48 protein-coding genes are annotated in these 50,431 nt (G+C 72.2%); 30 read left to right on the plus strand and 18 right to left on the minus strand.

Annotated elements, in window-relative coordinates; translation table 11 throughout:
- The first annotated feature begins 360 nt into the window (after nt 1-360).
- The 5 genes from AB0A97_RS39775 (at nt 361) to AB0A97_RS39795 (ending at nt 6,541) form a co-directional block, all read left to right on the plus strand.
- A complete protein-coding gene (locus tag AB0A97_RS39775; protein WP_361160409.1) occupies nt 361-1,002 on the plus strand; it encodes a hypothetical protein in 642 nt (213 codons plus the stop codon).
- Nucleotides 1,003-2,185: 1,183 nt separating this feature from the next.
- Nucleotides 2,186-3,406, plus strand: coding sequence for a tyrosine-type recombinase/integrase (locus AB0A97_RS39780; RefSeq protein ID WP_361160411.1), 1,221 nt, complete (start codon nt 2,186-2,188; stop codon nt 3,404-3,406).
- Between the two features lie 304 nt (nt 3,407-3,710).
- Nucleotides 3,711-5,006, plus strand: coding sequence for a 4-carboxymuconolactone decarboxylase (pcaC, locus tag AB0A97_RS39785; protein ID WP_361160414.1), 1,296 nt, complete (start codon nt 3,711-3,713; stop codon nt 5,004-5,006).
- Nucleotides 5,007-5,077: 71 nt separating this feature from the next.
- Nucleotides 5,078-5,731, plus strand: coding sequence for an MBL fold metallo-hydrolase (locus tag AB0A97_RS39790; RefSeq protein ID WP_361160416.1), 654 nt, complete (start codon nt 5,078-5,080; stop codon nt 5,729-5,731).
- A gap of 30 nt (nt 5,732-5,761) precedes the next feature.
- Nucleotides 5,762-6,541, plus strand: a complete 780-nt coding sequence (locus AB0A97_RS39795; protein ID WP_361160418.1) for an exodeoxyribonuclease III — start codon at nt 5,762-5,764, stop codon at nt 6,539-6,541.
- Between the two features lie 31 nt (nt 6,542-6,572).
- Here the strand turns inward: AB0A97_RS39795 and AB0A97_RS39800 are convergent, their stop codons facing one another.
- Nucleotides 6,573-8,369, minus strand: a complete 1,797-nt coding sequence (locus AB0A97_RS39800; protein WP_361160420.1) for an SGNH/GDSL hydrolase family protein — start codon at nt 8,367-8,369, stop codon at nt 6,573-6,575.
- 131 nt (nt 8,370-8,500) lie between these two features.
- Here AB0A97_RS39800 and AB0A97_RS39805 point away from each other — a divergent pair, with 131 nt between their 5' ends.
- Nucleotides 8,501-8,923 (plus strand): DUF6278 family protein, encoded by a 423-nt coding sequence (locus AB0A97_RS39805; RefSeq protein WP_361160422.1) that lies wholly within the window; start codon nt 8,501-8,503, stop codon nt 8,921-8,923.
- A 55-nt stretch (nt 8,924-8,978) separates the two neighbouring features.
- Here AB0A97_RS39805 and AB0A97_RS39810 read toward each other — a convergent pair whose 3' ends face one another.
- The gene (locus tag AB0A97_RS39810) at nt 8,979-9,734 is read right to left on the minus strand and encodes a GntR family transcriptional regulator (protein ID WP_361160424.1); all 756 of its coding nucleotides are present in this window, start codon (nt 9,732-9,734) and stop codon (nt 8,979-8,981) included.
- A 333-nt stretch (nt 9,735-10,067) separates the two neighbouring features.
- On the opposite strand from AB0A97_RS39810, the gene AB0A97_RS39815 reads away from it, so the two are divergent.
- The 4 genes from AB0A97_RS39815 to AB0A97_RS39830 are packed head-to-tail and all read left to right on the plus strand — an operon-like array spanning nt 10,068 to nt 13,263.
- Nucleotides 10,068-10,811, plus strand: a complete 744-nt coding sequence (locus tag AB0A97_RS39815) for an amino acid ABC transporter ATP-binding protein (protein WP_361160533.1) — start codon at nt 10,068-10,070, stop codon at nt 10,809-10,811.
- 14 nt (nt 10,812-10,825) lie between these two features.
- Nucleotides 10,826-11,740, plus strand: coding sequence for a glutamate ABC transporter substrate-binding protein (locus AB0A97_RS39820; protein WP_361160427.1), 915 nt, complete (start codon nt 10,826-10,828; stop codon nt 11,738-11,740).
- A 15-nt stretch (nt 11,741-11,755) separates the two neighbouring features.
- Nucleotides 11,756-12,400: an amino acid ABC transporter permease gene (locus tag AB0A97_RS39825; RefSeq protein ID WP_361160430.1), complete on the plus strand. Its 645-nt coding sequence runs from the start codon at nt 11,756-11,758 to the stop codon at nt 12,398-12,400.
- Nucleotides 12,397-13,263, plus strand: a complete 867-nt coding sequence (locus AB0A97_RS39830; RefSeq protein ID WP_361160432.1) for an amino acid ABC transporter permease — start codon at nt 12,397-12,399, stop codon at nt 13,261-13,263. Before AB0A97_RS39825 ends, AB0A97_RS39830 begins: the two co-directional genes overlap by 4 nt.
- A gap of 54 nt (nt 13,264-13,317) precedes the next feature.
- On the opposite strand, the gene AB0A97_RS39835 is transcribed toward AB0A97_RS39830, so the two are convergent.
- The 3 genes from AB0A97_RS39835 to AB0A97_RS39845 all read right to left on the minus strand — a co-directional run bounded on the left by AB0A97_RS39835 (nt 13,318) and on the right by AB0A97_RS39845 (nt 16,919).
- The gene (locus AB0A97_RS39835) at nt 13,318-14,970 is read right to left on the minus strand and encodes an alpha/beta fold hydrolase (protein ID WP_361160435.1); all 1,653 of its coding nucleotides are present in this window, start codon (nt 14,968-14,970) and stop codon (nt 13,318-13,320) included.
- Nucleotides 14,971-15,121: 151 nt separating this feature from the next.
- Nucleotides 15,122-16,336 (minus strand): globin domain-containing protein, encoded by a 1,215-nt coding sequence (locus tag AB0A97_RS39840; RefSeq protein ID WP_361160437.1) that lies wholly within the window; start codon nt 16,334-16,336, stop codon nt 15,122-15,124.
- A gap of 136 nt (nt 16,337-16,472) precedes the next feature.
- On the minus strand, nt 16,473-16,919 hold the full coding sequence (locus tag AB0A97_RS39845) for an Rrf2 family transcriptional regulator (protein WP_361160439.1): 447 nt from the start codon (nt 16,917-16,919) through the stop codon (nt 16,473-16,475).
- Nucleotides 16,920-17,193: 274 nt separating this feature from the next.
- Here AB0A97_RS39845 and AB0A97_RS39850 point away from each other — a divergent pair, with 274 nt between their 5' ends.
- On the plus strand, nt 17,194-17,601 hold the full coding sequence (locus tag AB0A97_RS39850) for a hypothetical protein (RefSeq protein ID WP_361160442.1): 408 nt from the start codon (nt 17,194-17,196) through the stop codon (nt 17,599-17,601).
- 63 nt (nt 17,602-17,664) lie between these two features.
- On the opposite strand, the gene AB0A97_RS39855 is transcribed toward AB0A97_RS39850, so the two are convergent.
- On the minus strand, nt 17,665-18,066 hold the full coding sequence (locus tag AB0A97_RS39855) for a DUF1992 domain-containing protein (protein WP_361160445.1): 402 nt from the start codon (nt 18,064-18,066) through the stop codon (nt 17,665-17,667).
- A gap of 233 nt (nt 18,067-18,299) precedes the next feature.
- Here AB0A97_RS39855 and AB0A97_RS39860 point away from each other — a divergent pair, with 233 nt between their 5' ends.
- Complete coding sequence (locus tag AB0A97_RS39860) at nt 18,300-19,868, plus strand: carboxylesterase family protein (RefSeq protein ID WP_361160447.1); 1,569 nt, start codon at nt 18,300-18,302, stop codon at nt 19,866-19,868.
- A gap of 32 nt (nt 19,869-19,900) precedes the next feature.
- Here AB0A97_RS39860 and AB0A97_RS39865 read toward each other — a convergent pair whose 3' ends face one another.
- A complete protein-coding gene (locus tag AB0A97_RS39865; RefSeq protein ID WP_361160449.1) occupies nt 19,901-20,644 on the minus strand; it encodes a hypothetical protein in 744 nt (247 codons plus the stop codon).
- A 250-nt stretch (nt 20,645-20,894) separates the two neighbouring features.
- Here AB0A97_RS39865 and ggt point away from each other — a divergent pair, with 250 nt between their 5' ends.
- The 5 genes from ggt (at nt 20,895) to AB0A97_RS39890 (ending at nt 26,416) form a co-directional block, all read left to right on the plus strand.
- On the plus strand, nt 20,895-22,739 hold the full coding sequence (ggt, locus tag AB0A97_RS39870) for a gamma-glutamyltransferase (RefSeq protein WP_361160452.1): 1,845 nt from the start codon (nt 20,895-20,897) through the stop codon (nt 22,737-22,739).
- Nucleotides 22,740-22,879: 140 nt separating this feature from the next.
- The gene (locus AB0A97_RS39875; RefSeq protein ID WP_361160454.1) at nt 22,880-23,353 is read left to right on the plus strand and encodes a MarR family transcriptional regulator; all 474 of its coding nucleotides are present in this window, start codon (nt 22,880-22,882) and stop codon (nt 23,351-23,353) included.
- Nucleotides 23,354-23,458: 105 nt separating this feature from the next.
- On the plus strand, nt 23,459-25,054 hold the full coding sequence (locus AB0A97_RS39880) for an amidase (RefSeq protein ID WP_361160456.1): 1,596 nt from the start codon (nt 23,459-23,461) through the stop codon (nt 25,052-25,054).
- Nucleotides 25,055-25,116: 62 nt separating this feature from the next.
- Complete coding sequence (locus tag AB0A97_RS39885; RefSeq protein WP_361160459.1) at nt 25,117-25,749, plus strand: TetR family transcriptional regulator; 633 nt, start codon at nt 25,117-25,119, stop codon at nt 25,747-25,749.
- Between the two features lie 82 nt (nt 25,750-25,831).
- Nucleotides 25,832-26,416, plus strand: coding sequence for a hypothetical protein (locus AB0A97_RS39890; RefSeq protein ID WP_361160461.1), 585 nt, complete (start codon nt 25,832-25,834; stop codon nt 26,414-26,416).
- A gap of 239 nt (nt 26,417-26,655) precedes the next feature.
- Here the strand turns inward: AB0A97_RS39890 and AB0A97_RS39895 are convergent, their stop codons facing one another.
- Nucleotides 26,656-27,360 carry a beta-ketoacyl-ACP reductase gene (locus AB0A97_RS39895; RefSeq protein ID WP_361160463.1) on the minus strand — a complete coding sequence of 235 codons (705 nt, stop codon included), beginning with the start codon at nt 27,358-27,360 and terminating at the stop codon, nt 26,656-26,658.
- Between the two features lie 346 nt (nt 27,361-27,706).
- Between AB0A97_RS39895 and AB0A97_RS39900 the strand changes: the two genes are divergently transcribed.
- Nucleotides 27,707-28,507, plus strand: coding sequence for a helix-turn-helix domain-containing protein (locus AB0A97_RS39900; protein WP_361160466.1), 801 nt, complete (start codon nt 27,707-27,709; stop codon nt 28,505-28,507).
- Here AB0A97_RS39900 and AB0A97_RS39905 read toward each other — a convergent pair.
- The 4 genes from AB0A97_RS39905 to AB0A97_RS39920 form a co-directional block, all read right to left on the minus strand.
- Entirely contained in the window at nt 28,489-29,421 is a 933-nt protein-coding gene (locus AB0A97_RS39905; RefSeq protein ID WP_361160468.1) for an MBL fold metallo-hydrolase, read from the minus strand. The genes AB0A97_RS39900 and AB0A97_RS39905 overlap by 19 nt on opposite strands.
- Before the next feature lie 247 nt (nt 29,422-29,668).
- Nucleotides 29,669-31,288, minus strand: a complete 1,620-nt coding sequence (locus AB0A97_RS39910; RefSeq protein ID WP_361160471.1) for a VWA domain-containing protein — start codon at nt 31,286-31,288, stop codon at nt 29,669-29,671.
- A gap of 13 nt (nt 31,289-31,301) precedes the next feature.
- Entirely contained in the window at nt 31,302-32,501 is a 1,200-nt protein-coding gene (locus AB0A97_RS39915; RefSeq protein WP_361160474.1) for an AAA family ATPase, read from the minus strand.
- A gap of 208 nt (nt 32,502-32,709) precedes the next feature.
- Nucleotides 32,710-34,266 (minus strand): FAD-dependent oxidoreductase, encoded by a 1,557-nt coding sequence (locus AB0A97_RS39920; RefSeq protein WP_361160478.1) that lies wholly within the window; start codon nt 34,264-34,266, stop codon nt 32,710-32,712.
- Between the two features lie 289 nt (nt 34,267-34,555).
- Here AB0A97_RS39920 and AB0A97_RS39925 point away from each other — a divergent pair, with 289 nt between their 5' ends.
- The 3 genes from AB0A97_RS39925 to AB0A97_RS39935 all read left to right on the plus strand — a co-directional run bounded on the left by AB0A97_RS39925 (nt 34,556) and on the right by AB0A97_RS39935 (nt 37,975).
- Nucleotides 34,556-35,635, plus strand: a complete 1,080-nt coding sequence (locus tag AB0A97_RS39925) for a hypothetical protein (protein ID WP_361160481.1) — start codon at nt 34,556-34,558, stop codon at nt 35,633-35,635.
- Between the two features lie 142 nt (nt 35,636-35,777).
- Nucleotides 35,778-36,632 carry a nitrilase-related carbon-nitrogen hydrolase gene (locus AB0A97_RS39930; protein ID WP_361160484.1) on the plus strand — a complete coding sequence of 285 codons (855 nt, stop codon included), beginning with the start codon at nt 35,778-35,780 and terminating at the stop codon, nt 36,630-36,632.
- On the plus strand, nt 36,629-37,975 hold the full coding sequence (locus tag AB0A97_RS39935; protein ID WP_361160487.1) for an aspartate aminotransferase family protein: 1,347 nt from the start codon (nt 36,629-36,631) through the stop codon (nt 37,973-37,975). The genes AB0A97_RS39930 and AB0A97_RS39935 overlap by 4 nt, the downstream gene beginning before the upstream one ends.
- 160 nt (nt 37,976-38,135) lie before the next feature.
- On the opposite strand, the gene AB0A97_RS39940 is transcribed toward AB0A97_RS39935, so the two are convergent.
- Together AB0A97_RS39940 and AB0A97_RS39945 are read right to left on the minus strand one after the other, a co-directional pair.
- Nucleotides 38,136-38,339, minus strand: a complete 204-nt coding sequence (locus AB0A97_RS39940; RefSeq protein WP_030020385.1) for a cold-shock protein — start codon at nt 38,337-38,339, stop codon at nt 38,136-38,138.
- 297 nt (nt 38,340-38,636) lie between these two features.
- Nucleotides 38,637-39,692, minus strand: coding sequence for an NAD(P)-dependent alcohol dehydrogenase (locus AB0A97_RS39945; protein ID WP_361160490.1), 1,056 nt, complete (start codon nt 39,690-39,692; stop codon nt 38,637-38,639).
- A gap of 204 nt (nt 39,693-39,896) precedes the next feature.
- On the opposite strand from AB0A97_RS39945, the gene AB0A97_RS39950 reads away from it, so the two are divergent.
- Nucleotides 39,897-40,808, plus strand: a complete 912-nt coding sequence (locus AB0A97_RS39950) for a helix-turn-helix transcriptional regulator (protein WP_361160493.1) — start codon at nt 39,897-39,899, stop codon at nt 40,806-40,808.
- Between the two features lie 267 nt (nt 40,809-41,075).
- Nucleotides 41,076-41,657, plus strand: a complete 582-nt coding sequence (locus AB0A97_RS39955) for a TerD family protein (RefSeq protein WP_361160496.1) — start codon at nt 41,076-41,078, stop codon at nt 41,655-41,657.
- Nucleotides 41,658-41,745: 88 nt separating this feature from the next.
- Here AB0A97_RS39955 and AB0A97_RS39960 read toward each other — a convergent pair whose 3' ends face one another.
- Nucleotides 41,746-42,324 carry a TerD family protein gene (locus AB0A97_RS39960; protein ID WP_361160499.1) on the minus strand — a complete coding sequence of 193 codons (579 nt, stop codon included), beginning with the start codon at nt 42,322-42,324 and terminating at the stop codon, nt 41,746-41,748.
- 334 nt (nt 42,325-42,658) lie between these two features.
- Here AB0A97_RS39960 and hydA point away from each other — a divergent pair, with 334 nt between their 5' ends.
- Complete coding sequence (hydA, locus tag AB0A97_RS39965) at nt 42,659-44,050, plus strand: dihydropyrimidinase (RefSeq protein WP_361160503.1); 1,392 nt, start codon at nt 42,659-42,661, stop codon at nt 44,048-44,050.
- A 21-nt stretch (nt 44,051-44,071) separates the two neighbouring features.
- Nucleotides 44,072-45,094, plus strand: coding sequence for a TIGR03842 family LLM class F420-dependent oxidoreductase (locus tag AB0A97_RS39970; RefSeq protein WP_361160506.1), 1,023 nt, complete (start codon nt 44,072-44,074; stop codon nt 45,092-45,094).
- Between the two features lie 90 nt (nt 45,095-45,184).
- Here the strand turns inward: AB0A97_RS39970 and AB0A97_RS39975 are convergent, their stop codons facing one another.
- Both AB0A97_RS39975 and AB0A97_RS39980 read right to left on the minus strand, forming a co-directional pair.
- A complete protein-coding gene (locus AB0A97_RS39975) occupies nt 45,185-45,475 on the minus strand; it encodes a barstar family protein (RefSeq protein WP_361160509.1) in 291 nt (96 codons plus the stop codon).
- Nucleotides 45,476-45,480: 5 nt separating this feature from the next.
- Nucleotides 45,481-45,894 carry a ribonuclease domain-containing protein gene (locus AB0A97_RS39980; RefSeq protein ID WP_361160512.1) on the minus strand — a complete coding sequence of 138 codons (414 nt, stop codon included), beginning with the start codon at nt 45,892-45,894 and terminating at the stop codon, nt 45,481-45,483.
- Between the two features lie 63 nt (nt 45,895-45,957).
- On the opposite strand from AB0A97_RS39980, the gene AB0A97_RS39985 reads away from it, so the two are divergent.
- The 4 genes from AB0A97_RS39985 to AB0A97_RS40000 all read left to right on the plus strand — a co-directional run bounded on the left by AB0A97_RS39985 (nt 45,958) and on the right by AB0A97_RS40000 (nt 49,025).
- Nucleotides 45,958-46,371: a hypothetical protein gene (locus AB0A97_RS39985; protein ID WP_361160515.1), complete on the plus strand. Its 414-nt coding sequence runs from the start codon at nt 45,958-45,960 to the stop codon at nt 46,369-46,371.
- A 512-nt stretch (nt 46,372-46,883) separates the two neighbouring features.
- Nucleotides 46,884-47,690 (plus strand): hypothetical protein, encoded by an 807-nt coding sequence (locus AB0A97_RS39990; protein WP_361160518.1) that lies wholly within the window; start codon nt 46,884-46,886, stop codon nt 47,688-47,690.
- 229 nt (nt 47,691-47,919) lie between these two features.
- Nucleotides 47,920-48,240 carry a DciA family protein gene (locus AB0A97_RS39995; protein ID WP_361160521.1) on the plus strand — a complete coding sequence of 107 codons (321 nt, stop codon included), beginning with the start codon at nt 47,920-47,922 and terminating at the stop codon, nt 48,238-48,240.
- Between the two features lie 29 nt (nt 48,241-48,269).
- The gene (locus tag AB0A97_RS40000) at nt 48,270-49,025 is read left to right on the plus strand and encodes a glycosyltransferase (protein ID WP_361160524.1); all 756 of its coding nucleotides are present in this window, start codon (nt 48,270-48,272) and stop codon (nt 49,023-49,025) included.
- On the opposite strand, the gene AB0A97_RS40005 is transcribed toward AB0A97_RS40000, so the two are convergent.
- Nucleotides 48,998-49,933 (minus strand): helix-turn-helix domain-containing protein, encoded by a 936-nt coding sequence (locus tag AB0A97_RS40005; RefSeq protein WP_361160527.1) that lies wholly within the window; start codon nt 49,931-49,933, stop codon nt 48,998-49,000. The two genes, AB0A97_RS40000 and AB0A97_RS40005, sit on opposite strands and share 28 nt — an antisense overlap.
- 71 nt (nt 49,934-50,004) lie before the next feature.
- Here AB0A97_RS40005 and AB0A97_RS40010 point away from each other — a divergent pair, with 71 nt between their 5' ends.
- A complete protein-coding gene (locus tag AB0A97_RS40010; RefSeq protein ID WP_361160530.1) occupies nt 50,005-50,340 on the plus strand; it encodes a cupin domain-containing protein in 336 nt (111 codons plus the stop codon).
- The last annotated feature ends 91 nt before the right edge of the window (nt 50,341-50,431 follow it).

A 50,431-nucleotide genomic window follows, 5' to 3' on the forward strand; every position in this document is an offset into this window, starting at 1 on the left:
GTCGGATACGCCCGCCGACCGGTCATCCCCGCCTCCCCGAAGTGCAGGAACTACCAAGTCACCTGCCCTGAACGGGGCTTCTCAGACACCCTCTAACGGCATACCTGGACCAACGACCAACCGATCCAAACGAAACTGCCTAACCCCCGCCGTACAGCGCCCGGTGCCCGGCGTCAGCGTCTGCTGCTGCCGGGAGCCAGCAGGACACCGTCACTTCGCCAGCCGCCCACCAGCAGACTCCAGACATCGGCCAACCGAAGGCTACAGGTGGTAGCGCGGCCGACATACTGGGTAAGGGGTCATGCCTCGTCAACTCCTCGTTCACCGATCCCGGCCATGCCCGGCCATCCATGCTCATCGATGCCGTTGAACCAGGCGGTGTTGCGGGCCCACCCGCGGATCGGGTGCGCGCTCGCACTCAGCGGTGTCGGAGAGTTCTTCTCCACCGCGTGGACCATCGGCGTTCCGGTCTGGCTGACCAGCCAGTTGCACGCCGGGGCCGGGGCCGGGGCCGGGGCGTACGCGGTGGTGCTGTCCGCGATGGGGATCGGTGTGGTGGTCGGGAACTTGCTGACCGGGAACGTGACTTTCGTGGCTCTGCCGGGCCGGTTTCCGGCGGCGTACTGCCTGGTGTGGGTGGGTCGGGGGCTGCTGCTGGCTGCGTTCGCGCTGAGCAACAGTCTGCTGGAGGTGGCGGCCCTCGCCGCAGCGGCGAGCGCTCTGGTGCCGCTGGCCTCGATCAGCCTGAGTGCGGAGATCGGCTCGCTGCCGGGGCCGCAGCGGCTGCGGGTGTTCACCGCCGATTCCGTCAAGCTGCACGTGGCGAGCATGAGCAGCATGCTGGTGCTGCCCGCGCTGCTGGAGCGCGCGCCGAAGGCGTCCTTCGCGGCGGCGGGAGCGGCGACCGCCTGTGCCGGTGCGGTGGCCTGGCTGGCGGCCCGGGCCGTGGCCCGGCGGCCGGTCCGCATGGAAGAGGCCGACCCGGAACGCGCCCGGAGGTGAACGGCTCAGCCGTTGCGGTGGGCCCAGCCGGGTGCTGAGGGCGTCGCCCGGCAGCACCGTGCGTGCCGAAGTCCGCTGCAACACGGTGCCGGTGGCGTTGACCACGGCCGTCAACAGAGCGACCAGTGCGGAAGAGCGCAGCTGACACAGAACGCCCCTGCGGTCCGGCGCCGCGGACGCCGACCGCTACCCCTCCCACCGTGTCAGAGCCGGTCCAGCCGCTCGTACAGCGCCCGCGGCCTACGGGCCTGCTCCTTGACTCGGGCCGGGGCCCGGGGCGGCGCGTGAAATCCGCACCTGAACACTATTCCCGCGCTGACCGGGAACTCCGGTGCGTGCCTACCACCAGTCCATTCGGTTTTGCCATCGCGCCCCATCAGGCCGCTGCTGGCTCCGACTCCGGGCTGGTGGGGGAGGAGAGCTGAAGGCGGCTGGAACCGTAGCCTGGTGCTGGCCGAGGGAAAAGGTGTGCGGCAGGACCTGCACGGTGCGGGAGACGTTCTCGTTACGGCGTCGCTGCGGGGTGAACGACAACGCACTTGTCGACCCGGCGGCTCGACGAAATACGCGTCCTAATCGATCACCCGGAGCGCCTTGGCGAACAGTCGCTGATTCGCCCACGGCAGACGAGAAGCAGCCGCAAAGGACTGGAACTTTTCCCGGTGCTAAGTGAACGTATAACACCCCCGGAAAAACAGGGCTCGCCAGCAGCTCGCCGGGCGACATGAGGAGTCTGTTCTGTCGACTTGCGCTCTCCGAGCCGTTCAGGTGATTGCCGTCGTCCGATTCGGATACCTGACCGCGTACCGGCTGACGGAGAGAGGGGAACGTGTCCCGGGGGCGGGGAACGTAACATAACCGGTGATCACCGGTTAGTCAAACCGGTGATCGTGCGGAGTATTGATGCTGTCCGTGCTGGCACCTGGTGGCGCCTTCGGCGCGGGTAGGTCAGTGCGAGGTGTTGTCTAACTGGTCCCGGCGGGTGCGAGAGCATCGGCAAAGGTTAGGAGCGCGTTCTGCTGGGCGATGCACAACGGGTGCCCCTCAGTTAGCGAAACCGGGGGTCGTCCGGATCGCTGGTGTTGTTCGTCTTCGGCTGTGCTTGGCGGTGGAGCCGTAGCGGAGGAAGTAGCCCATTCACCTTTCCCCTCATTGGCAGAGGTGGTGAAGTGCAGTTGTTTTCATGTATTCGAGGAGAGTGAGCCCTCTGTCCGATCCCATCAAGAAACTTCCGCCGGACTCCAAAGGGAAGGTCAGGTATCGGTTTGTTATCGACGTAGGAGTTGACCCTGAAACCGGGAAGCGTAAGCAGTTGAGGCGCACCTTCGATTCATTGAAGGAGGCGAGGGCCGAGTACGCAAACATATCTAACCGACGGAACGAGGGATCGCTCGTGCCGCCAAACAAGATCACCGTGAACGAATGGCTCGATCGGTGGCTGGCTATGAAAGCCGATGACCTCGAAGAGACCACCATCTACAACTACACGATTACCGTGGATCGAGTACGGGGGAGACTTGGTAAGATCCGCCTCCAGGATCTCACTGAAGAGCACGTGGAGGAGTGGAGGGACTGGGCTCTGGCGCATGGTCGCGTGCGCGGCAAGAGGGCGGGCACGCCACTCGGTGTCACGAGTGTGGACATGAGCCTCGCTCGGCTGAAGGAAGCCCTGGGGAGAGCTGTTACCCGACGGCTGGTGTACGTGAATGTCGCTGCGCATGTCACCATTCCCCGCAGGGCGCGCAAAGAGGAGCGGAAGAACCAGGAGGAGGTACAGCCTTGGAATGTCCAGGAGGTGCAGAAGTTCATCCACGGCATTATGGGAGAGCGTCTCTACGCTGCGCTTCTCCTTTCGCTGATGGGCCTTCGTCCAGCTGAAGTCTGCGGACTTCGGTGGGAAGACGTTGACCTGGAGAACGCCACGATCATCATCGCCAACACGCGCACGATGATGGGCAACCGCTACGTGGTGGAGAAGGACACCAAGTCTCTTGCGGGTGAGCGGGCTCTGCCGCTGCCGGCTCCGGTGCTAGCTACCCTCAAGGCGTTCCGGGCTCTCCAGGCCGAGGAGAGGCTCGCCCTGGGGGAGGCGTACACGGCATCCGGCTACGTGCTGGTGCACGAGACGGGAGTTGCCTTCACGATCAAGCAGTTCCGTCGGCGCGCGTACCGGCTCATGCAGCTCCTCGGGCTCCGTCGCGTCAGGCTCTACCTGGCACGTGCGGCATGCTTCACCTACCTGGCCAACTGCGGTGTACCGGACCACATCCTCGCGCGATGGGCCGGGCACAAGAACATCAAGACGACCAAGCGGTGGTACGTCAAGCCGGACGTAGAGGATCTTCGCGGAGCCGCTACCACCTGGGAGGGTCTGCACGGGGGTGCGGCGGAGGGGCAAGCGTGAGCCACGCGGTTTTCCAGCTGGGCGACCTGCCGAGCCGTATGGCCGGCAGGGTTGAGGCGGACTCGGAGCCCGGCCACCGGTTGTGGTCCGGTAGCCATGATCAGGAGGACCAGTCCGGCTGCGGCCAAGTCTCCTACCAGGCGCGCGTTCCCGCTGCCGACGCGGTCACGAGTACGCCAGTGAACAGATACCTGGAGGTTACGGGATCCCGGCAGTGCCCCGACCCGCCGGTGCAAGGTAGCCAAGAGCCGCTAAATTCACCCTGGCGATATGACATCCCGCGACAGATGAGAGGGTCAGGCGGGTGAGTGAGACGACGGTGAAGACCCTGCAATACCGCTCTGACGGCCCGGAAGACGCGCCTTGTCTGGTTTTGGGGGCGGCGCTCGGGACGACCTGGCACATGTGGGACCGGCAGATACCCGAGCTGACCCGTCACTGGCGGGTCGTCCGGTTCGATCTGCCGGGGCACGGTGGGTCGCCCGCGTATCCGGCGGCCTCCGTCGCCGAGCTGGCCGACCGGCTGGTGGCGACGCTCGATGTGCTGGGTGTGGAGCGGTTCGGATATGCGGGGTGTTCCATCGGTGGGGCGATCGGTGCGCAGTTGGCGCTCACCCGGCCGCAGCGGGTCACCTCGCTCGCTCTGATCTCCTCGTCGCCCCGCTACGGCACCGCCGACTCCTGGCGGCAGCGCGGTGTGGTGATCCGTACGAACGGGCTGGACCCGATCGCCCGTACCTCGCCCGAGCGCTGGTTCACGCCCGGCTTCGCGGGGGCCCAGCCGGCGATCGTCGAGTGGGCCGTCCAGATGGTGCGCACCACCGACCCCGGCTGTTACATCGCCGCCTGTGAGGCGATGGCCTCCTTCGACGTCCGTTCCTCGCTCCAGCGGATCGGGGTGCCCACCCTCGTCGTCGCCGGTTCCGAGGACCAGGTCACCCCGACCACCGACGCCCGCACCCTGGTGGCGGGCATACCGGACGCGAGTCTCGCGCTGGTTCCCGGTACGTCCCACCTGGCGCCCGTCGAGCAGCCCGCCGCCGTCACCGAACTGCTCATCCGGCACTTCACGGCGGCCTGGCACGACAAGTCGGGCGGCACGACTCAGACGGCGATCGGCGCCGCCGCGCCCAAGCCGGTGCTCGGGCCCGCCACGCCGCCCCCGCCCGTGGTGCCCGCGGCCATCGAGTCCGGTCTCGCCCAGCCGGAAGCGGTCCGGGGCGGCGCGTACGAGCAGGGCGTCAAGGTCCGCCGTGAGGTGCTCGGTGATGCGCATGTGGACCGGGTGGAGGCCGACACGGACGACTTCACGGGGGACTTCCAGGAGTTCATCACCCGGTACGCCTGGGGCGAGATGTGGACCCGCGGCGGACTGGACCGGCGGACCCGCAGCATCATCACGATCACCGCGCTGGTCGCCCGCGGCCACCAGGACGAACTGGCGCTGCACACCCGCGCCGCGCTGCGCAACGGGCTCACCCCCACGGAGATCAAGGAAGTCCTGCTGCACACCGCGGTGTACTGCGGCGTGCCGGCGGCCAATGCCGCTTTCGCCGTGGCGCAGCGCGTCATACGGGAGGAGACGACGCCGGAGGGGTGAGGAGGGCGGGGCGAGGGCGATGGGGGCCTCCCCTGAGGGCCCGCCGGGCACCCGCGCGGCAAGATGGGGGTATGGAACTCACGAAGAAGACGCACGCCTGTGTCCGGCTGGAGAAGGACGGGCAGGTGCTCGTCATCGATCCCGGTGTCTTCAGCGAGCGGGACGCGGCGGTCGGCGCCGACGCCATCCTGATCACCCACGAGCACATGGACCACTTCGACGAGGAGCGGCTGCGCGCGGGCATGGAGGCCAACCGGGGCGCCGAGATCTGGACCCTGGCCAGTGTGGCCGAGCAGATTTCCGCGGCGTTCCCGGGGCGGGTGCACACGGTCGGTGAGGGGGACGCGTTCACCGCCGCCGGGTTCGACATCGAGGTGCACGGACAGCTGCACGCCGTCATCCACCCGGACATCCCGCGGGTCACCAACGTCGGCTATCTGATCACCACCGAGGACGACGGCGCGACCGTCTTCCACCCGGGTGACGCGCTCACCGTCCCCCAGGGCCGTACGGTGGACACCCTGCTGCTGCCCGTGCACGCGCCGTGGAACAAGGTCTCCGAGGTGATCGACTACGTCCGCGAGGTCCGGCCGCGCCGCGCCATCGACGTGCACGACAGCTTGCTCCAGGACCACGCCCGTCCCGTGTACGACGGCCTGATCGACAAGCTCGGCGGCACCGATCACGCCCGCCTCACCCCCGGTGACCACACCGGTTTGAACTGACTGTCGGACCCCCGCTGTAGGTTTACGGACATGCGCATCGCGACCTGGAACGTCAATTCGATCACCGCCCGCCTCCCGAGGCTGCTGGCCTGGCTGGAGAACACCGGCACGGACGTGCTGTGCGTCCAGGAGACCAAGTGCTCGGCCGAGCAGTTCCCGTACGACCAACTGCGCGAGCTGGGCTACGAGGCCGCCGTCAACGCCACCGGCCGGTGGAACGGCGTCGCCCTGCTGTCGAAGGTGGGCCTGGAGGACGTCACCAGCGGGCTGACCGGCGGTCCGGAGTACGAGGGGGTCCAGGAGCCCCGCGCCGTCTCCGCGACCTGCGGCCCGGCCCGTGTCTGGTCGGTGTACGTGCCCAACGGCCGCGAGATCGACCATGCGCACTTCGCGTACAAGCTCCAGTGGTTCGAAGCCCTGAAGGCGGCTGTCGCCGAGGACGCGGCGGGCCCCCGGCCCTTCGCGATCCTCGGCGACTTCAACGTCGCGCCGACCGACGACGACGTCTGGGACACCACCGTCTTCGAGGGCATGACGCATGTGACGCCCGCGGAGCGCGCCGCCCTGGCCGCTCTGCGGGAGGCCGGCCTGTCGGACGTCGTGCCGCGCCCCCTGAAGTACGACAAGCCGTTCACCTACTGGGACTACCGCCAGCTCTGCTTCCCGAAGAACAAGGGCATGCGCATCGACCTGGTGTACGGCAACGAACCGTTCGCCAAGGCCGTCTCGGACGCCTACGTCGACCGCGAGGAGCGCAAGGGCAAGGGCGCGTCGGACCACGCTCCGGTGGTGGTGGATCTGGACGTATGAGTCCGGCCTGACGCCCTTCCGGCGGTCCGGCTCAGGGCCTGGGCAGCAGCGCCCGCAGGTCCACCGACTCCCCGAGCGCCCGCAGTCCCGCGTCGCCGGGGTGCAGGTGGTCGCCGCTGTCGTACGCGGGCAGCAGCCGCTGCGGGCGCCGCGGGTCGCGGAGCACCGCGTCGAAGTCCAGTACGGCGTCGAAGTCCGCGCCGCGTGCCCGGAGGGCCGTGTTCACGGCGGTGCGTCGCGTCTCGACCGCCGCCGTGCAGCCCGGGAAGCCCTCGCACGGCGCGACGGTCGCGGCCACCACGCGCAGCCCGCGCTCGTGTGCGCGCCGGGCGAGGGCCCGCAGCCCCGCCACGACCTCGTGTGCCGGAGTGCCGGTGCGCAGGTCGTTGACGCCCTCGAAGATCACGACCGTACGGACCGAGGGCCGCGCCAGCACGTCCCGCTCCAGCCGGTGCTGTGCGCTGACCCCGCTGACGTCGGTGCTCACGCCGTCACCCGGATAGCGGTCGGTGACGACCCGGTTCCCCGCGATGCCGCTGTTGACCACGCCGTAGCGCGGGAGTGCGTGCTGGGTCCGGAAGCGGCGGGCCAGCACGTCCGGCCAGCGCCGGTTGGCGCCCGCCGTCGAACCCTGGCCGTCGGTGACGGAGTCCCCGAGCGTCACGACCGTGCCCGGACCGCCCGCCACTTCCACCCCGGTCAGGAACGGCCAGCCGGTCAGCGTGCCGGGGTACGCCGCGGCGCCGCTGTCGCCCGTTCGGTCGCCGGAGCCCGGTGCGCTCACGTACGAGACCTGCTCGGACCGCCCGTGCACCGGCGCGGCCGTCACCGTGCCCGGCAGATACAGACTGACCAGCAGGTTGCGGCCCGCGGGCACGGTGTACCGGAGGGGATCGCTGTACGCCTCGGCGCCGGCCGGGACCCGTACGCCGCGCTGCCCGCCGAACGTCAGCGGTACGGGTGCGCGGGCGGCTCCCGCGCCGCCGCCCGCGCCCTGTACGGCCACGCTCGCCGCCGCGAAGCCCACCGGCGCCGCCGCGAAGGTGTTCGCCAGCCGGACCCGTACCCGCGGCCCGCCCGTGCCGCTGTGCACGACCAGGCGCAGCGTCCGGCCGCCCCACGGACCGGCCTTCGCGTACCCGCCCGTGCTCGTTCCCCAACTGCCCGTCCACCCGGCACCGTTGTCGCGCACCGCCACCGCGAACACGTGCAGATCCGCGCCCGGCCCCGGGTCCCGGGGCAGTACGACGGCGGCCACCTCGCGCCCGCGCACCACCGGCACGCTCACCGCGTACAGCCGCGCCGGCTCCGCCCGTTGGCCGCCCGGCGTGTTGATGTGCGGCAGCGTCACCGCCTTGGTGGCCGGCGGGCCCGTACGCCAGTCCGGCGCGCTCAGCCGGTACGCGCTGCGCGACCCGTCCCGGTAGCGGACCGTGCCGGTGCCGGTCACCGCGCCGCCCGTCGCGGCCACCAGCAGCGACACCGCGTCGCCGCGCCCGTGCAGCCGTACGGTCTGGCCGTCGGCCCGTACGTTGTCGGGCCGGCCCGGCGCGGTGCGCGGCCACCGCAGCCGGGCCGCGTCGAGAGTCAGCACCCGGCCCGGCGTCCAGCCCGCCGCGGCCAGGTCCCGCGCGGACAGGGAATTGCCCGCGCCGTCGAAGTCCGCCGAGGTCGACGCGGACGGCTCGCTGATGGCCCTGTTGTCGAAGAGGCGCTCCAACGGCGCCGGACCGGCTGGCCGTTGGAGCGGCGCCGCCGGGGCGGCCGTGGCGCCCAGGGTGAGGGAGAGGGCCGGGGCGAGTGCCCCGCTCCACAGTCGTACGCGCATATGGGCGTCCTTCCGCGGGTACCGGTGACGAGTACGGGTCCGGCCGGAACCGGTCGCCGGGTCGTTGATCCGGTCACCGGCCTGCCGCGCGCCTGTGGCCACCGTCCCGGCCCGGGTGGGACGCTACGCCCATGAACATGTCTTTCCTGGACAAGTGGCGCAAGCGGCCGGAAGCGGTCCCTGCTGTCGTGGACGACCCCGAAGGCGCGGCGATGCTCCTGGCGGAGTGCGAGCTGCTGCGTGCCCAGGCCCAGACCGAGGGCGTGGAACTGGACGACTCGGTGCATTCGTTGGAGGCGCTGGACCAGTTGCGGCCCGCGTGGCGTGACGACCCCGAGGTGGTGACCTGGCTCGGCAACGACGCGGGCTGCTACCTGGGTACGGTGCTGGTACGGACGGTGCCGGGCGCGGCCTGGAAGGTGTGGCCCGGCGGTGAGCCGGTGGTACGGCTGGCCTCCGGCCGGGAGGTGGACGTGGTGACGGCGGGCCGGGACTGGGCGGCCACCGGCGCGCCCGAACTGTGCCAGCTCTACGCGGAGGCCGCCGAGAGCTGACCGCCGCGCGGCAGGCGGGAGTGCGACGACAGGCCCTGGACGGCCGGCGGCCCGGTCACACGAACCCGATGTCGTACGCGAGGCGCCACCGGTCGGCCCGTACGACGATGTCCGAGGTCTCGACGGCCCGCCCGTCCGCGTCGTAGTGGGTGCGTTCCACGGAGGTCACGCACTGCCCGGGGGAACAGCCCAGCGCCTCCGCCTCGGCGCTGGAAGCGGGCCGCGAACCCACGCGTTCCTCGGCGCGCACCACCCGGATCCCGATGGCGGCCATCCGCCCCCGCACCCCGCGCCGGGCGTAGGGTCCGCATTCCGGGAAGACGACGTCCGTGCCCTCGGTGATGGCGAGCGGCTCCCAGCTCGTGGCGAGTTGCACGGGCTGCCGGTTGGCCAGGTATTCGTACACCGACCGGACGACGCCGGTGCCCGGCACGATGCACAGCCGCCGCGCGACCCGGTCGGACGCCGCGTCCGTCGTCGAGGACACCTCCCAGGTCAGCGGCGTGCCCTCGGGTGACCCTTCCAGGGCGATCCGGGCGGCGAACGGGGAGTCCACGGCGCCCGTGGAGCGCAGCAGCGTCCCGATCGGCGCCCGGTCGGCGACGAACACCCCGCGCCCGAACTGGCCTTCCGCGTAGCCGGCGGCCTTCAGGACGCGGACCGCGCGGTCCACGGTCTGGTCGCTGGCCTCGTACGCCCGCTTGAGCTCGGACCGGGACGGAATCCGCGCGCCGACGGGCAGGGCTCCGTCGTCGATCTGGCGGCGGAGGTCGTCGGCGATGCGCTGGAAGACGGGTCGGTTGTCACCCATGCCCCACAGGCTAGGTACGCAGGCGGGCACTGTGTACCTAGGGGGAAGGCGCCGGGGCAGCCGCCCGCCGAGGGGGACGGGCCGGTGGTGCGGTGCGGCCCGGGCCGGTGGTGCGGTGCGGCCCGGGCCGGTGGTGCGGTGCGGCCCGGGCCGGTGGTGCGGTGCCGTCCGGCTGGCGGCGCGGGCCGGGGGCGCGGCGCCGGACGCGCGTGGGCACTTTCCCGAGTAATCAGGGGTTATCGTGGCATTCGTGCGTGTCAGGGGAAAAGTACTGCTTTCGGGCAGGTAGTTTGCGGTGTCCTGGCGGTACGGATGAGAGTGAGCAGGCTGCACATGGCCGGTGATGCGCTGATCGAGCTGCGCGGGGTCAACAAGCACTACGGAAAGCTGCACGTCCTCCAGGACATCGACCTCACCGTCGACCGCGGCGAGGTGGTGGTCGTCATCGGGCCCTCCGGGTCCGGCAAGTCCACCCTGTGCCGCACCATCAACCGCCTCGAACCGATCGAGTCCGGCACCATCACCCTGGACGGCCGCCCGCTCCCGGAGGAGGGCCGCGAACTGGCCGGACTGCGCGCCGAGGTCGGCATGGTCTTCCAGTCCTTCAACCTCTTCGCGCACAAGAGTGTGCTGGCCAACGTGATGCTCGCGCCGGTCAAGGTCCGCAAGCGCAAGAAGGAGGAGGCCGAGCGGCGGGCCCGCCAACTCCTGGACCGGGTGGGCCTGGCCACGCACGCCGACAAGTACCCGGCGCAGCTCTCCGGCGGCCAGCAGCAGCGCGTGGCCATCGCCCGCGCGCTGGCCATGGAGCCGAAGGCGCTGCTCTTCGACGAGCCGACCTCCGCCCTCGACCCGGAGATGATCAATGAGGTCTTGGAGGTCATGCAGCAGCTCGCGCAGGAGGGCATGACGATGGTCGTCGTCACCCATGAGATGGGTTTCGCGCGCTCCGCCGCCAATCGGGTGGTCTTCATGGCCGACGGCCGGATCGTCGAGGACCGCACGCCGGAGGAGTTCTTCACCGCGCCGGAGAGCGACCGCGCCAAGGACTTCCTGTCCAAGATCCTCAAGCACTGACCGGGGGCGCCGCCATGCACCAGACCCGAACCGCCCTCGTGGCGCTCGCGCTGACCGCGGCCGCCCTGCTGGCCGCCGGCTGCGGCAGGTCCGGCAGCCCGCCGGTCAAGGGCCCCAAGGGCAGCGAACTGCCCCGCTACGCGACCGCGGAGGGCTTCCGGCTGCCCGCCTCCGCGACCTGGCGCAAGGCCGAGAGCCGCGGCCGGCTGGTCGTCGGCGCCAAGGAGGACCAGCCGTACATGGGTGAGCGGGACCCGGCCTCCGGGACGTACACCGGCTTCGACGTCGAGATCGCGAAGATGATGTCCGCCTCCCTCGGGTTCGACCCGAAGACGATCCAGTTCAAGACCATCGCCTCCGCCAACCGCGAGACGGCCCTGCAGAACGGCCAGATCGACTTCTACGTCGGCACCTACACCATCAACGCCAAGCGCAAGCAGCAGGTGGGCTTCGCCGGGCCGTACTACATGGCGGGCCAGGGCCTGCTGGTGCGCAAGGACCAGAAGGGCATCGACGGGCCGCGGGACCTGGCGGGCCGGAAGGTCTGCTCGGCGGCCGGTTCCACGCCGTACCAGCGCATCCAGGCGGACTATCCCAAGGCCGACCTGGTCGCCTACGACACGTACTCGGTGTGTGTGGACAACCTGCTCACCTATCAGGTCGACGCCGTCACGACCGATGACGCGATCCTCATGGGCTACGCCGCCAAGGTGCCCGACGAGCTGAAGCTGGCCGGCAAGCCGTTCTCCGAGGAGCCGTACGGCATCGGCGTGCCGCGCGGGGACACCGCGCTGCGCCTCGCGCTGGACGACGCGCTCGCCGCCCACGAGAAGAACGGCGACTGGAAGAAGGCGTACGACGCGACGCTGGGCCTGTCCGGCGTCCCCGCCCCGCGGCCGCCCGCCATCGACCGCTACCCGGCGAGCTGAGGACGAGGACCGCCCATGAACGTGCTCACGGACAACTTCTCCCTCTACGGGGAAGGGCTGCTCGGCACCGTCGAACTGACCGTCTTCGCCTCGCTGCTCGCACTGGTCGTCGGGGTGCTGATGGCGGCCTTCCGGGTGGCACCGGTCGGTTCGCTGCGGGTGTTCGGCACCGTGTGGGTGGCGGTGCTGCGCAACACACCGCTGACGCTGCTGTTCTTCGCGGTGCTGCTCGGTCTGCCGCGCTTCGGCGTCGTCCTGCCCTTCAAGATTTTCGCCATCCTCGCGCTGGGCTGCTACACCTCCGCCTTCATCTGCGAGGCGGTGCGCTCCGGCATCAACACCGTGCCGGTCGGGCAGGGGGAGGCCGCCCGCAGCCTCGGTATGACCTTCTCGCAGGTCCTGGGCGACGTGGTGCTGCCGCAGGCGTTCCGTACCGTCATCCCGCCCGTCGGCTCCACGCTCATCGCCCTCGCGAAGAACTCGGCGATCGCCGGTTCGTTCAGCGTCGTCGAACTCCTCGGCACCTACAAGACGCTCAACGAGCTGGGCTACAGCATCATCTGGACCTTCGTCTGGATCGCCGTCGGCTATCTGATCGTGACCCTGACCATCAGCGCGCTGTTCAACGTGCTGGAAAAGCGCTGGGGGGTTCCCCGATGACCGCCACCACCGCCCTTTACGACGTCCCCGGACCGCACACCAGGCGCCGGCACCGGCTCTACGGGGCGGCGGCGACGGTGGTGATCCTCGCCGTCCTCGCCTGGGCCGGGTACCTGCTGATCGACACCGGCCAGTTCAGCGCCCGCAAGTGGACCCCGTTCGCGTACGTGGGCATTCAGAAGCTGCTGCTCGAAGGGCTGGGCAACACGCTCAAGGCGTTCGCGTGCGCGGCCGTGCTGTCGCTGGTGCTGGGCGCGGTGCTCGCCGCGGGCCGGCTCTCCGACCACGCACCGGTCCGGTGGGTGAGCACGCTGCTGGTCGAGTTCTTCCGGGCGATGCCCGTCCTGGTCATGATCTTCTTCGTGTACGTGGCGCTGAAGGCGGAGCCGCTGTACGCGCTGATCGCGGGACTGACGCTGTACAACGGCTCGGTGCTGGCCGAGGTGTTCCGGGCCGGTGTGCACTCCGTCGACCGGGGGCAGCGGGAGGCCGCGTACGCGCTGGGCATGCGCAAGACGCAGGTCATGACGTACGTCCTGGTGCCGCAGGCGGTCCGGGCCATGCTGCCCACGATCATCAGCCAGCTCGTCGTCGCCCTGAAGGACACCTCGCTCGGCTTCCTGATCACCTACGAGGAGTTCCTGCACGCCGGCAAGCTGATCGCCTCCAACCTCGACTACGACCTGCCCTTCATCCCGGTCGTCATGATCGTCTCGCCGATCTACATCGGCCTGTGCATGCTGCTGTCGTGGTGCGCGTACCGGGTCGCGAAGCGGCAGCGCAAGAGCCCGAAGACGGACGCGGTGGACGTCAACGCGCCGGAACCGGGGACGCTGCTGCCGGGGGCACAGCAGCAGCGATGACGCCCGGGCCCGGTCCTCGGTCAGGCAGCAGCAGCGTGGCCCCCGGCCCGGACCTCAGTCGCGTACCGGCACCGACACCCACGACGGATCGTTCGCGGGGGAGGAGAAGGTGAGCTCGGCACCGGACGGGTTGTGCTCGATGTAGAGCGGGTCGACGGAGTCCACGACCACGGCCAGCCGGTGGCCCGCCGGGACGTCGTACGCCGTCGAGAACAGCTCCAGGTCGACGCCGAACGGCTTGCCCGGAGCCTTGTCGTGGAAGGTGAACGGCGCGTGCGAGACCAGCTTGCCGACGCCGAGCGGCCCCACGTCGTACAGGTAGGCGATGCCGGTGCCGCTCTCGGCGGTGCCGGTGACGGTGGTGTGCAGCTTCGCCGTGCCGCGTACGTGCTGCGCGGAGGTGTACCGCTCGGACTGCCACACGGCGGCGGCCGAGCGCGGCAGCAGCGGGATCGAGGCCATCGGCGGCAGCCGGAGGAACTGGTCCAGCAGGCTGGAGAGGAAGATCGTGCCGCCGTTGGCGCCGGAGTCGCGGTGGGTGCCGATCCGCTGCGTGCCGTTCAGCGCGATCCTCCGGTTCCCGGAGGGCACGTCCTGCCAGCTCTTGTACCCCTCGTAGGCGCCGGTGGAACGGGACTTCAGTTGTACGGGCGCCTCGCGGTCGACTCCGTTGTCGGCGCCCTTGAGGTAGCGGTCGAACCAGCGCTTGGTGTGGTCCCAGGTGTCGTTCGGCAGTCCGAGCAGGCCCAGGCCCTCGGCGGTGGCGTGGTCGCCGGGCCGGAACTCCAGCCGCTTGGGTCCCTTGAGCTTCTCGTAGAAGTCGGCGTACTGGTTGGGCGGGAAGAGCGAGTCGCCCCAGGCGTTGCCCAGCATGATCGCCGCGCCATTGGCGTTGATCTTGTCGAGGTAGGTGACCGGGGACCGCTTCGCGCCCCACTTGATCATGTCGCCTTCCTTGGCCAGGTCGGAGGCGAGGAAGTCCTTGAGGATGATCTTCAGCTCCGGGCTGGGACGCCCGGTGACCGCCCCGAGGCCGCCCAGCAAGGCGGCCGCCTGCTGATGCTGGGTGCGGCCGCTGTAGATCGAGTCGATCAGGTCGGCCCAGCCGCTGAGCGCCGCGACCACCTTGACGCGCTTGTCGAACGCGGAGGTCAGCAGGCTGATCCCGGCGCCGTACGACACCCCGCCCATGCCCACCTTCGCCGGGTCGGCCGCGGTGTGGGCCAGCGCCCAGTCGATGACCTTGGAGGCGTCGGCGATGTCCGGGGGGCCGGCCGTCTCGATCTGCCCGCCGGACTGCCAGAAGCCGCGCGAGTTGTAGCCCACCACCACGTACCCGGCGTCGGCGAGCTTCTTGGCCTGCACGACGTACTCGATCTGCGGCATGCCCCAACTGGTGGGCAGCACGATCAGCGGGTAGCGGCGGCCGGGCACGGCGTCGCCCGGGGTGAAGACGTTGGCCTTCAGAGTGATGCCGCCGTCGCCCACGATGTCGACGAACTTCACGTCGGGGAACTTCGCCGCGAGGTGCTGCTGCGTGGCGGCGCCGGTCGCCTGGGCGCCCGTGGCAGGGGCGCTCGCGGCGGGGGCGGGCGGTGCGGTGGTGGCGGAGTGCGCCAGGGGGGCGCCCGCGAGGGTGGTGGTGGCGAGCACGGCGGCCGAGACGGTGCCGACGGTGGTGCGCAGCGTGGTGCGGGAGGGCGACATCTACTGCTCCTAGTGCTTCAAGACTGAAGTGACTGGAGAGTAAGGTGCGCTTCTTACCGCTGGTAACCCGTCGGTAGGTTACGGATGGGTAACGTCCGGCTGTGCCGGGCCGGACGGTGCGCCCGGCCGACAGGCCGGGCGCACTTCCTGGTCAGAGGCCCAGGTCCGGACCGAACACCTCGTAGTGGATGTCCGCCGCGGCCACCCCCGCGGCGAGCAACTGGCCGCGGGCCTCCTTCATGAAGGGCACCGGGCCGCAGAGGTAGGCGACGGCGCCTTCCGGGACGTCGATCCGGCTCAGGTCGATCCGCCCCTCGTGCCGGGTGACGACGCCCTCGCCGTCGCCCGCCCCGGCAGCGGCCTCCGGCTGCTCGTACCAGACCTCGGCCGTGGCGTGCGGCAGCTTCCCGGTGAGCTGCCGCAGTTCGGCGCGGAAGGCGTGGGTGGCCGGGGTGCGGTCGGCGTGGACGGAGACGACGCGGCGGTCGCAGCCGTCGGCGGCGAGCCGGGACAGGATGCCGATCATGGGGGTGCAGCCGATGCCGGCCGAGACGAGCAGCATCGGGCGGTCGCTCTCCTCCGGCACCACGTCGCCGAACGGGGCGCTGACGCGCAGGACGTCGCCGCTGTGCAGCGCCGTGTGCAGATGGTTGGAGACCTCGCCCGCCGGGGAGCCGGAGGCGTCACCGGTCACCCGCTTCACCGAAAACTGAAGGCCGCCGTCCGGCTGTCCGGACAGGCTGTACTGCCGTATCTGCCGGGCCCCGTCGGCGAGCCGCACCTGTACGGAGACGTACTGGCCGGGCCGGGAGGCCGGGACCGGGGCGCCGTCCACCGGCTGGACGACGAAGGTCACCACGTCCTCGGTCTCCTGGAGGCGGCCGACGACACGGTACTCCCGCCAGACGTCACCGTCCGGCGTGCCCGCCGCTTCGTACAGGCGCTTCTCGGCGGCGATGAGGGCGTTCGCCATCAGCCAGTACACCTCGTCCCAGGCCGCCGCGACCTCCTCGGTGACGGCCTCGCCCAGGACCTCCACGATGGCCGCGAACAGGTGCTCGTGCACGATCGGGTACTGGTCGGCGCGGACGCCGAGCGAGGCGTGCTTGTGCGCGATGCGCTCCAGCATCGCGTCGGGGCGCTCGTCCGGGTGCTCCACCAGGTACGTGGCGAAGGTGGCGATGGAGCCGGCGAGCGCCTGACGCTGGCTGCCGTTGGCCTGGTTGCCGCGGTTGAACAGGTCGCGCAGCAGCTCGGGGTGGGCGGCGAACATCTTGTCGTAGAAGAGCGGGGTGATCTCACCGATGGCCGCTCCGACCGCGGGAAGGGTGGCGCGGACGGTTTCGGCGGACGTGGACGACAGCATCGGGTGCTCCGGTTCTCGGGAAGTGCTGAGGGGTCGGTGGTGGTCGGTGGGCACGCGGTGGCGCAAATAACTTGCATCTGAGATTCGTATTTCGCCGCCAGCGTACGAGCCGGGGTGGCGGTGTGCGTAGGGCCGTTCAGCCCTCCGGCCGGGGAGTCAGGCCGAGCAGCACAGGGCCGGTCGGGGAACCCACCAGGTCCTCGATGGACAGCGGATCGAGCGCGGCGAAGAACGCCTCCTGCGCGGCACGCAGGGCGCCGCGCAGGCGGCAGGCCGCGCGCAGCGGGCACGGCGGATCGTCCTCGCACCCCACCACGTCGCCGACGCCCTCCAGTTCGCGCACCAGGCGGCCCAGGGAGCCGGTACGGCCCTTCCGGGTCAGGGACAGGCCCCCGTTGCGTCCGCGCCGGGCCTCCACGACGCCGAGGTGCTGGAGTCTGCTCACCACCTTGGCGGCGTGCGTGTACGGGACCTGGACGGCGCCCGCCACCTCGCGGGTGGTCGGCGCGTCACCCCGGTCGTCGAGGACCGCCAGCCGCATGGCGATGCGGAGCGCGATGTCGGTGCTCTTCGTCAGTCGCACGAGCACACCGTACTGAATTGGATTTTTGGATGCCAATTTGGGGTGCGGCGGACGGGGCGGGCGGGACCGGGCATGTCGCGCGGGACCGGACGAGCCGGTCGGACCGGACCGGCCGCGCGCGCCGGGGGAGCGGCCGCCAAGACGGGCGGCCGCGTGCCTGTCCCCCCGCGCCGGGCAGCAGTACGGTCGGCCCGAAGGGCATCCACGGGCCACCCTCCGGCCACCGGGATGCGGTGCCGGAACCGGCCCCGAACCACCGCGCCTGGAGGCCGCCATGCTCCCGACCCGCACCCTCCTCGACAGCATCACCACGAAGGCCCGGCTCGGCACCGACGTGCTGGCCCCGGCCACCGACGCCCTCGCCGAGTGCGAGAAGGCCGTCCTCGTCTGCGCGACGGGCATGCTCGCCTCCGACGAGCCCGACCGGATGCGGGAAGCGGCCCGCGCCGACCTGGACTGCCACGACGTCGTCGGAGCCACCCTGCGACTGCTGCTCAGGGAAGGCGGCGGCGAGACCCGGCTGCTGGCCGCGCAGCTCGACGCGTGCGCGATCGCCTGCGAACGCAGCAACGAACTGTGCCGGGCACACGCCGGCCGTCACGAGCACTGCCGCCTGTGCACCCAGGCCACGACCCGCGCGATAGACGCCTGCCACGGTGTACGGGAGGCACTGCGGCCGTAACTCAGCCGACCGGGCCGGGGGCGGGGAAGGACGCTGCGCCCCCGGCGCGGGCTGCCCGGCCCGCTACGTCCCGCGCCGTTCGCGCCACTCCCGTACGACGCTCTCCACGTCGTACGGCTCCAGGTTGAGCGGCGGGCCGGGCGGCGGCTGCCGGACCGCCTCCTGGATCTTGGCGTTGATCTCGCCGATGATGCGCCGCACCGCCCGCTCGGAGGGGGCCCGCGCCGCGGCCTCCCGGGCGTCCTCGGCCTCCTTGCGCAGCGCGAGGGTGGGCGGCAGGAAGGAGAGGTTCTCCCGGCTCATCTTCTCCTTGACCCACCACATGGCGTCGTACGGTTCGTCGAGGCCGGTCAGCGGCTTGCCGAAGCCGGGCAGGCCGGTGAACTCACCGCGCTCGGCGGCCTCGCGGATCTGCCGGTCGGCCCAGGTCTCGAAGCTGACGCCGGGGGGCTTGCGCTCGGTCATCACGGGGCTCCCTGGGGTGGGAATGCGGCCGGTCACCCTCGGCCCCGGGGTGCGGGGGCCGTCCGTACACAAGTACCACAGGGGGATGTCGCGGGCGTGGCCGACTGCGGGTGTCCGGGGCGGGCGGTGGCGCCGTGTACGCGGGTGGCCGTCGGCGGCGCCGTGTACTCGGGCGGACGTCGGTGGCGTAGAACGGTCTGTGCGGGGGCGATCCGGAGGAAAGGGCGTGACCGATGGCCGCAGTCGGCGAGTGGTGGCGGGCCGTGGAGACGGAGCGGGGGCGCGTGCGCGGCGTGCCGGCGCCGGTGGCGGAGGGCGGAGCGGCCCCGGGGCGGCGGACCGGGGGCGCCGCGGCCGGGAGTGCGGCGGACCTGCCGTCGGTGGCCGCCTTCCGCGGCGTTCCGTACGCGGCGTCGCCGGTCGGCGGACTGCGCTTCGCGCCGCCGCGCCCGCACGAGGGCTGGACCGGCGTGCGGGACGCGGTACGCCCCGGGCCCGCCGTGCCGCAGGGCCCGTCCCGGCTGGAGCGGGTCATGGGGCCCCGTACACCCGACTGGAGCGAGGACGGCTGCCTGACCCTCAACGTCTGGAGCCCCGCCGAGCCGTCGGGCGCGGGACGGCCCGTACTGGTGTGGTTCCACGGCGGCGGGTTCACCAGCGGGTCCGGTGGCTGGGACTGGTACGACGGTGCCCGGCTCGCGGCGCTCGGCGACCTCGTGGTGGTCACGGCCAACTACCGTCTCGGGCCGCTCGGCTGGCTCTTCCTGCCCGAGGCGGGCGTGGCCGGCCTCGGGCTCCAGGACCAGGCGGCGGCACTGCGCTGGGTGCACGAGAACATCGCGGCCTTCGGCGGCGATCCCGGCCGTGTCACCGTCGGCGGCCAGTCGGCGGGCGCGTACACGGCCCTGTCCCTCGCGGTCGCCCCGGAGACCCGCGGGCTGATGCGCCGGGTCGTCGCGCAGAGCGGCCCGTGGGGCCTGGAGCCTCAGGACCCGGCCGAGGCGGCCGGGATCACGGCCGACTACCTCCGTCTGCTGGGGCTGCCGGACAAGGCCGCCGTACCCGGCAACGAGGCCGCGGCCCTGCGGGAGTTGCGCGCCCTGCCGGTGGAGCGGCTGCTCGCCGCGTACGCCCGGCTGGCAGCGGACCGCGCCCGCCCGGGCCGCCTCACACCGCTCATGTACCCGGTGCTCGGCGGCACCGGCCTGCCGGTACCGCCCGTGCAGGCCGTGGCCGAAGGTGGCCTGGGCAGCACCGGGTTGCTGATCGGTACGGTACGGGACGAGATGACCGCGTTCCTGGCCTTCGACGCCGAGGCCCGGGCGTTCACCCGGGCCGACGTCCTGCGGATCATGCGCGAGGACGCCTGCGGCGACTCCGACGCGGCGGCCGTCGCGTACGACGACCTGGCGCGGCTGCGGCCGGACGCGTCCCCCGTGGACCTCCTGGCCGAGGCGGCCACCGGCTGGATGTTCCGGGACGGCGCGACCGCCATCGCGGAGCAGCGCGCCGCGCAGGGGACGCCCGCGTACGTCTACCGCTTCGACCGGGCCCCGGACGGTGACGACGGCACGCTCGGCGCCACCCACTGCGCGGAACTGCCGTTCCTCTTCGGGACGTTCGACGCCTACCCCGAAAGCCCGATGCTGGGGCACACCGGCGCGGAGGACCGCCGTCTGGCGCACGCGTTCGGCGGCGCGCTGGCCGCCTTCGCGGCCACCGGCACGCCCGACGGGCCGGGGCTCGCGGACTGGCAGCCCTACCTCGGCGGGCCGGCGCCCGAGGTGATGTACTTCGGCTGACCCCGAGGGCCCGTGCGGCACAGCGGCGGTCGTCACACCCCCGCCCGGTGCCCCTTCGGCTCGGCCGGCGCCAGCGCGGCCTTCGTCACGTCCGCGACCAGCTCCACCACGTCGGGGCCGTACGCCTGCGAGTTGACGACCTTGAGCAGCAGGCAGAACTGCCCTTCGGCGCCGTACTTGCGGGCCAGCCGCGCCCGGTTACGCACCAGGTGCCGTACGGCGGCCCGGTGGGTCACCGGGCGCTGCCCGGCCGCGAGGAAGACCGGGCGGCCGCTCTCGACGGCGGTGAGCCGGGCCAGCAGCACGTACTCCACCGCGCCCGGCTCCATCCGGTACGTCGAGCCGCCGACGGCGAAGGTGCCGCGCCCGATGCCGTGTTCGTCGCCGGGGTGGACGGCGACGCCCGGCAGCAGGCTCGCCAGGTGCGCCGCGAGCCGCCGGTGCGCGGTCGGGTCGCCCACGCAGAACTCGGTGCGCGCGCCGAAGCCCTGGAGCCCGGTGTCGTGCGGCGCGACCTCCGCGTGCGCGCCGCAGGTCTCCACCACCGAGGCCAGGCCGAGCAGCGCGAGTGCGTCGTGCCGCGGGATGCTCCAGTGGGCCGAGGTGCTGTCCCGGTGGGTGACCAGCACGCATTCCGATCCGTCGGGCAGCCCGAAGAAGCTCTGCTCGCGGTCCAGCTTGCGGCGCGCCACGGCGGCGTGCGCGGCCCAGCCGGCCGCGGCACCCACGACGAGCGCGGCCGCCGCCACGGTCACGAGGAGCAGGGAGTCGTCCATGGCGGGGGAGCGTAGCGGCTGACCGGGAGTGTGTTCGAACGCGGGGCGGGCGGCTGGGCGGCCTTGCCCGGGTCCGTACGGGCATGCGGGACAGCGTCCGCTATACGGCGCCCCGTACCGTTGCGCCCCGGCGAGCCGATCGGCCGTTCGCGCCCCTTTCGCGCCCCGCGCTCGCGCCCTCTGTCGCCCCCGTGATCACGCGGGTAGGCTCCGGCCCCTGCCGCCCGAACAGGCCAGGAGGGAACGCCGCATGACACCTGCCCGACGTCTTTCCGCGCTGGGAGTGGTCGTCGCGCTCGCCGGCTCGCTGACCGCCGTCCCGGCCTCGGCCGCGTCACCGGCCGCCACCGCGCGGCCGCCTGCCGCCGACCCGTCGACGGCCGCCCCGGCCAAGACCCCGCCGAAGGTCCCCGTGGCGGCCGGCTACGGCGGCGCGGTCTCCAGCGTGGACGCCGACGCCTCCGCCGCCGGTATCGAGGTGCTGCGCAAGGGCGGCAACGCCGTGGACGCCGCGGTCGCCACCGCGGCGGCTCTCGGCGTCACCGAGCCCTACTCCGCCGGGGTCGGCGGTGGCGGCTACTTCGTCTCGTACGACGCCAAGTCCCGCACCATACGGACCCTCGACGGCCGGGAGACCGCGCCGCGCAGCGCGGACAGCGGCCTCTTCCTGGAGAACGGCAAGCCGATCCCGTTCGATCAGGCGGTCACCAGCGGCCTGTCCGTCGGCACCCCCGGCACGCCCGCGACCTGGGACACCGCGCTGGAACGCTGGGGCACCCGCCCGCTGCGCGAACTCCTGAAGCCCGCCGAGAAGCTCGCCCGCGACGGCTTCACGGTCGACGAGACGTTCCGCTCGCAGACCGCCGCCAACGAGGCGCGCTTCCGCGACTTCCCCGCCACCGCCCGCCTCTTCCTGCCCGGCGGCAAGCTGCCGGTCGTCGGCTCCACCCTCAAGAACCCCGATCTGGCCCGTACGTACAAGGAACTGGGCGACAAGGGCGTCGACGCGCTGTACGACGGGCGGCTCGGCAAGGACGTCGTACGGACCGTCCGGAAGCCGCCGGTGCGTCCCGGCGCCGAGCGCAAGGTGCGGCCCGGGGACCTGACGGCGAAGGACCTGCGGGAGTACGAGGTGCGCCGCCAGGCGCCGACCAAGGCCCGCTACCGGGGCCTGGACGTGTACGGCATGGCGCCCGGCTCCTCCGGCGGCACCACCATCGCCGAGGCGCTCAACATCCTGGAGCACAGCGACCTGTCGAAGCTGAGCCAGAAGGAATACCTGCACCGCTACATCGAGGCCAGCCGCATCGCCTTCGCCGACCGCGGGCGCTGGGTCGGCGACCCGGAGTTCGAGGACGTGCCGACGCGCGGCCTGACCTCGCAGCGCTTCGCCGACTCCCGGGCCTGCCTGATCAAGGACGACGCGGTGCTCACCAGCCCGCTGGCGCCCGGCGACCCGCGCGACCCGCGGCCCTGCGAGGCCGGCGGACGGGCCGCTCCGACGACGTACGAGGGGGAGAACACCACCCACCTGACCGTCGCCGACAAGTGGGGCAACGTCGTCGCCTACACCCTGACCATCGAGCAGACCGGCGGCAGCGGCATCGTCGTACCGGGCCGCGGCTTCCTGCTCAACAACGAGCTGACGGACTTCTCCTTCGCCCCGGCGAACCCGGCCGTGCACGACCCGAACCTGCCGGGCCCCGGCAAGCGCCCGCGGTCCTCGATGTCCCCGACGATCGTGCTGCGGGACGGCCGTCCGGTGGTGGCCCTGGGCTCGCCCGGTGGCGCGACGATCATCACGACCGTCCTGCAGAGCCTGCTGAACCACCTGGAGCGCGGCATGCCGCTGGTCGACGCCATCGCCGCGCCCCGCGCCAGCCAGCGCAACGCGGCAGCGACCGAGCTGGAACCCGGCCTGTGGGACAGCCCGGTCCGCGCGCAACTGGAGGCCATCGGCCACCGGTTCACCCGCAACCCGGAGATCGGCGCCGCGACCGGCGTGCAACGCCTGCCGGACGGCCGCTGGCTGGCGGCGGCGGAGAAGCAGCGGCGCGGTGGCGGGGCGGCGATGGTGGTACGCCCCAAGGGGTGAGGCCGCTGCCGTGAGCGGAGGTGCCGGGTCCGGTGGGTGACGCGTGGTCGCGTGTCGCTCACCGGACGCGTCGCGTCCGCCCGAATCCGGGCACAGCGGGAGCATAAGCGCGTTAAATAACCGTACGATATGTTTTGCGGGTGAACGACGACCTGAACGACCACCCGCCTCCCTCCCCGGACGGCGACCTGGACGTGGACGCCTTCGCCACCGCGGTCGAGTACTTCAACCGCTTCTACGTACGGCTGCCCACGCCGGAGAAACTGTCCCTCACGACCCTGTCGGTGCTGGACACCCTCGCGTACGCCGAAGGGCCCATGCGGCTCACCGAACTGACCAGGACCGAGCAGGTCAGCCAGCCCGGCATCACCCAACTGGTCACCCGGCTGGAGCGCGACGGACTCGTCGAACGCCGCCCCGACCCCAGCGACGGGCGCGCCGTCCTGGTCCGCATCACCGAGGCGGGACGGCGGATCGGCCGCTCCCGGCACACGCACCGGACGCGCCACCTGGAACCGCTGGTGGCGCAGTTGACCTCCGGGCAGCGGCAGGCGCTCGCCGAAGCGCTGCCCGCCCTGACCCGCCTCGCGGAACTCGGCCGGCACCGGCCGTGACGCCGCGGGTGCGCCCTTGAAGCGGGCGTGCCGTTGAAGCGGGCGCGGCCCCCGGTTACCGTCGAAGCTGTTCGTTCGAACGAACAGTGCCGCCGAGGGGGAGCCATGGGCATACGGGACACCGGCACCAGGGAGTACGAAGGACTGGCCGAGCAGGCCGCGGCGCTGGCGGCGGGACAGGTGTCCTCGGCCGAGCTGGTACGCCGGTCGCTGGCCCGCATCGACGCCACCCAGGACACGGTCAACGCCTTCCGCCGGGTGCGCGCCGAGGCAGCCCTCGCCGAGGCCGCCGCGGCCGACCGGCGGCTGGCCGCGGGCGAGCGGCTGCCGCTGCTCGGCGTGCCGGTCGCGGTCAAGGACGACACCGATGTGGCGGGCGAGCCCACCGCGTTCGGGTGCGCCGGGGAGTTCCCGCCCAAGCGGGCGGACGCCGAAGTCGTACGGCGGCTCCGCGCGGCCGGCGCGGTCGTCGTCGGCAAGACCAACGCGTGCGAGCTGGGGCAGTGGCCGTTCACCGAAGGACCCGCCTTCGGCGACACCCGCAACCCCTGGAACCCGGGCCACACGCCCGGCGGTTCGTCGGGCGGCTCGGCGGCCGCCGTCGCCGCGGGCCTGGTCCCGGCCGCCCTCGGCACGGACGGCGCGGGCTCGGTCCGTATCCCCGCCGCCTGGACCCACCTCGTCGGCATCAAGCCCCAGCGCGGCCGCATCTCCACCTGGCCCGACCCGGAATCCTTCCAGGGCATCACGGTGCTGGGCCCGCTGGCCCGTACGGTCCGGGACGCGGCCCTCCTGCTCGACGCCGCCGCCGGCCACCACGACGGCGACCTGCACCGGCCCCGCCCGGTCGCGGCCCGCGCGGCGGCCGACCGCGACCCGGGACGGCTGCGGATCGCGCTCTCCTGGAAACCGGCCTTCACCGGTACGCCCAAACCGCTCCATCCGGAGGTGCGGTCCGCCGTCACCGCCCTCGCCCGCACCCTCGCGGGCCTAGGCCACCACGTCGAGGAGGCCGAACCGGACTACGGGCTGATCGGCCTCGCCTTCGTGCCGCGGGCGACGGCGGGCGTACGGGAATGGGTGGCGCGGGCGCCCGACCGCGCGCTGCTGGACCGCCGGACGCGTGAGGCGGCCCGGCTGGGGCGGTTGCTCGGCGGGCCCGTGCTGCGCCGGGCCCGGGTGGCGGAACGGAGGCAACACGGGCGCGTGGGAGCCCTGTTCGGCCCGTACGACCTCGTCCTGACACCGACCACGGCCGCGCCGCCGCCGCGCATCGGCACGCTCGCGCGGATGAACGGCTGGCAGACCGACCGGGCCATGATCGCCGCGTGCCCGTACGCCTGGCCGTGGAACGTCCTCGGCTGGCCGGGCGTCAGCGTCCCCGCCGGATTCACCGTCGGCGGGCTCCCGCTGGGCGCCCAACTCCTCGGCCCCGCCCACTCGGAGCCCCTGCTGATCTCGGTGGCGGCCCAACTGGAGGCGGAGTTGCGCTGGTACGAACGGTGGCCCGAAGCGGCGGCGGTGGAGGGCGCGGCGGAGGGCGCGGTGCCGGTGCCCGCGACGGACGGCGGCTCGGGGGTGCGGGGGCGGGCGCGGCCGCGCGGTCCGAAGGTGGTGGTGGACCGGTTCCGGACGGTGGGCGGGCCCGGGCCGGCGGACACGGTGGGCGGATCCGGTCCTGCGGACGCGGTGGGCCGGTGACGGCGCGCGAGGCCGGGCCGAGACGTACGGAAGCCGAACCGAGACGTACGGAAGCCGGGCCGGTGCGGGAGCCGGGCCCCTCCGGCGCGCCGAAGCGGGCGGGAGACACCCGGCATCGCATCATCGGCGCCGTCCTGCGCATCATCGGCCGCGACGGTGTCGCTGCCGTCACCAACCGGCGCATCGCCAGGGAGGCCGGTGTCTCGCCGGGGTCGGTGACGTACCACTTCGCGACCCAGCACGACCTGCTGCGGGAGAGCCTGCTGCGGTTCGTCGCCGAGGAGACCCGGCGGTTCACCGAACTGGCGGCGGACAGCCGCCTCGACCGGATCGGGCTGCCCGAGGCCGCCGCGCTGGTCGGGCAGGTCGCGGGCGGCACGGAGTTCGACAGCGAGCACATCGCGCCGTTCGAACTGTACGTCCAGGCGGGCCGCGACGAGCGGCTGCGGGCCGCGGCCGCCGAGTGCTTCGCCGCGTACGACCGGCTCGCCGCCCGCATCCTGACGGCGCTGGGCGTCGCCGGCGCCGAGCGCCTGGCGGGCACCGTGGTCGCCCTGGTCACGGGGCAGCAACTGCGGCATCTGGCCACCGGCTCGACCGCCGAGGACCTGGTCGACGCGTTGCTGCTGCTGGCCAGGGGCGCGGCACCGGCGGCCCCCGCCTCCGTCCCCGCGTCGCGGGACCGCGGCGTCTGAGTACGCGTACTCATGACCGTTACGGCGCGTACGGGCACAATCTGCCCTTGTCCGCAGTGCCCCAGCCCTATCGGAGTGATCTGTGAAACGCCTGGCCGCAGCGGGAGCGGCCGCAGCCGCTGCCGCGCTGCTGACGCTGACCGGTTGCGGCACCGAGCGCGCCACCGGGGCTGAGGGCACGACCGGTTCGAAGCCTGCCACCGGCCCGGAGCACGCCACCGGCTCCCGTCTCTTCCAGGACATCGCCGCCCGCTGTGCGGGCGCTTCCACGCGTCTCCCGAGCCCTCCGGCGAGTGATCCGCCGGGCGGCGTCGCCCAGGACCCCGAGAACTCGCGCTACGCGGAGAACCACGGCTACAAGCAGGCGGTGCAGCTCACGCCGAACGCCCGCTGCCGGGGCGCCGCGCACGCCGAACGCATCACCGCCGAGCTGCGGAAGGCCGGTCCGGGCGGAGTACGCGACGAGGGGGACCTCGCGGCGCTGCTCGAACGGCTCGCCTACCCGGAGGACGGCACCGGCGTCCACCGCTCGGGCGGCTCCCTCGGCTTCACGCTGTCCCTCCCGGACGGCCCGTGCCTCACCGGCCGTCTGGGCCCGCCGCTCGACATCGAGCCGCACGGCGCCTACATGGAGGGCGGCTGCGAGGAGCCCCGGGGCGGCCACTGAGCCCGCCCGTCGGACGAGTCGGCGTACCGCGCCGGGGCGGCGGCCGGTCGCGGCCGTCCGTGCTGTGCCTGTGAGACGCCGGCGACCGGCGTCTCACAGGCTCCCCGCCGTCCCCCGGTGCGTGAGCGCCTGACCCCCGTCCAAGCACTCACGGCACCGCCCCTCGTGGGGACAGGTCTGTCCGCCCGCGCCGGAGAGGGCGCGGGGATGTGGTGAAAGTGTGCGGCTGCGCGCGGGGCTCAGTGGCCCATGCCGGCGCCGCCGTCCACCGGGACGACGGCCCCGGTGATGTACGACGCCTCGTCGCCGGCCAGCCAGCGCACCGCCGCGGCGATGTCCTCGGGGCGGGCCATTCTGCCCAGGGGGATCTGTTCGACCATGGCGTCCAGGCGTTCCTGGGGGAGCGCCGCGGCCATGTCGGTCCGGGTGAGGCCGGGGGCGACCACGTTGGCGGTGATGTTGCGCGAGCCCAGTTCGCGGGCGAGGGAGCGGGCCAGGCCGACGAGTCCGGCCTTGGCCGCCGCGTAGTTCGCCTGGCCGGCCTCGCCGCGCAGGCCGACGGTCGAGCCGACGAAGACCATCCGGCCCTTGCGGGCCCGCAGCATGCCGCGGGTGGCGCGCTTGGCCAGCCGGTACGCGGCCGTGAGGTTGGTCGCCACGACGGCCTCGAAGTCGTCCTCCGACATCCGCATCAGCAGGGCGTCGCGGGTGATGCCGGCGTTGGCCACCAGGACCTCGACCGGGCCGTGCGCCTCCTCGATCTGGCGGAAGGCCGCCTCGACCTGCTCCGGGTCGGTGATGTCGCAGGGGACGCCCAGGACACCGGCCGGCGGCTCGCCCGAGCGGTACGTGACGGCGACCTTGTCCCCGTCGGCGGCCATGGCTTCCGCGATCGCCAGCCCGATACCCCGGTTGCCACCGGTGATGAAGACGCTGCGGCTCATGGATGCCTCTCGGTTGCTGCTGGGACGCCCGGCTCCCGCCGGCGGCGCGGTGGCGGTGCGGCCGCGGGGATGCCGCGGCGCGGGTGCCCTCGCGCGGTCAGTCACTCTGGCACAAACCGATTGATCGTTCTCGTCCGGCGCCGGTCACCTGCGGTGACCGGCACCAGGAGTTCCGGTAGGCACGGTGCCGGTCCGGAGAGTGGGATGGGGTGATTTGCTGGATTTACTGCACATTGCGGGGCGGGCGGGCCGGGGAGGGACGGGTCCGGCGCGTAGCGACGCCGGGTTAAAGTCGGCCGTAACTTTTCGATCCCTTTACCGAATCCCGCGGGGAGTTTGGCAATATATGTCCAGTAAGCACCTGCTCGGTGACTTCCTGCGCAACTGGCGCAGCCGCCGGGACCCCACCCAGGTGCCCGGTTTCACCGCCACATTCGGCCACCGGGACCGGCGCGGCGTCACCCAGGCCGAGACGGCGGCGCTCACCGGGGTCACCGAGGGCTGGTACCGCAGGCTGGAGTCGGGAAGGATCGAGCGGCCGAAGGCCGAATGGCTGGAGCGCATCGTGCGCATCCTCGACCTCGACGAGGCCCAGCGGCACACCCTCTTCGTCTACGCGCGGGGCCAGGTACCGCCGCCCCTGTACCGCCCCGACGGCTTCGTCGACCCGTCCACGTCCGCGCTCATCCAGGTGCAGCCCTGGCCGGCGTACCTGTCCGACGCGGCGTGGGACGTGCTCCTGTACAACACGGCGTGCGAGCAGGACTGGCCGTGGATGAAGCACGGCGTCAACGTCATGATCTGGGCGCTGACCTACCCCGAGGCCCGCCTCCAACTGATCGACTGGGAGGAGTCCTGGGCCAAGCCGATGGCGTCGCAGCTCCGGCTGGCCGCCGCGGAACAGCCGGACAACCGGAGGCTGGCGGAGGTCGTCGCCGAGATCAAGGAACGCGACAAGGTCGCGGCCCGGCTGCTCACCGACGACCTCACGACCGTCACCCACCCCGACGGTGACCGGCGCTGGCTGTACCTGCCCGGCCACGGGGACGAGGAGTTCGAGGTCACCTTCCGCTGCTTCGCGCCGCTCAGCGACCGTACGCAGCGGTTCATGCTGGTGGTGCCGTGCGACTATCCGGCGGCGAGCTGAGCCATCCCCTCGACCAGCTCGAACGTGGTGGACGGGACGTTCTCCGCGCCCGCCTCCCGGTAGGCCGCGGCGACCGCGGTGAACAGCCGCTCGGGGTGCGCCAGGCCGCCGGCGTACTCCTGCTGGACCAGCCGGGCCGCCTCGGCCAGCTCCGTACCCCTGCGGGCGTGGGCGGTGGCCGTGTCCATGATCCGGGACAGCCGGTCGCGGAAGGCCGTGACGCCCGCCCGGTCGGTGATCCGGCCGTGGCCGGGCACGAAGGTCGTGGCGCCGGTGGCCAGCAGGGTGTCGCAGGCGGTGACGCAGGACGTGAGCGAGCCCGACCAGACGATCATGTGGCCGCCGTCGAACAGCGCGTCACCGGTGAACACCACCCCGTCCTCGGGGACGTGCAGCGCGACGTCGCCCGCGCTGTGCCCGGGGCCGAGGTCGAGCAGCCGTACCGCGGTGCGGCCGACGGTGAGGTCCAGGCTGCCGGTGAAGGTACGGGTCGGCGGGGTGACGGTGATGCCGCCGAAGTCGAACACGCCGAAGTGCTCGACGGCGTAGGCGGTGACCGCGGTGGTCGGCTCGCTGCGGCTGAGGGCCGCCAGCATGTCCGGGGTCATCTCCTGGCACAGGTGCGCCGCGGACGCCTCGGACGTGATGATCTCCGCGTCCGCGACCAGCTCGTTGCCCCAGGTGTGGTCGCCGTTCTGATGGCTGTTGACCACGGTGGTCACCGTCGCGTCCGGTACGGCGCCGGCGATCGCGTCCAGCAGCTCCCGGGTGGCCCGCAGCGTGAACTGCGTGTCCATCAGGAGCGCTTCGCCGTCGGACGCCACGAGCCCGCAGTTGCTGAATCCCCAGGCGGTGCTGTCGTGCGTCCACGCCCAGGTGGTCGGGGACAGCGGGACGAGGCGGGGCGTGCTCAAGGAAGGTCCATTCTCTCGTGGGCGGGCCGGCCGCTGCCGCCGTCGGCGCGGCGTACGGGCCCGGCGGTGCACCCCGACGGACGAGGACACCCCGGCCGGCAAGGGGCCAATGTACTCACCACCTGGGGGAAACACCCACTCAAGATGGCTGATTCCTCGCGTTGCGGCTGATAGTGCGGCCTGTGCCGGGGGCGGCGCGGGCGGCACGGTGATCAGTCTCACCCGCGGCGCCGTCCGGGAGGCGGCGTCAGATCACCCGGAAAAGATCGGCGGCGGTGTGCACATCGGTGAAATCCTCGACGGAGCGGAGGTTGTCGCACAGGGCCTCCAGAACCGAACCGGTCTCGGCGGCGCCCGGCGCGCCGATGGCCACCCCGAAGACCCGGAAGCCCAGCCGGCGCTTGGCGTCGTTCCAGTCGCGCGTCCATTCCTCGGTGACGTCGCACTCGTCGTCGGTGAGCAGCACGATGTCGCCGCGCTTGCGGGCGGCGTCGCCGAACTCCTCCTCCAGCAGCTCCCGGGCGGCCGACAGGGGCGTCTGGTAACTGGTGCCGCCGCCCAGGAAGGATTCCGCGAACGCGAGCATCCGGTCGATGCCGGGCGGTTCGCCGGCCGGGAAGCGGAAGACCCGGAGCCTGTCGGCGGCGGAGAACAGGATGCCGACGAAGTCACGCCCGGCGTGCCGGGCCTGGTCCAGCAGCGCCAGGGCACATGCCTTGGCCCACGCCTCCCGGGTGCCGCCGCCGGGCCCTTCCGTGTACATGGAGTGCGACGTGTCGACGCACGCGATGATCGCGCCCTGTCCGGCGGTCTGCTCTCCCTGACTGTCGTAGAGCATCAGCTCCCCGGCGGCGTAGCGTGCGGCGAACACCGCGCGCAGCGCGGGCAGGCCGAGGCTGGCCAGCTCGGAGGGGACGATGCGGGACAGATCGTCGCCGAGTGTGATGCCGACCAGCTCCCCGGCGGTGTTCTCGACCTTGCGGGCGCGCTCACCGCTCGCCATCTGCCGGAAGCGGCCGATCAGGTCGGCCCACCGGGCGAGGCGGCTGGTGCGCAGCCGCTCGGCGAGCCGGGCGCGCTCGTCGAACGGCAGCCGTTCCAGTTCGCCGGCCCCGACTCCCCAGGCCCGCATCAGCGCGGCTTCCTCCTGCACGGTCTCGGCCGCCTCCGCCACCGCGTTCCCGGCGGCGGCACGGATGCCGGGGGCCGCCGCCGTGCGGGCCTGCGCGGCGCCCTGGGCGGCCCGCCGCCCGGCGGCCTCGGCGGCTTCCGCGGCCTCGACCGCCTGTAGTACGGCGTCGGCGGCCGGGCCCGGTACGGTGCCGTCCTCGGCGGCCCCTTCGGCGGCCTGCCGAAGTGCCTCGCCCACGGCGGCCACCGCGCCGTCGGCGGCCTGCCGGGCCCGCTGCGCCCGCTCGGCCCGTGTCTGGGCGCCCCGGGCGTGCTCCAGCATCCGGCGGAGCGCGGTTGCCTGGGCGAGTACGGCCATGGCGGCGGCGTAGGGGTCGCCGGCCGTCTCCCGGTGCAGCTCGGCGAATTCCGGCGACTCCACCAGTGAGCTGACGACCTGGTGGTTGACCAGCCGGGACGGAGCCATCTCCGCGGGCCCCCGCAGCCGCGGGCCGGTCTTGTAGGCGGCCAGGAACACGTCGGTCAGCAGGTCGGCGCTGCCGTCGTGGTGCCCGCCCAGCTCCTCGGCCAGCTCACGCAGCCCGGCCGCCTGCGCGTAGGTGTCGCGCCAGGTGAACCGGTCGAACCGGTCCGCGACCACGGCCGTGGTGTGCTGCCCGGACACCGCGCCGGACCGGCCCAGCCACGCCCCGGCCCGGCTCACCAGCGCGTCGAGCCGGCCCGGTGTCCCACCCATGATCCGCAACCCCTCAGCGCCTGACCTGCACCATGCTCGCGTCCACGCCGAGGGCCTCGGTCAGGACGCGGGCGCGGACGGCGCGCTGGCGGCCGGCCACCCGGTCGATCGCGGCGGTGGAACGCCCGGCGCCCGCCGCCTCCTCGCGCAGCTTCTCCAGCCGCTGGCCCGCCCTGGCGAGCTTGTGGTGGGCGTTCTTGATGACCCAGTCGCTCAGCGCCTCGCGGGACTGCCCGGCCATCGCGTCGAGTTCGGTCTCCAGCTCCTCGATGGTGTCGGCCAGGTCGAGCGCCTCCTTGGCGTCCGGGTTGACCAGGTGCAGCACTTCCCGCTCGACGATCGGGCGTTGGGCGGGGGAGTCCCACAGTACGTGCGTCAGTACCGACAGGTCGTTCTCGGCGACCGCCGCGCGGCCGTCGAGGTAGGCGGACGCCTGGAGCAGGCCCACCGCCTGCCGCCAGCGACGGTCGGAGGCGACGAGTTCCTTGCGGCGCAGGGCGGCCCGCAGTGTGCACACCGCGTCCACGATCGCGTCGGGGACGTCCACGGCCGGGACCGCGGCGGTCACGGCGTGCTGCAACGCGGCCAAGGCGACGGTGGTCCGCTGCGGTGCCGCGGGGCGGCGGACGGCGGAGCGGACCAGCGCGGCGAAGTTCGCGGGGTCTTCCAGGTACCCGACCTCGATCCGCACCAGCAGCCGGTCGTAGATCGCTGCCGTGTCCTCGCCCGACGGCAGTTCGTTGCTCGCCGTGATGGCCCCGATCAAGGGGCAGTGGATCGGTGCACCGCCGCTCTCGGGATGGTAGATCCGCTCGTTGAGATAGCCCAGCGTCTCGTTCAGCGCCGCCGTGGAGCACTTGAAGATCTCGTCGATGAACGCGACGTGCGCGGTCGTGGCCCGGCCCTCGTACACCTGGCGGTACTCGCCCCGCGCCAGCGCGGCGACGTCGACGGGGCCGAACATCCGCGTCGGCGCGGTGAACTTCGACAGCAGGATCTCCCAGTAGGCCGCTCCCTCGATCCGGCCCGTGAGTTCCCTGGCCAGCTCGGACTTGGCCGTGCCGGGCGGCCCGAGCACCAGCGAGTGCTGCCCGGCCAGCAGCGCCACCACCAGCGTCCGCACCACGTCGGCCCGCTCGTAGAAGCGGTCGGACAGCTCCTCGCTGATCGCCCGCAGTCTCCCGGCCGTGGCCGGCGCGCCCTCCGCGACCATCCTCAACTCCCTGCCTGCGACACCCTGCCGGGCTGACGAGACGGCCCTTATATCCGGGTTCCCCCGGTTTCCCCGGGGGCCCGGGAGCCACGGCGAAGTGACGCGTGGCCGAGGGGACGGCGGTGGCGCCGGGCTGATCTCGGAAGCGGACCTTTGTCCGAGCAAGATAGCGCGAAATCCGGAGGGCGCTTCCGGGACCACGTCCCGCCTACTCCACCTCCCGCGCCTCCAACGCCTCGGTGGCCGGGCCCTGGAGGACCGAGCCGTCCGGTGCGAAGCGCGAGCCGTGGCAGGGGCACTCCCACGCCTTCTCCGTCGCGTTGAAGGCGACCAGGCAGCCCAGGTGGGTGCAGCGCGCCGACACGGCGCGGGCCGTTCCGTCCTCGTCGCGGTAGACCGCGCAGCGGCGGCCCCGCACCCGTACGACCGCGCCGGTGCCGGGCGCGACGTCCGCCGCCGAGTCGACGTGCGTGGAGCGCAGCCGGTCGCCGACGAAGTGCAGGCCGGTTTCGGCCTGGTGCTTGAGGAAGGCGGGGGCCTCCCGTACGGCGCTCCACAGCCGGCGGGGGTCGTACAGGCCGGCCCACGGCGGCGGGTCCCCGGCGATCAGTCCGGCCAGCAGGCGGCCGGCGGCCACGCCGCCGCTCAGGCCCCAGCCGCCGAACCCGGTGGCGACGTAGGTGTGCCGCGCACCCGGGTGGAACGGGCCGATCAGCGGAACGGTGTCGGTGGCGTCGTTGTCCTGGGTGGCCCACCGGTACGCCACCTCGGTACCGGGGAAGTGCCGGTGCGTCCAGGCGGTCAGCGCCGCGAACTTCTCGCCGGCGTCGGCCGTGCCCGGCTTGAAGGTCTCGCCCGTGACGATGAGCAGCCGCTGTCCGTCGCCGTACGGCGCGGTACGGACGGACCGTTTGCCCTCCTCCTGTGTGATGTACATGCCCGCCGGGTCGCGGCCGGCGTCGATCGGGGCGGCCACCACCACCTCCCGCCGCGGCGACAGACGGGTGAACAGCAGGGCACGGTCGAAGACCGGGTAGTGGGTGGCGACCACGACGTCCCGCGAGGTCACGGTGGCGCCCGTCTCCGTCGTCACCCGGCAGGGCGACCCCTCGTGCAGGCCGGTGGCCCGGGTGCGCTCGTGGATGACGCCGCCCCGGGAGCGGAAGTCCTCCGCCAGCGCGAGCAGGTACTTGCGCGGATGGAACTGGGCCTGGTCCTCGACCCGCACCGCGCCCGCCACGGGGAACGGCAGCCCGGTCTCGGTGACGAAGGAGGCCGGCAGCCCGGCCGCGCGGGCGGCATCCGCCTCGGCGCGCAGTTGTCCGGTGCCCTCCGGGTCCCGTACGTACGTGAAGGCGGGCCCGCGCTCCAGGTCGCAGTCGACACCGAGGAGCCGGGCGGTCTCGACGACGTGCTCGACCGCGCCCTGCTGGGACCGCGCGTAGTGGCGGGCTCCCTCGGGGCCGCGGGTGCGGCGCAGCCGGTCGTAGACCAGGGTGTGCAGCGCGGAGAGCTTCGCGGTCGTGCAGCCCGTGACCCCGGCGGCGATCCGGTCCGCCTCCAGCAGGACGACACGGCGGCCGATCCTGGCCAGCTCCCAGGCCGTGCTCAGCCCGGCGATCCCCGCGCCGATCACCGTGACGTCGGCCTCGGCGTCCTCGGTGAGCGGCGGGTGGGACGTGCCGGGTGTGGTGGCGATCCAGTACGACTCGCCCAGGCCGGACGGTCCACCGTGGTCGGTCGTGCGACTGCCGTTGTCGGTCATACGACAGCGGGTGCCCCGCCGGACCCGCCCGAAGCACGGCCGCGCCCCGGCTCCCCCGGACGGACCTGCGGCCGCTCGCGCCGGCGGACCGGTGCGTATCGGCCAGGTCCGCGGACCGGGCCCCACCACCGAGAACGGCGGACCTCCGCGCCACCCGTGCGGGAGGCCCGCGCAAACCGGCCGCGGCCCGACCGCGATCCAGGCCGAAACCCGGCTGGTGCCGAGTGCGGTGCGGGCGTGGGGTGGGGACGGGCGGGTGTACGGGGGCCGGGGGGAGGGAGAGCGGACCGTGGCAGGGGAACAACCGGGGACGCCGGTGGAGGAGTTCGCGCGGTTCCTGCGCGGGCTGACCCGGCTGCTCGACGAGACGGCCGGGTGGTACGGGGTCTTCACGCTCCGCGACCCCGAAGGGGTACGGGCCTGCCTGGACGGGAGGGACGTACCGCCCTGGGACGTCGTGGAATCGCTGCTGCACGATCTCGCCGAACGGCGTGGCGCACACACCGTACGTACCGCCGGGCCACGGGCACGCAGGCTCCACCACGAGGCGGTCGCGGCGTACGACGCCCGGCCGGACGCCTTTGCCCGGCTGGAGGACCGGCTGGACGTGATGCTGCGCGAACGGCAGTACGCGGCGCTCCGCGGCCGGGAACTGCTCGCCGAACTCCGGGTGGCGGCCGGGGGCCCCGGGACGGAGCGGCTCACCGGCGAACTGGCCTGGGCCCGCGACGACCACGCGCGGTCCGGGGCCCGGGCCCGCGAACTCCAGGCCCGTATCGACGCATTGGCCGAACAGGCGGCGGCACCCCGCCCGTCCCCGCACCCCACCCCGCCCCCTGCCCCCGCCGCCCCTCGCACCTCCACCAGCGCCGCCCGGCTCGCGCGGCTGCGGGCGGCCGGGCGCGGCGGGGAGGCGCACGCCCTGCTGTGCGCCGCCGCGCACGCGCCCCCCGCCGAGCTGCCGCTGCTCATCGCGGAGCTGGAGCACGCCGGGCTGGTGACGGAAGTGCCGACGCTGCTCTGGGAGGCGGCCTGTCTGCCGCCCGCCCGGCTCGCCGCTGCCGCCGACGCGCTCGCCGCCGCCGGGCGTACGGCCGAGAGCGCACGCCTGCTGCGCCAAGGCGTCACCCGCCCCGTCGAGGAAGTGGCGCACACGGCGCTGGCGCTGCTCGGCGCGGGCCGCCCGGTCCAGGCCAGGGAACTGTTCGCGGCGCTCGTCCGGGCCCGTACCCCCGAGGAGGCGGTGGAGGCGACCGCGAGCGCGCCGGGCGAGCTGACCCCGCTGCTCCTGGACGCCGCCGCCGGAGTCTCGCCGCACCGGCACCGCGACATCAGCCACGCCCTGCGCGCCGGCGGCCCGAGAAGCTGACGCCGGCCCGGCGGCCGGTCCGGCCCCGCGTCCCGCCCTCGGGGGAGATGGTCTTGCCTCGCCGCTGCACGGGGCCTACGGTCGCCTCCACACGCGTAGATCCGCATGGCCCGTGGCCGACGGCTCGACGAAGGAGCAGCTCATGGCCGATGTTGTCCGTAACGTCGTACGCGCCGCACTGGTTCAGGCGTCCTGGACCGGCGACACCGATTCGATGATCGCGAAGCACGAGGAGCACGCCAGGGCGGCGGCCGCGCAGGGCGCGCAGGTGATCGGCTTCCAAGAGGTCTTCAACGCCCCGTACTTCTGCCAGGTGCAGGAGCCGGAGCACTACCGCTGGGCCGAGCCGGTGCCGGACGGCCCCACCACCCGCCGGATGCAGGAGCTGGCCCGCGAGACCGGCATGGTGATCGTGGTGCCGGTCTTCGAGGTCGAGCAGTCCGGCTTCTACTACAACACCGCCGCCGTCATCGACGCCGACGGCACCGTGCTCGGCACCTACCGCAAGCACCACATCCCGCAGGTCAAGGGCTTCTGGGAGAAGTACTACTTCAAGCCGGGCAACCTCGGCTGGCCGGTCTTCGACACCGCCGTGGGCCGGATCGGCGTCTACATCTGCTACGACCGCCACTTCCCCGAGGGATGGCGCCAGCTGGGCCTGAACGGCGCGCAGCTCGTCTACAACCCCTCCGCCACCTCCCGTGGCCTGTCCGCCTACCTCTGGCAGCTCGAACAGCCCGCCGCCGCGGTGGCGAACGAGTACTTCGTCGCGGCGATCAACCGGGTCGGCGTGGAGGAGTACGGCGACAACGACTTCTACGGGACGAGCTACTTCGTCGACCCGCGCGGGCAGTTCGTCGGCGGGGTCGCCAGCGACACCAAGGAGGAACTGGTCGTCCGCGACCTGGACTTCGGCCTGATCGACGAGGTGCGGCAGCAGTGGGCCTTCTACCGCGACCGCCGCCCCGACGCGTACGAGGGCCTGGTCCGGCCATGACGGCCCAGCGCGCGCCCCGGAACGGCTCCGGGACCCCCGGCCCGGCCGCCGACCTGCGCTCCCGGCACCGCGCCGTCCTGCCGGACTGGCTCACGCTGCTGTACGAGCGGCCCATCGAGCTGACGCACGGCGAGGGCCGCCACGTCTGGGACGCGGACGGCAACCGCTACCTGGACTTCTTCGGCGGCATCCTGACCACGATGACCGCCCACGCGCTGCCCGAGGTGACCAAGGCGGTCGCCGACCAGGCGGGCCGCATCCTGCACACCTCGACGCTCTACCTCTCCCGCCCCATGGTGGACCTGGCGGAGCGGATCGCTGCGCTCTCCGGCATCCCCGACGCCCGGGTCTTCTTCACCACCTCCGGTACGGAGGCGAACGACACCGCGCTCCTGCTGGCGACGGCGTACCGGGGCTCGAACCAGATCCTGGCGATGCGCAACAGCTACCACGGCCGGTCCTTCTCGACCGTCGGCATCACCGGCAACGGCGCCTGGTCACCGACCGGCCTCTCGCCGCTCCAGACGCTGTACGTGCACGGTGGCGTGCGCACCCGCGGCCCGTACGCCGGGCTGTCCGACGCCGCGTACATCGATGCCTGCGTCGCCGACCTGGAGGACCTGCTCGGCCAGACGGCAGGTGTCGCCGCGCTGATCGCCGAGCCGGTGCAGGGCGTCGGCGGCTTCACCTCGCCGCCCGACGGGCTCTACGCGGCCTTCCGCGAGGTGCTGGACCGGCACGGCATCCTGTGGATCTCCGACGAGGTGCAGACCGGCTGGGGCCGGACCGGCGACCACTTCTGGGGCTGGCAGGCGCATGCCGGCAACGGCCCGCCGGACCTGCTGACCTTCGCCAAGGGCATCGGCAACGGCATGTCCGTCGGCGGTGTCGTCGCCCGCGCCGAGGTGATGAACTGCCTCGGCGCGAACTCCATCTCCACCTTCGGCGGCAGCCCGGTCACGATGGCGGCGGCCCTGGCCAATCTCGACCACCTCCTCGAACACGATCTCCAGGGCAACGCCCGGCGGGTCGGCGGCCCGCTCATCGAGCGGCTGCGGGCGGCCGGCGCCGGGCTCGGGATCGTACGGGAGGTGCGCGGGCGCGGCCTGATGATCGGTGTCGAACTGGTGGCGCCGGACACCGGTGAACCGTCGCCGCGGGCGGCCGACCTCGTCGTGGAGGCCGCCAGGGAGCGCGGGCTGCTCATCGGCAAGGGCGGCCTGGCGGGCGCCGCGCTGCGCATCGCGCCCCCGCTGTCGCTGACCGCCGAGGAGGCGGCGGAAGGCGCCGAGATCTTGACGGAATCCTTGCGGGCGGCCGAACGCGGACTGTCGTCCGCCTGAATGTTCCGGCCGGTTCCGATCGGTTCCGGAGGGATTCCCGGGCCGCGCACCAAAAGACGCGAGCCGGAGACCTACCCTTTCGGGTGAAGCTCCGGCTCGCGTCTACGCAGTCCTACCGTCGCGGCGGCGGTCCGCTGGGACCGGCCGGCCTGCGCGTCGGTCAGGCGAGGACGATGTTCTCCGCCTGCGGGCCCTTCTGGCCCTGCGTGACGTCGAAGGAGACCTTCTGGCCCTCGACGAGCTCACGGAAACCCTGGGCCTGGATGTTCGAGTAGTGGGCGAAGACGTCGGCGCCGCCGCCGTCCTGCTCGATGAAGCCGAAGCCCTTTTCGGAGTTGAACCACTTCACGGTGCCGGTTGCCATGTCTTTATCCTTCGATCGAGGCAGTTGAGGATTCCGCACTGCGCGGTTTCCAGGGTCGCCGCAATTGAGCCCATCCGGATGTGACCGGCAGAAACAAAATGCGCCCGACGGTCACATACCGTCAGGCGCACATAACGTTTATGGGTACCAAAACTGCAACTGATTCGAAGGTAGCACGGAACCAGTCGCCGGAACAGTACCCACGGTGATTTCCGGGTGTCGCCCGGGTCGCGTCGGCGGTGTCCCGGGGTGCCGCCGCGGCGGCACCCCGGGGAGCGGGGCCGGGCCCCGCGGCCGTCAGATCGTCGCGGTGTCGATCACGAAGCGGTAGCGGACGTCGCTGGCGAGCACCCGCTCGTACGCCTCGTTGATCCGGTCCGCGCTGATCACCTCGATCTCCGAGGTGATGCCGTGCTCGCCGCAGAAGTCCAGCATCTCCTGGGTCTCCTGCAGGCCGCCGATCAGCGAGCCGGCGAAGGACCGGCGGTTGCCGATCAGGGCGAACGGCTCGACGGACAGCGGGTGCTCCGGCACGCCGAGCTGGACGAGGGTGCCGTCGGTGCGCAGCAGGCCCAGATAGGCGTTGAGGTCGAGCTGCGCGGAGACGGTGTTGACGACCAGGTCGAAGCTGTTCGCCAGCTCCTTGAAGGTCTCCGGGTCGGACGTGGCGTAGTAGTGGTCGGCGCCGAGCCGCAGGCCGTCCTCCTGCTTGCGCAGCGACTGGCTCAGTACGGTGACCTCGGCACCCATCGCGTGGGCGATCTTGACGCCCATGTGACCGAGACCGCCGAGACCGACGACGGCGACCTTCTTGCCGGGGCCGGCCTTCCAGTGCGCCAGCGGCGAGTACAGGGTGATGCCGGCGCACAGCAGCGGCGCGGCGGCGTCCAGCGGCAGGCTGTCCGGGATGCTCAGCGCGTAGTTCTCGTCGATGACGAGGTGGGTGGAGTAGCCGCCCTGGGTGGCCACGCCGTCCCGGCCGACGGCGTTGTACGTGCCGACCTGGCCCAGCTCGCCGGTGCAGTACTGCTGGAGGCCGGCCAGACAGTTCTCGCACTCCCGGCAGGAGTCGACGAAGCAGCCGACGCCGACCCGGTCGCCGACCGCGTACCGGGTCACCTCGGAGCCGACCTCGCTGACCACGCCCGCGATCTCGTGGCCGGGGACGATCGGGAAGTGCCCGCCGTCGCCCCACTCCGCCCGCACGGTGTGGATGTCGGAGTGGCAGATGCCCGCGAACTTGATGTCGATGAGGATGTCGTGCGCGCCCAGCTCACGGCGCTCGATGGTGGTGCGCTCCAGCGGAGCCTTCGGGGCGGGAGCTGCGTATGCGGGAACAGAGGTGCGGTTCATGTACTCCACGGTGGACTTGCATGCCCGGAGCAACCAGTACCCCGTTGAACCTACGCTCGGCGTTCCTACTACTGCGAGGACCACCCTGGCGGCACGGGGGTGACGCCCCCTGACCCCAGGGCGTCCGGCGCCCCGACCGGACGGCGCCCGGTGCCCGTCGGCCGTCGATACCGCTCCCCGGGCGACGCCCGTCATAATTCAGGGATGGACCAGCGCACCGAACTGAGCGAATTCCTCCGCTCCCGCCGCGCCAGGCTCCGGCCGGAGGACGTCGGGCTGGCTCACCACGGCGGGCGCCGCAGGGTGCCCGGCCTGCGACGGGAGGAGCTGGCGCAGCTGGCCGGGGTCAGCGTGGCGTACTACATACGGCTCGAACAGGGGCGGGGACAGAACGTCTCCACGGCGGTGCTGGACGCGATCGCGGACGTGCTGCGGCTGACCCGGGCCGAGCGCTCCCACCTGACCCACCTGGCCGGACCGGCCCCCCGGCGCCTGCGCCCCGCTCCCGGGCCGCAGCGGATCCGTCCCGCCTTCCAGGACCTGATCGACGCGATGGACGGCGTCCCCGCGTACGTGGTCGGCCGGCGGCTGGACATCCTCGGCTGGAACCGGCTCGCCCGCGCCCTTCTCGGTGACTTCGCCGCGATGCCGGCCGAGGAGCGCAATCTGGCCTGGCAGCTCTTCCTCGCCCCCGCGGCGCGCGAGCTGTACGCCGACTGGGCGGAGAAGGCGGCGCATGTCGTCGCCCACCTGCGGCGGGACGTCGGCCGGTTCCCGGAGGACCCGGAGCTGTGCGCGCTGATCGACGAGCTGTCCGCGCGGAGCGCCGACTTCCGGCGGATCTGGGCGGCACACGACGTCCAGGACAAGGGCTTCGGCAGGAAGCGGCTGACGCACCCGTCGGTGGGGCCGCTGTCGCTCGCGTACGAGACGCTCGCCCTGCCGGCCGATCCGGACCAGCAGCTCATCACGTACCACGCCGAGCCCGGATCGCCGTCGGCGCGGGCGCTGCGCAGGCTGGCGGAAGGGGCGGCGGAGTCGGACGCACGCCTCGCGGAAGAGCCGGGCCGCCGCCTCCCGCAGCCGCCGGCGGAGCGGGTGTCCTCGGTGCCGTGAAACGGCGACGCGCCCTGTTGCCCGGGCGCCCGGCTGGGTACCGTACGACTGGGCCCCGCTGTGAGCATTCCGGCGGGGCCCGCCAAGTGCGGAACGCCCGGTGCCCGCGGCCCGTACCGGCTGCCGGGCGTCTGTGTTCACCCGCTCCACCGTGCGCGTCTTTACTTCTCCATTACCTCTACAGTGCTGTAGATTTTTGATCCCCGGCCGGTGGCGACGGCCGCCGCCTGCCCAAGGCACGCCATCCCGACGCAGGAGTGACAGCACATGACCGTGAACCTGGACAAGGGTCAGAAGATCAGTCTGAGCAAGTCCGGCGGAGGCGAGCTCAGCGTCGTACGGATGGGACTCGGCTGGCAGGCCGCCGCCCGCAAGGGCTTCCTCGCCAAGCTGATGGCCCGCGAGATCGACCTGGACGCCTCGGCCGTCCTCTTCGCCGGGCAGGAGCCCGTCGACGTCGTCTTCTTCCAGCACCTGGTCAGCGACGACGGCTCCGTGCGCCACACCGGCGACAACCTGGTGGGCGGCGCGGGGCAGGGCGGCGACGACGAGGTGATCCTCGTCGACCTCCAGCGGGTGCCCGCTCGGGTCGACCAGATCGTCTTCACGGTGAACTCCTTCACCGGGCAGACCTTCGCCGAGGTGCAGAACGCGTTCTGCCGCCTGGTCGACGAGACCAACGGCCAGGAGCTGGCCCGCTACACCCTGACCGGTGGCGGCCCGTACACCGCGCAGATCATGGCGAAGGTGCGCCGGGCCGGCGGCGGCTGGGAGATGGCTGCCATCGGCGAGCCCGCCAACGGCCGTACCTTCCAGGACCTGATGCCGGCCATCGCCTCGCACCTGTAGGCACGACGCGGGGCGCGCCCGTCCGGGCGCGCCCTTCCGTGTGCCGCTTCCGTGTGTCGTTCGGTGTGCCGCTTCCGTGTCTCGCGGGTCAGCCGACGTTGACGCCGTAGTCGGTGGCGATACCGGCCAGCCCCGACGCGTAGCCCTGGCCGATGGCCCGGAACTTCCACTCGCCGCCGCGCCGGTAGAGGGCGCCGAAGACCATCGCCGTCTCGCCCGCCGCGTCGTACGACAGCTCGTAGCGGCACATCTCGCGGCCCGTCAGGTTGTCCACGACGCGGATGTACGCGTCCTCGACCTGGCCGAAGCTCTGGCCGCGCCGCTCGGCGTCGTGGATGGAGACGGTGAAGACGACCTGGCCGGTCTCCTCGCCGAGCCGGTCCAGGTCGATGAGGATCTGCTCGTCGTCGCCGTCGCCCGCGCCGGTGAGGTTGTCGCCGGTGTGCCGGACCGCGCCGTCCGGGCTGGTCAGGTTGTTGTAGAAGACGAAGTGCGCGTCGGACAGGACGCGTTGGTCGGTGCCGCAGACGACCGCCGAGGCGTCGAGGTCGAAGTCCGCGCCGGCGGTGGGCCGGGCGTCCCAGCCCAGGCCGACGGTGACGTCCGCGAGGGGAGCGCCGTCCTGGTTGAGGACGACGTTCTGGCCCTTGCTGAGGCTGACGCCCATGGTGCTGTGTCTCCTGTTGCGTGTGCGTGCGGTCCGGTGTGTCGTGCTGTCCCCCCATCGGGCAACGCGGCGGGAGAAGGCAGGGTTCCCGAGTTGCGCAATCAATGAAGTAAGAGCGCCCGGCCGTCGGTCGGCTCCCCTGAACTGCGGTCATGGTGTTGCCACGGTGGGTGACATGCTTCTACGGTCGGCTGCACGGCCGCGCTCTACGGGTGTAGACCGGTCATGACGCGGCGTCACCTGGGGCGGTCCGCCCGGACGGCAGAGCACGCCGGGCCGTGTCCCTTCCGGCGCCGCCGAGCACCACTGGTGTGTGGAAGGGAGAACCGGAAGCATGACCCGTACAGTCGTCCGCGGCGGCCTGGTCGTCACGGCCGCCGAAGAAGTGCACGCCGATGTGCTGGTCGAGAACGGCCGTGTCGAGGCACTGGCCACCCCGGGCAGTCAGCAGTGGGCCGCCGAGCGCGTCATCGACGCCACCGGGAAGTACGTCGTCCCCGGCGGCGTCGACGCCCACACCCACATGGAGTTCCCGTTCGGCGGAACCGCTTCCTCCGACACCTTCGAGACCGGCACGAAGGCGGCGGCGTGGGGCGGCACCACCACGATCATCGATTTCGCGGTGCAGTCGAAGGGCGCCGCGCTGCGCGCCGGGCTGGACGCCTGGCACGCGAAGGCCGACGGAAAATGCGCGATCGACTACGCCTTCCACATGATCGTGTCGGATGTGAACGAGTCCACGCTCAAGGAGATGGACGGGCTCGTCGGCGAAGGCGTGACGTCGTTCAAACTGTTCATGGCGTATCCGGGCGTCTTCTACTCCGACGACGGACAGATCCTGCGCGCCATGCAGCGGGCCGGTGACAACGGCGGCCTGATCATGATGCACGCCGAGAACGGCATCGCGATCGACGTGCTCGTGCAGCAGGCGCTGGAGCGCGGTCAGGCCGATCCGCGGTACCACGGCGAGGTCAGGAAGGCGCTCCTGGAGGCGGAGGCGACCCATCGCGCGATCAAGCTGGCCCAGGTCGCCGGAGCGCCGCTGTACGTCGTCCACGTGTCGGCGCGGGAGGCGGTCGCCGAACTGACGCGCGCGCGGCACGAGGGCCTGCCGGTCTTCGGCGAGACCTGTCCGCAGTACCTGTTCCTGTCGACGGACAACCTCGCCGAACCCGGCTTCGAAGGCGCGAAGTACGTCTGCAGCACACCGCTGCGGCCGAAGGAGCACCAGGCGGCACTCTGGCACGGTCTGCGCGCGAACGACCTCCAGGTGGTGTCCACGGACCACTGCCCGTTCTGCTTCTCCGGGCAGAAGGAGCTCGGCCGCGGGGACTTCTCCAAGATCCCGAACGGGATGCCGGGCGTCGAGAACCGGATGGACCTGCTGCACCAGGCCGTCGTCGACGGACATCTCTCCCGGCGGCGCTGGATCGAGATCGCCTGCGCGACCCCGGCCAGGATGTTCGGCCTCTACCCGAAGAAGGGCACCATCGCGCCGGGCAGCGACGCCGACCTCGTCATCTACGACCCGCACGCCGAGCAGACCGTCTCGGCGGCCACCCACCACATGAACGTCGACTACTCGGCCTACGAGGGCAGGCGCCTGACCGGGCGGGTCGAGACGGTCCTGTCGCGCGGCGAACCCGTCATCACCGCGCGCGAGTTCACCGGCCGGGACGGGCACGGCGCGTACACCCCGCGCGGCACCTGCCAGTACCTGAACTGAACAGCGGAAGGGGCTATCACCATGGACTTCGGACTCGTTCTGCAGACCGACCCGCCGGCCTCCCAGGTCGTCAGCCTCATGCGGCGCGCCGAGGCAGGCGGCTTCACCCACGGCTGGACCTTCGACTCGTGTGTGCTGTGGCAGGAGCCGTTCGTCATCTACAGCCGCATCCTGGAACACACCGAACGCCTGACCGTCGGCCCGATGGTCACCAACCCCTCCACCCGCACCCCGGAGGTCACCGCCTCCACCTTCGCCACCCTCAACGACATGTACGGCAACCGCACCGTCTGCGGCATCGGACGCGGCGACTCGGCGATGCGGGTGGCCGGCCGCGCCCCCAACACCCTCGCGCGGATCAGCGCGACCATGAAAATCGTCCGTGCTCTCGGGCGCGGCGAGGAGGCCGACCTGGGCGGCGGCATGGTCGTCAAGTTCCCCTGGGTACGCGAAGGGGCGCGGCTTCCCGTCTGGATGGCCGCGTACGGCCCCAAGGCGCTCAAGATGACCGGCGAGGAGGCCGACGGCTTCATCCTCCAGCTCGCCGACCCGTTCCTCACGGAGTGGATGGTGAAGGCGGTACGCGCGGCCGCCTCGGGGGCGGGCCGCGACCCGTCCGACGTCAAGATCTGTGTCGCGGCCCCCGCCTACGTCACGGAAGACGACTCGCCCGAGGCGCTCGCCCACGCCAGGGAACAGTGCCGGTGGTTCGGCGGCATGGTCGGCAACCACGTGGCCGACCTGGTGTCCAAGTACGGCACGGACTCGGGCGCGGTGCCGCAGGAGCTGACCGACTACATCAAGTCCCGCGAAGGCTACGACTACGCCCACCACGGCCGTTCGGGCAACCCGGACACCGCCTTCGTCCCCGACGAGATCGTCGACCGCTTCTGCCTCATCGGCACGGCGGACGCGCAGGTCGAGAAGTTGCACAGGCTGCGTGAGCTGGGCGTCGACCAGTTCGCGCTGTACGCGATGCACGACGCGAAGGAAGCGGTGATCGACGCGTACGCCAGGGACGTCATCCCGAAGGTCAACGCCTGAACGGAGCGCCGCCGGGCCGTGCGCCGGTGAGACGGAGGGCCCGGGACACACCGGTGGGTGTGTCCCGGGCCCTCGTCGTGCGACGGCTCGCTACGCGAACGTCACCGAGAAGCGTTTCGCCGGCCCGTAGGCGAGATCCTGCTCCTGGACGCGGAGCAGCAGGCTCCGGAACTTCGCGAACTCCGTCTCACCCAAGGCGGCTCTGCTGCGCTCCGAGTCCGACCAGACCAGCTCGACCGGACGCTCGACATCCGTCGTGAGCCGGTCCCACAGGGCAGCCGGATTCCCGCCGTAGTAGGGGCCGAAATCCAGGGCCCGGGACAAGGCGGAATGCAGATCTGCCGCGGTGCGGACCGTCGCACCGTCGATTTCTGCTCGCATGTGCATCACTTCCATTCGGGCAGCGGGTGGAAAGGCCGGTAGTGGTCGCTGGTCACGAACGCGAGCCCGTCGTCCGGGTAGAGCAGTCGGGTTCCCGGCTGCCTCGGCCGGTTCATCATGTCGTTCAGGCCGACATCCGCTTCGTGCCACACCCGCCCCGGGGCGGAGGGGAGCAAGTTGTCGCTGTTCTCGAACACGTCCCCACCGAGCTGTCCGCCCGGGACGCTGTTGCCCAGCGCCTTGCCCTTCTTCCAGCCGGCCTTTTCGGCTTCTTTCTTCGTCAGGTAATTGCCGGGCAGCTTCCCTGTCGCACGGAGGCTTTCCACCAGCGGATTGGCCGCCTCGGCAGCCGAGAGGGACGTACCGTAACGGATGCAGGTCGAGTTGTGCACCAGGACGGGGGCGCCGCCGGCCAGCACGGAATACGTGTGCAGGCCGGTGACGACCAGGTTGTACGTCCGGGCCCGTTCGGTGGAGGGCCGGTGGCTGGGGGGATGGGGCGGGAGCAGGTGGCGCGTTCGGCGCTGCCCGAGCTGCGGCAGGCCGGGGGCCTGGTGGACCGTGTGGTGCTGGACGGGTCGGGGCGTCCGGCGCCGGAGTGCGCGGTGGTGCCGCTGGTGCGGGCGCAGGCGGCGGGGGAGCGGCGGGATCCGCTGGCGTTGTCGCGTTCGGAGCTCGCGGTGCTGCTGGCGTTGTGCGAGGAGCTGTTCGCCCCGGCCTGGGGCGGTCAGGGCCGGGGGCTGCTGGCGGGGCGGTGCGGCAAGGGTGCGGCGATGGACCGGCTCGGGCTGCTGCTGATCGTGCTGTCGACGGCTCCGTCGGGGCGGCTGCGGCTGTGTCCGGGCACGGTGTCCGGCGACCGGGGCGTCCGGCGGCCACCGTGGCGCGGCTGCTGAGGTGTTCCGCGGATGCCGCGGCCCGGATGCCGGGCCGGTTCGACCGTGCTGGGCTGGCTCGGGTGTCGCGGGGGAGACGGCGGCGCGGATGCGGGGCCGTGGCCGGGTGCGTGGTGCCGGAGGCGAAGGCGCGGGGCCGCCGTACGGACGCCGACCGGCCGTACGGCGCGGGAAACGCCGGGTTTCGGGACCGCGCGGATACCGCACACCTTCACACTGGTCACCCTTCTGTGGCAGTTGAGGTGGGGGATGGTGCGGGTGCTTGTGGGTGCTCCGGCGAAGGCCGTGGTGGGTCCGGTGGACGGCCGGAGCGCGCGTGCAGGCGTGAGGACCAGTCCGCGGACGGCCAGGATGAGGCTCAGCCGCAGACGGCAGAGGGTGCGGGTGGCCCGCTGCGCGGCGACAAGCCGAACAGTCTTCCCGTCCCCACCCCTCAGCGGAACGGACAGCCCCAGGCGGCCGTTACAGGCAAGGCCTCGGTCGAGGCCCCCTCGGAACAGGAGCATGCGCGCATGCTCCGCACCAGGCCCGGCCTGGGGTACGCCAAGGGGGCGCGGGGGGTGGTTCCGCGGCCGCGCGGCGACCTGGAAGCCGTTCTGTCACCGGTGCGGGTGCTCTGGGACCGGCTGGAAACGTCCGGGGCCCGCCGAGTGGTGGAGCAGGCGGTCCGCCGTGAACTGCACTACGCGGCCGGTGTCGTCGGCCCTGACCGCGCCGTGGAGATCCTGGCCGGGCGGCTGACGCGGCGTCTGGCGGCCCAGGCGGGCGGGCCGGACGCGGTGACCGACCCGGTCGGCTGGCTGCTCGGCCGCGGCCTGCCCAGGTCCAGCCCGTGTACGGACGCCCACTGCGACGAAGGCGTCCTGATGCCCACCGGCGCCGCGTGTGAACGGTGCGTCGACCTGCTCACCGACCGGCGCCGGCGCCGCGCCCGCGTCACCGGTCAGGTCCGCACCGAGCTGCCCGACGCCGACTCCGAGATCCGCCGGCAGGCCGTGGAAGGTCGGCTGCGTGACGTGGTGACCGCGGACCTGGCCCGTGACGAGCAGCGCCGTCGACAGGCTGCCGAGGCCGAGGCCGCCCGCGCGGCGGCCGCGCAGCGGGCCCGGGACGAGGCGAAGGCCGCCCGTGCGTGTAGTTCAGCCCATCGCAGGACCAGCAGTTCCACTCGTCCGGGACCCGGTACAGCTCCCGCCAGAAACCGGTGGCTCGCCGTAAACGACGCAGTCCTCGCCACACCGCCCACACTCGAACACGAAGTTCACAAGCTTGCCCTCCCCGGCCCGTACGGGCCACAGGTCTCCCCTTGTCAGCAGTAGGGGCCCTGGGGAAGGCACCGGAAACCGGTCAAGGCGGACGGTCTCTGCTCCTGCCGGTGCGCTGCTGCGAGGAATCCGCCACCACCACTCCCACGCGCTCCGCTGCCCCGGATCAAATGGGCAGTTGCTCGCGACGGGACGGAAACGTACCGTGCGGCCGACAAGCCCTGCCGTCCCGCGAGGTCTGCGCCCGCCATCGCTCTCAGGAGCTGGCCGGAGAGGTGGCGTAATGAACCAGATTCCCCAGGAACCTTCCGAGCTGGGCGCCTGGTGGCGTGAGGCGGTCGGCGAAGACCTGGCCTACTGGGTGCAGCCCGTCCGGCTCGACGCCGGCAGGCGGCTGCATGTGCGGTGCCTGACACGGGCCTGGTCGATCCAGATGAAGCTGCTCGGCCAGCCGGTGACGGCGCGCCTGAACGCGGCGTATCCCGAGCTGGCCGTAGCGGGGCTCGTCGCGGCCGCCGCGTCCCTTCGCCTTCTGGTTCTCGGGCCGGCGCACTGGCCGCACCACGAACTGCTGACCGCGTCGTTGGAGAGCGCCTGGTCCTGACCTGGTTCCAGGACTACCAGGTCTGGGCGATGGCCGCCTTCACCCAGTTCGGCCGCAACCTCACCTCAACCGTCAGCCTCGGCGGAAACGGTCAGTTCACCCGCCTTTCGGCGCTGGACGCGCTGGGCGAACGGCCCTGGTCCCAGTCACTGACCGAGGACCTGGACCTGGCCATCAGTCTGGCCGTACGGGGATGGCGCCTGCGCACCACCGCCCACGCCTGCGTCGACCAACAGGGGGTGAGCGACCTGCGGCGCCTCATCCGCCAGCGCACCCGCTGGTACCAGGGCCACATGACGTCCATCGTGCGGATGGGCGAAAACTGGCGGGCACCCCGCATGCGGCACCTGACCGCCCTGGTGATGTTCGCCTACCTCCTCGTCCCCTGGGTCCTCGACCTGCCCTGGTCCCTGCTCTTCCAGTACTGCCTGATCTGGTTCCTGCGCAGCCCCAACGTCCTGGTCCTTCGGAGCAAAAGGACCTCGGCCCTCAACGCCACCTGGCTGAAGTGGCCGGCCAACCTCACCGCCTGGTACCTCCTCGCCTTCGCCCCCGCCCTGGCCACCTCCTTCACCCACCTTCGCCGCGACAGGCAGGTCGGCCCCGGCCGGGCCCTCCTCCTGGGCCACTCCTTCGTCGTCATGAACTACCTGTCGTTCCTGTGCGCCTGGCGCGCCCTCTTCCGCATGCTCCGCGGCCACACCGGCTGGCCCAAGACCACCCGCGAGACCGAGCCCGGGGCGGGCAGTCCGGCGGATCACGGGACCCGGAGCGCTCGCCGGTAGGCGCCCGGGGTCGTGCCCGTTGCGGAGCGGAAGCGGCGGCGCAGGTTGACCGCGGAGGAGAGGCCGACGCGGGCTGCGATCGCCTCGACCGGCAGTTCCGTCTCCTCCAGCAGGGCGCGTGCCGCGGCCACCCGACGGGAGAGCAACCACGCACCCGGGCTCGTGTCGAGCTGGTCGGCGAAGCGCCGGGCCAGGGTGCGGGACGAGACACCGAGGTACGCGGCCAGGTCGGCTACCGACAGCGGTGTGCCGAGGCGCTCGTCGACCCACTCGAGCAGGCCGTCGAACGCGTTCCCGGGCGGTGGGGGCGGCGCGTACGGCGCTCGGCCGGCCTCGCGGCGGGGCGGCAGCACCATGTGCCGCTTGAGCACAGCGGCGTACGCGGCCCCGTGATCCTTCCGGACGAGGTGCAGGCACAGGTCGAACCCGGCGCCCGCGCCGGCGCTGGTGGCGACGTCACCGTGATCCACGTAGAGCCTGTCCGGTTCCACGCGCACCCGGGGGAACTCACGCCGCAGTTGCTCGGCACGCGCCCAGTGCGTGGTGGCCGAGCGGCCGTCCAGTAGTCCGGTGCGGGCCAGTGCGAACACCCCGGAGCAGATCGTGACCAGCCGTGCCCCACGCGCATGCGCCCGCAGCAGTGCCCGGCCCACCGGGTCGGAGAGCGGCTCCTCCACCGGAAGCCAGCCCGGGACGATCACGGTGTCCGCGGTCTCCAGCGCCGAGAGGCCCTGCGACACGGTCATCGCGTACCCGCCCGTGGTCGGCACGGGACCGGGCGTCTCCGCGCACGTTTCGAATGCGTAGTACTGCGGCACCCCCGGCCGCTTCGTGCCGAAGACCTCGACGGCGCAGCCGAGCTCGAAGACCGACTGCACCGGCCGTACCAGAGCCACCACACGATGCATGGCAGGAAAGTACCCCATGGCGTCATCACAGTCTCTGTCTGCCCCGGCCCGCGCACGGCACTGTTGCAGGCATGCACCCTGAAATTCTCACGCAGGAGGGTTACACCTCCGTCTCTGTCGACGAATCCCCGGTCCGTGAGCTGTTCCCCGGGATCCGGCTGCGCCCCTTGTGGCGGGGGCCGACCGGCGCACACGCCAACGTGCTGGAGATGGAGGCGGGTACCTCCTGGCCGCACCGCGATGTCCACGAGCCGGGCCCGGAGGAGGTCTACGTGGTCGCCGGCACCTTCAACGACGGAGCACGCGACTACCCAGCCGGCACGTTCCTGCACGCCCCGGCCGGGTCGTGGCACGTACCCTCGACCGCCACCGGCTGCACGCTGTTCCTCTTCTACCCAGAGGGCTAGGCCGTTTCCTTCAGATCATCGGATCGTTGGTTGATGTGTGTCGTTGACTGACGCCCAATGGGCACGCATCGAGCCGTTGCTGCCGGATCGG

It is taken from the genome of Streptomyces sp. NPDC045470, assembly GCF_040646595.1.
Classification (GTDB): domain Bacteria; phylum Actinomycetota; class Actinomycetes; order Streptomycetales; family Streptomycetaceae; genus Streptomyces.

Bases quoted from the DNA above. Each gene is read 5' to 3' on its own strand.
- AB0A97_RS39775 (WP_361160409.1), top strand. From the start codon at position 361: ATGCCGTTGAACCAGGCGGTGTTGCGGGCCCACCCGCGGATCGGGTGC.
- AB0A97_RS39780 (WP_361160411.1), top strand. From the start codon at position 2,186: ATGTATTCGAGGAGAGTGAGCCCTCTGTCCGATCCCATCAAGAAACTT.
- AB0A97_RS39790 (WP_361160416.1), top strand. From the start codon at position 5,078: ATGGAACTCACGAAGAAGACGCACGCCTGTGTCCGGCTGGAGAAGGAC.
- AB0A97_RS39795 (WP_361160418.1), top strand. From the start codon at position 5,762: ATGCGCATCGCGACCTGGAACGTCAATTCGATCACCGCCCGCCTCCCG.
- AB0A97_RS39800 (WP_361160420.1), bottom strand. From the start codon at position 8,369: ATGCGCGTACGACTGTGGAGCGGGGCACTCGCCCCGGCCCTCTCCCTC.
- AB0A97_RS39805 (WP_361160422.1), top strand. From the start codon at position 8,501: ATGAACATGTCTTTCCTGGACAAGTGGCGCAAGCGGCCGGAAGCGGTC.
- AB0A97_RS39810 (WP_361160424.1), bottom strand. From the start codon at position 9,734: ATGGGTGACAACCGACCCGTCTTCCAGCGCATCGCCGACGACCTCCGC.
- AB0A97_RS39815 (WP_361160533.1), top strand. From the start codon at position 10,068: ATGGCCGGTGATGCGCTGATCGAGCTGCGCGGGGTCAACAAGCACTAC.
- AB0A97_RS39820 (WP_361160427.1), top strand. From the start codon at position 10,826: ATGCACCAGACCCGAACCGCCCTCGTGGCGCTCGCGCTGACCGCGGCC.
- AB0A97_RS39825 (WP_361160430.1), top strand. From the start codon at position 11,756: ATGAACGTGCTCACGGACAACTTCTCCCTCTACGGGGAAGGGCTGCTC.
- AB0A97_RS39830 (WP_361160432.1), top strand. From the start codon at position 12,397: ATGACCGCCACCACCGCCCTTTACGACGTCCCCGGACCGCACACCAGG.
- AB0A97_RS39835 (WP_361160435.1), bottom strand. From the start codon at position 14,970: ATGTCGCCCTCCCGCACCACGCTGCGCACCACCGTCGGCACCGTCTCG.
- AB0A97_RS39840 (WP_361160437.1), bottom strand. From the start codon at position 16,336: ATGCTGTCGTCCACGTCCGCCGAAACCGTCCGCGCCACCCTTCCCGCG.
- AB0A97_RS39850 (WP_361160442.1), top strand. From the start codon at position 17,194: ATGCTCCCGACCCGCACCCTCCTCGACAGCATCACCACGAAGGCCCGG.
- AB0A97_RS39855 (WP_361160445.1), bottom strand. From the start codon at position 18,066: ATGACCGAGCGCAAGCCCCCCGGCGTCAGCTTCGAGACCTGGGCCGAC.
- AB0A97_RS39860 (WP_361160447.1), top strand. From the start codon at position 18,300: ATGGCCGCAGTCGGCGAGTGGTGGCGGGCCGTGGAGACGGAGCGGGGG.
- AB0A97_RS39865 (WP_361160449.1), bottom strand. From the start codon at position 20,644: ATGGACGACTCCCTGCTCCTCGTGACCGTGGCGGCGGCCGCGCTCGTC.
- ggt (WP_361160452.1), top strand. From the start codon at position 20,895: ATGACACCTGCCCGACGTCTTTCCGCGCTGGGAGTGGTCGTCGCGCTC.
- AB0A97_RS39880 (WP_361160456.1), top strand. From the start codon at position 23,459: ATGGGCATACGGGACACCGGCACCAGGGAGTACGAAGGACTGGCCGAG.
- AB0A97_RS39895 (WP_361160463.1), bottom strand. From the start codon at position 27,360: ATGAGCCGCAGCGTCTTCATCACCGGTGGCAACCGGGGTATCGGGCTG.
- AB0A97_RS39900 (WP_361160466.1), top strand. From the start codon at position 27,707: ATGTCCAGTAAGCACCTGCTCGGTGACTTCCTGCGCAACTGGCGCAGC.
- AB0A97_RS39910 (WP_361160471.1), bottom strand. From the start codon at position 31,288: ATGGGTGGGACACCGGGCCGGCTCGACGCGCTGGTGAGCCGGGCCGGG.
- AB0A97_RS39915 (WP_361160474.1), bottom strand. From the start codon at position 32,501: ATGGTCGCGGAGGGCGCGCCGGCCACGGCCGGGAGACTGCGGGCGATC.
- AB0A97_RS39920 (WP_361160478.1), bottom strand. From the start codon at position 34,266: ATGACCGACAACGGCAGTCGCACGACCGACCACGGTGGACCGTCCGGC.
- AB0A97_RS39930 (WP_361160484.1), top strand. From the start codon at position 35,778: ATGGCCGATGTTGTCCGTAACGTCGTACGCGCCGCACTGGTTCAGGCG.
- AB0A97_RS39935 (WP_361160487.1), top strand. From the start codon at position 36,629: ATGACGGCCCAGCGCGCGCCCCGGAACGGCTCCGGGACCCCCGGCCCG.
- AB0A97_RS39940 (WP_030020385.1), bottom strand. From the start codon at position 38,339: ATGGCAACCGGCACCGTGAAGTGGTTCAACTCCGAAAAGGGCTTCGGC.
- AB0A97_RS39945 (WP_361160490.1), bottom strand. From the start codon at position 39,692: ATGAACCGCACCTCTGTTCCCGCATACGCAGCTCCCGCCCCGAAGGCT.
- AB0A97_RS39950 (WP_361160493.1), top strand. From the start codon at position 39,897: ATGGACCAGCGCACCGAACTGAGCGAATTCCTCCGCTCCCGCCGCGCC.
- AB0A97_RS39955 (WP_361160496.1), top strand. From the start codon at position 41,076: ATGACCGTGAACCTGGACAAGGGTCAGAAGATCAGTCTGAGCAAGTCC.
- AB0A97_RS39960 (WP_361160499.1), bottom strand. From the start codon at position 42,324: ATGGGCGTCAGCCTCAGCAAGGGCCAGAACGTCGTCCTCAACCAGGAC.
- hydA (WP_361160503.1), top strand. From the start codon at position 42,659: ATGACCCGTACAGTCGTCCGCGGCGGCCTGGTCGTCACGGCCGCCGAA.
- AB0A97_RS39970 (WP_361160506.1), top strand. From the start codon at position 44,072: ATGGACTTCGGACTCGTTCTGCAGACCGACCCGCCGGCCTCCCAGGTC.
- AB0A97_RS39975 (WP_361160509.1), bottom strand. From the start codon at position 45,475: ATGCGAGCAGAAATCGACGGTGCGACGGTCCGCACCGCGGCAGATCTG.
- AB0A97_RS39990 (WP_361160518.1), top strand. From the start codon at position 46,884: ATGCTCCGCACCAGGCCCGGCCTGGGGTACGCCAAGGGGGCGCGGGGG.
- AB0A97_RS39995 (WP_361160521.1), top strand. From the start codon at position 47,920: ATGAACCAGATTCCCCAGGAACCTTCCGAGCTGGGCGCCTGGTGGCGT.
- AB0A97_RS40000 (WP_361160524.1), top strand. From the start codon at position 48,270: ATGGCCGCCTTCACCCAGTTCGGCCGCAACCTCACCTCAACCGTCAGC.
- AB0A97_RS40005 (WP_361160527.1), bottom strand. From the start codon at position 49,933: ATGCATCGTGTGGTGGCTCTGGTACGGCCGGTGCAGTCGGTCTTCGAG.
- AB0A97_RS40010 (WP_361160530.1), top strand. From the start codon at position 50,005: ATGCACCCTGAAATTCTCACGCAGGAGGGTTACACCTCCGTCTCTGTC.